The 54,383-nt window shown below is 68.4% G+C and carries 58 protein-coding genes (2 of these 58 cut by a window edge); 25 read left to right on the top strand and 33 right to left on the bottom strand.

Annotation, left to right across the window (positions count from 1 at the left end):
• The 4 genes from FHY06_RS31115 to FHY06_RS31100 form a co-directional block, all read right to left on the bottom strand.
• Positions 1–653, bottom strand: partial view of a DMT family transporter gene (locus tag FHY06_RS31115; protein WP_184607352.1) — the 5' portion only. Its footprint begins 190 nt before the window's first position; only the first 653 of its 843 coding nucleotides appear in the window; it begins with the start codon at positions 651–653; the stop codon falls past the left edge of the window.
• Between the two features lie 192 nt (positions 654–845).
• On the bottom strand, positions 846–1,541 hold the full coding sequence (locus FHY06_RS31110; RefSeq protein WP_019657656.1) for a helix-turn-helix transcriptional regulator: 696 nt from the start codon (positions 1,539–1,541) through the stop codon (positions 846–848).
• Between the two features lie 52 nt (positions 1,542–1,593).
• Entirely contained in the window at positions 1,594–2,727 is a 1,134-nt protein-coding gene (locus FHY06_RS31105) for an SLC13 family permease (protein WP_184607351.1), read from the bottom strand.
• Positions 2,708–4,240, bottom strand: coding sequence for a class I adenylate-forming enzyme family protein (locus FHY06_RS31100; protein WP_184607350.1), 1,533 nt, complete (start codon positions 4,238–4,240; stop codon positions 2,708–2,710). The genes FHY06_RS31105 and FHY06_RS31100 overlap by 20 nt, the downstream gene beginning before the upstream one ends.
• A gap of 220 nt (positions 4,241–4,460) precedes the next feature.
• Between FHY06_RS31100 and FHY06_RS31095 the strand changes: the two genes are divergently transcribed.
• Positions 4,461–4,703, top strand: coding sequence for a GlsB/YeaQ/YmgE family stress response membrane protein (locus FHY06_RS31095; RefSeq protein WP_019657653.1), 243 nt, complete (start codon positions 4,461–4,463; stop codon positions 4,701–4,703).
• Positions 4,704–4,743: 40 nt separating this feature from the next.
• Positions 4,744–5,235 carry a hypothetical protein gene (locus tag FHY06_RS31090; RefSeq protein ID WP_019657652.1) on the top strand — a complete coding sequence of 164 codons (492 nt, stop codon included), beginning with the start codon at positions 4,744–4,746 and terminating at the stop codon, positions 5,233–5,235.
• Positions 5,236–5,268: 33 nt separating this feature from the next.
• Here the strand turns inward: FHY06_RS31090 and FHY06_RS31085 are convergent, their stop codons facing one another.
• From FHY06_RS31085 to FHY06_RS31050, 8 genes are all read right to left on the bottom strand, one after another.
• Complete coding sequence (locus tag FHY06_RS31085; protein ID WP_260310794.1) at positions 5,269–6,408, bottom strand: DegT/DnrJ/EryC1/StrS family aminotransferase; 1,140 nt, start codon at positions 6,406–6,408, stop codon at positions 5,269–5,271.
• Positions 6,405–7,349, bottom strand: coding sequence for a Gfo/Idh/MocA family protein (locus FHY06_RS31080; protein ID WP_184607349.1), 945 nt, complete (start codon positions 7,347–7,349; stop codon positions 6,405–6,407). The genes FHY06_RS31085 and FHY06_RS31080 overlap by 4 nt, the downstream gene beginning before the upstream one ends.
• 25 nt (positions 7,350–7,374) lie before the next feature.
• Complete coding sequence (locus FHY06_RS31075) at positions 7,375–8,151, bottom strand: hypothetical protein (protein ID WP_184607348.1); 777 nt, start codon at positions 8,149–8,151, stop codon at positions 7,375–7,377.
• Positions 8,148–9,476, bottom strand: coding sequence for a glycosyltransferase (locus FHY06_RS31070; protein ID WP_260310793.1), 1,329 nt, complete (start codon positions 9,474–9,476; stop codon positions 8,148–8,150). The genes FHY06_RS31075 and FHY06_RS31070 overlap by 4 nt, the downstream gene beginning before the upstream one ends.
• 68 nt (positions 9,477–9,544) lie before the next feature.
• Entirely contained in the window at positions 9,545–10,564 is a 1,020-nt protein-coding gene (gene lipA, locus FHY06_RS31065; protein WP_184607346.1) for a lipoyl synthase, read from the bottom strand.
• A 7-nt stretch (positions 10,565–10,571) separates the two neighbouring features.
• The gene (gene lipB, locus FHY06_RS31060; RefSeq protein WP_126185938.1) at positions 10,572–11,273 is read right to left on the bottom strand and encodes a lipoyl(octanoyl) transferase LipB; all 702 of its coding nucleotides are present in this window, start codon (positions 11,271–11,273) and stop codon (positions 10,572–10,574) included.
• A gap of 31 nt (positions 11,274–11,304) precedes the next feature.
• Positions 11,305–11,616, bottom strand: a complete 312-nt coding sequence (locus FHY06_RS31055) for a YbeD family protein (protein ID WP_019657645.1) — start codon at positions 11,614–11,616, stop codon at positions 11,305–11,307.
• Positions 11,613–12,521 carry a D-amino acid aminotransferase gene (locus FHY06_RS31050; protein WP_184607345.1) on the bottom strand — a complete coding sequence of 303 codons (909 nt, stop codon included), beginning with the start codon at positions 12,519–12,521 and terminating at the stop codon, positions 11,613–11,615. Before FHY06_RS31050 ends, FHY06_RS31055 begins: the two co-directional genes overlap by 4 nt.
• A gap of 157 nt (positions 12,522–12,678) precedes the next feature.
• Here FHY06_RS31050 and FHY06_RS31045 point away from each other — a divergent pair, with 157 nt between their 5' ends.
• The 20 genes from FHY06_RS31045 (at position 12,679) to FHY06_RS30950 (ending at position 34,132) form a co-directional block, all read left to right on the top strand.
• Entirely contained in the window at positions 12,679–13,164 is a 486-nt protein-coding gene (locus FHY06_RS31045) for an ATP synthase subunit I (RefSeq protein WP_132755155.1), read from the top strand.
• A 4-nt stretch (positions 13,165–13,168) separates the two neighbouring features.
• Positions 13,169–14,038: a F0F1 ATP synthase subunit A gene (gene atpB / locus FHY06_RS31040; protein WP_019657642.1), complete on the top strand. Its 870-nt coding sequence runs from the start codon at positions 13,169–13,171 to the stop codon at positions 14,036–14,038.
• A gap of 60 nt (positions 14,039–14,098) precedes the next feature.
• Entirely contained in the window at positions 14,099–14,362 is a 264-nt protein-coding gene (gene atpE, locus FHY06_RS31035; RefSeq protein WP_019657641.1) for a F0F1 ATP synthase subunit C, read from the top strand.
• Between the two features lie 82 nt (positions 14,363–14,444).
• Entirely contained in the window at positions 14,445–14,915 is a 471-nt protein-coding gene (locus FHY06_RS31030) for a F0F1 ATP synthase subunit B (RefSeq protein ID WP_019657640.1), read from the top strand.
• Between the two features lie 8 nt (positions 14,916–14,923).
• Positions 14,924–15,454: a F0F1 ATP synthase subunit delta gene (locus tag FHY06_RS31025; RefSeq protein WP_019657639.1), complete on the top strand. Its 531-nt coding sequence runs from the start codon at positions 14,924–14,926 to the stop codon at positions 15,452–15,454.
• Between the two features lie 38 nt (positions 15,455–15,492).
• On the top strand, positions 15,493–17,046 hold the full coding sequence (gene atpA / locus FHY06_RS31020) for a F0F1 ATP synthase subunit alpha (RefSeq protein ID WP_019657638.1): 1,554 nt from the start codon (positions 15,493–15,495) through the stop codon (positions 17,044–17,046).
• A gap of 33 nt (positions 17,047–17,079) precedes the next feature.
• Entirely contained in the window at positions 17,080–17,955 is an 876-nt protein-coding gene (gene atpG, locus FHY06_RS31015; protein ID WP_019657637.1) for a F0F1 ATP synthase subunit gamma, read from the top strand.
• Between the two features lie 89 nt (positions 17,956–18,044).
• The gene (locus FHY06_RS31010; protein ID WP_019657636.1) at positions 18,045–18,440 is read left to right on the top strand and encodes a hypothetical protein; all 396 of its coding nucleotides are present in this window, start codon (positions 18,045–18,047) and stop codon (positions 18,438–18,440) included.
• Positions 18,441–18,592: 152 nt separating this feature from the next.
• A complete protein-coding gene (atpD, locus tag FHY06_RS31005) occupies positions 18,593–19,993 on the top strand; it encodes a F0F1 ATP synthase subunit beta (protein ID WP_019657635.1) in 1,401 nt (466 codons plus the stop codon).
• Between the two features lie 12 nt (positions 19,994–20,005).
• Entirely contained in the window at positions 20,006–20,425 is a 420-nt protein-coding gene (locus FHY06_RS31000; protein WP_019657634.1) for a F0F1 ATP synthase subunit epsilon, read from the top strand.
• 228 nt (positions 20,426–20,653) lie between these two features.
• Positions 20,654–21,823, top strand: a complete 1,170-nt coding sequence (locus tag FHY06_RS30995) for an ROK family protein (RefSeq protein ID WP_126185948.1) — start codon at positions 20,654–20,656, stop codon at positions 21,821–21,823.
• A complete protein-coding gene (locus FHY06_RS30990) occupies positions 21,823–23,436 on the top strand; it encodes a sugar ABC transporter ATP-binding protein (RefSeq protein ID WP_184607368.1) in 1,614 nt (537 codons plus the stop codon). The genes FHY06_RS30995 and FHY06_RS30990 overlap by 1 nt, the downstream gene beginning before the upstream one ends.
• Positions 23,437–23,596: 160 nt before the next feature.
• Positions 23,597–24,607 (top strand): ABC transporter permease, encoded by a 1,011-nt coding sequence (locus FHY06_RS30985; RefSeq protein ID WP_019657631.1) that lies wholly within the window; start codon positions 23,597–23,599, stop codon positions 24,605–24,607.
• A gap of 160 nt (positions 24,608–24,767) precedes the next feature.
• Positions 24,768–25,730: a substrate-binding domain-containing protein gene (locus FHY06_RS30980; RefSeq protein ID WP_019657630.1), complete on the top strand. Its 963-nt coding sequence runs from the start codon at positions 24,768–24,770 to the stop codon at positions 25,728–25,730.
• A gap of 168 nt (positions 25,731–25,898) precedes the next feature.
• Complete coding sequence (locus FHY06_RS30975; RefSeq protein ID WP_184607344.1) at positions 25,899–27,065, top strand: Gfo/Idh/MocA family protein; 1,167 nt, start codon at positions 25,899–25,901, stop codon at positions 27,063–27,065.
• Positions 27,066–27,090: 25 nt separating this feature from the next.
• Positions 27,091–27,813, top strand: coding sequence for a phosphatase PAP2 family protein (locus FHY06_RS30970; RefSeq protein ID WP_165924625.1), 723 nt, complete (start codon positions 27,091–27,093; stop codon positions 27,811–27,813).
• A gap of 77 nt (positions 27,814–27,890) precedes the next feature.
• Entirely contained in the window at positions 27,891–28,454 is a 564-nt protein-coding gene (locus FHY06_RS30965; RefSeq protein WP_184607343.1) for a DUF3617 family protein, read from the top strand.
• Positions 28,455–28,551: 97 nt separating this feature from the next.
• The gene (locus tag FHY06_RS30960; RefSeq protein ID WP_184607342.1) at positions 28,552–29,682 is read left to right on the top strand and encodes a ligase-associated DNA damage response exonuclease; all 1,131 of its coding nucleotides are present in this window, start codon (positions 28,552–28,554) and stop codon (positions 29,680–29,682) included.
• Positions 29,679–31,334, top strand: a complete 1,656-nt coding sequence (locus FHY06_RS30955) for an ATP-dependent DNA ligase (protein WP_184607341.1) — start codon at positions 29,679–29,681, stop codon at positions 31,332–31,334. Before FHY06_RS30960 ends, FHY06_RS30955 begins: the two co-directional genes overlap by 4 nt.
• Complete coding sequence (locus FHY06_RS30950; protein WP_184607340.1) at positions 31,331–34,132, top strand: ligase-associated DNA damage response DEXH box helicase; 2,802 nt, start codon at positions 31,331–31,333, stop codon at positions 34,130–34,132. Before FHY06_RS30955 ends, FHY06_RS30950 begins: the two co-directional genes overlap by 4 nt.
• A 12-nt stretch (positions 34,133–34,144) precedes the next feature.
• Here the strand turns inward: FHY06_RS30950 and trxC are convergent, their stop codons facing one another.
• The gene (gene trxC / locus FHY06_RS30945) at positions 34,145–34,594 is read right to left on the bottom strand and encodes a thioredoxin TrxC (RefSeq protein ID WP_019657623.1); all 450 of its coding nucleotides are present in this window, start codon (positions 34,592–34,594) and stop codon (positions 34,145–34,147) included.
• Here trxC and pdeM point away from each other — a divergent pair.
• Positions 34,579–35,343 (top strand): ligase-associated DNA damage response endonuclease PdeM, encoded by a 765-nt coding sequence (pdeM, locus tag FHY06_RS30940; RefSeq protein ID WP_409327479.1) that lies wholly within the window; start codon positions 34,579–34,581, stop codon positions 35,341–35,343. The genes trxC and pdeM overlap by 16 nt on opposite strands.
• 113 nt (positions 35,344–35,456) lie before the next feature.
• On the opposite strand, the gene FHY06_RS30935 is transcribed toward pdeM, so the two are convergent.
• The 3 genes from FHY06_RS30935 to FHY06_RS30925 form a co-directional block, all read right to left on the bottom strand.
• Complete coding sequence (locus FHY06_RS30935; RefSeq protein ID WP_184607339.1) at positions 35,457–36,002, bottom strand: TPM domain-containing protein; 546 nt, start codon at positions 36,000–36,002, stop codon at positions 35,457–35,459.
• Positions 36,003–36,007: 5 nt separating this feature from the next.
• Positions 36,008–36,904 carry a TPM domain-containing protein gene (locus FHY06_RS30930; protein WP_409327478.1) on the bottom strand — a complete coding sequence of 299 codons (897 nt, stop codon included), beginning with the start codon at positions 36,902–36,904 and terminating at the stop codon, positions 36,008–36,010.
• Between the two features lie 86 nt (positions 36,905–36,990).
• On the bottom strand, positions 36,991–37,590 hold the full coding sequence (locus tag FHY06_RS30925) for a LemA family protein (protein ID WP_019657619.1): 600 nt from the start codon (positions 37,588–37,590) through the stop codon (positions 36,991–36,993).
• 46 nt (positions 37,591–37,636) lie between these two features.
• Here FHY06_RS30925 and FHY06_RS30920 point away from each other — a divergent pair, with 46 nt between their 5' ends.
• Entirely contained in the window at positions 37,637–38,389 is a 753-nt protein-coding gene (locus FHY06_RS30920) for a hypothetical protein (protein WP_184607338.1), read from the top strand.
• Between the two features lie 3 nt (positions 38,390–38,392).
• On the opposite strand, the gene FHY06_RS30915 is transcribed toward FHY06_RS30920, so the two are convergent.
• The 12 genes from FHY06_RS30915 to FHY06_RS30860 form a co-directional block, all read right to left on the bottom strand.
• Positions 38,393–39,205, bottom strand: coding sequence for an ABC transporter permease (locus FHY06_RS30915; protein ID WP_260310790.1), 813 nt, complete (start codon positions 39,203–39,205; stop codon positions 38,393–38,395).
• A 2-nt stretch (positions 39,206–39,207) separates the two neighbouring features.
• Complete coding sequence (locus FHY06_RS30910; protein WP_260310789.1) at positions 39,208–40,131, bottom strand: ABC transporter permease; 924 nt, start codon at positions 40,129–40,131, stop codon at positions 39,208–39,210.
• On the bottom strand, positions 40,128–41,243 hold the full coding sequence (locus FHY06_RS30905; protein WP_019657615.1) for an ABC transporter ATP-binding protein: 1,116 nt from the start codon (positions 41,241–41,243) through the stop codon (positions 40,128–40,130). The genes FHY06_RS30910 and FHY06_RS30905 overlap by 4 nt, the downstream gene beginning before the upstream one ends.
• The gene (locus FHY06_RS30900; RefSeq protein ID WP_240650192.1) at positions 41,240–42,286 is read right to left on the bottom strand and encodes an ABC transporter substrate-binding protein; all 1,047 of its coding nucleotides are present in this window, start codon (positions 42,284–42,286) and stop codon (positions 41,240–41,242) included. The genes FHY06_RS30905 and FHY06_RS30900 overlap by 4 nt, the downstream gene beginning before the upstream one ends.
• Before the next feature lie 36 nt (positions 42,287–42,322).
• Positions 42,323–43,297, bottom strand: coding sequence for an isopenicillin N synthase family dioxygenase (locus FHY06_RS30895; RefSeq protein WP_184607337.1), 975 nt, complete (start codon positions 43,295–43,297; stop codon positions 42,323–42,325).
• A 13-nt stretch (positions 43,298–43,310) separates the two neighbouring features.
• A complete protein-coding gene (locus FHY06_RS30890; protein WP_184607336.1) occupies positions 43,311–44,024 on the bottom strand; it encodes a cysteine hydrolase family protein in 714 nt (237 codons plus the stop codon).
• Entirely contained in the window at positions 44,021–44,953 is a 933-nt protein-coding gene (locus FHY06_RS30885; protein WP_019657611.1) for an ABC transporter permease, read from the bottom strand. The genes FHY06_RS30890 and FHY06_RS30885 overlap by 4 nt, the downstream gene beginning before the upstream one ends.
• Positions 44,950–46,122 carry an ABC transporter permease gene (locus FHY06_RS30880; protein WP_409327480.1) on the bottom strand — a complete coding sequence of 391 codons (1,173 nt, stop codon included), beginning with the start codon at positions 46,120–46,122 and terminating at the stop codon, positions 44,950–44,952. Before FHY06_RS30880 ends, FHY06_RS30885 begins: the two co-directional genes overlap by 4 nt.
• 10 nt (positions 46,123–46,132) lie before the next feature.
• A complete protein-coding gene (locus FHY06_RS30875) occupies positions 46,133–47,659 on the bottom strand; it encodes an ABC transporter ATP-binding protein (RefSeq protein WP_184607335.1) in 1,527 nt (508 codons plus the stop codon).
• Between the two features lie 25 nt (positions 47,660–47,684).
• Positions 47,685–48,788: a BMP family ABC transporter substrate-binding protein gene (locus FHY06_RS30870; RefSeq protein ID WP_019657608.1), complete on the bottom strand. Its 1,104-nt coding sequence runs from the start codon at positions 48,786–48,788 to the stop codon at positions 47,685–47,687.
• 80 nt (positions 48,789–48,868) lie between these two features.
• Entirely contained in the window at positions 48,869–49,255 is a 387-nt protein-coding gene (locus tag FHY06_RS30865) for a VOC family protein (RefSeq protein WP_019657607.1), read from the bottom strand.
• 23 nt (positions 49,256–49,278) lie between these two features.
• On the bottom strand, positions 49,279–50,280 hold the full coding sequence (locus FHY06_RS30860; RefSeq protein WP_020723346.1) for an isopenicillin N synthase family dioxygenase: 1,002 nt from the start codon (positions 50,278–50,280) through the stop codon (positions 49,279–49,281).
• Between the two features lie 223 nt (positions 50,281–50,503).
• On the opposite strand from FHY06_RS30860, the gene rutR reads away from it, so the two are divergent.
• Positions 50,504–51,208, top strand: a complete 705-nt coding sequence (gene rutR / locus FHY06_RS30855) for an HTH-type transcriptional regulator RutR (RefSeq protein ID WP_019657605.1) — start codon at positions 50,504–50,506, stop codon at positions 51,206–51,208.
• Between the two features lie 133 nt (positions 51,209–51,341).
• Here the strand turns inward: rutR and rutF are convergent, their stop codons facing one another.
• The 5 genes in view from rutF to rutB are tightly spaced (at most 38 nt apart) and all read right to left on the bottom strand, a layout consistent with a single transcriptional unit that may run on beyond the window.
• Positions 51,342–51,899: an NADH-dependent FMN reductase RutF gene (gene rutF, locus FHY06_RS30850; RefSeq protein WP_019657604.1), complete on the bottom strand. Its 558-nt coding sequence runs from the start codon at positions 51,897–51,899 to the stop codon at positions 51,342–51,344.
• Between the two features lie 14 nt (positions 51,900–51,913).
• Complete coding sequence (locus tag FHY06_RS30845; protein WP_019657603.1) at positions 51,914–52,510, bottom strand: malonic semialdehyde reductase; 597 nt, start codon at positions 52,508–52,510, stop codon at positions 51,914–51,916.
• A complete protein-coding gene (gene rutD / locus FHY06_RS30840; RefSeq protein WP_184607334.1) occupies positions 52,507–53,313 on the bottom strand; it encodes a pyrimidine utilization protein D in 807 nt (268 codons plus the stop codon). Before rutD ends, FHY06_RS30845 begins: the two co-directional genes overlap by 4 nt.
• Before the next feature lie 5 nt (positions 53,314–53,318).
• Complete coding sequence (gene rutC, locus FHY06_RS30835; protein ID WP_184607333.1) at positions 53,319–53,711, bottom strand: pyrimidine utilization protein C; 393 nt, start codon at positions 53,709–53,711, stop codon at positions 53,319–53,321.
• Positions 53,712–53,749: 38 nt separating this feature from the next.
• A protein-coding gene (gene rutB / locus FHY06_RS30830) for a pyrimidine utilization protein B (protein ID WP_019657600.1) crosses the window boundary here: on the bottom strand, positions 53,750–54,383 show its 3' portion. The gene runs 176 nt beyond the window's last position; 634 of the gene's 810 nt are visible here — the last part of the coding sequence; its start codon lies off the right edge, out of view; its stop codon occupies positions 53,750–53,752.

Raw genomic sequence — 54,383 nt, 5'->3', positions numbered from 1 at the left:
GCGCCCAGCGGGCCGAGGCCGCACAGCGCGAGCAGCGCCCAGTCTCGGGCCGTCAGCGACACCGAGGGCTCCAGCACCGCATGGCAGGCCAGCGCGAGCACCCCCGAGACCAGTCCGAACAGGCCGATCGCCGAGGTCGGGAAGGCCGGCACGCGCTTCGTCCACAGCGAATAGCTCGCCCAGACGAAGGCCGAGGCCAGCGCCGGCGCGAAGCCCCAGTACCCCGCGGCGGAAGCGCCGCCGCCCCCGCCTGCACCCAGGATCGCCGCCGCCGCGCCGCCAAAACCCAGCAGCCCCGCCACCAGGTGCAGCGGCCTCAGCGACACACCCGGCAGCAGCACCGGCGCCAGCACCACCATCAGCAGCGGCCAGAGGTAGTTGACCAGGTTGGCCTCCACCGGCGGCGCGTAGCGCAGCGCGATGAACAGCAGGAAGTGGTAGCCGAAGAGCCCGTAGATGCCCAGCGCCAGCGTGCGCGGCGGCACCTTCCAGGCGCCGCGGTCGCGCAGCACCAGCGGCCAGCTCGGCACGCTGCCGATGATGAGCGCCAGCCCGGTGAGCAGGAAGGGCGGCAGGTGGGACAGGGACGTGCCCAGCGAGGCAAGCGTGGTCCACAGGGCGATGGCGATCAGTGCGTAGGCGGTCGATGGCATGGACGGCGAGGCTACGCGATGCGGTCGTCGCGCAATGACGGTTCGTCGTCGCGAAACGATGGTTCGGGTGTTGCTCCTTCCCCCTCTGGGGGGAAAAGCCGGGATGGGGGCAGGCCGTCTATCAGGCGACGTGTTTTCCATTGGCGCCGTCGTGCCCCCACCCCGACCCTCCCCCAGCGGGGGAGGGGGAAGTCAGCGCCGCAGCGCTGCCGTAAGAGCGGAAGGCGAACGGTACCCGGTGCGCCTCGCCGTCTCCGCCACGCTCATGCCGCCCATCCGCAGCTCCCGCGCGTGCGCCAGCCGCATCGAGCGCAGCCACTGCATCGCGCCCATGCCCTGCTCGTCGCGGCAGCGCTGGGCGAACTGGCTGGGGCTCAGGCAGGCGACCTCCGCCAGGTCGGCCACGGCCAGCGGCTGGTGCCAGCGGGCGCGGGCCCAGTCGGCGAGCAGGTGCCAGTCGATGCGGCGGCGGCGCGAGTCGGCGGAGGACGCCGGCGACGGGCTCCAGGCCTCCAGCAGCAGCGCAGGGCCGTGCTGCAGCGCCAGTGCCGAGGCCTGCGGCTGCTTCATGCATTGCGCGAGGTAGCGCGCCAGCGCGTGCAACTGCGGCGAACCGGGCGGAGCGCGCTCGGCGCAGCGGGCCCATGCGGGCTGCGTGGTGTCGAGCACCAGGCACACGGCGCCGTGCCTGCGCGCGCTGAAGTCGTGCCGGTCGCCCGGCGCCACCACCTGCGCCTCGCCCGCGGCGATGCCGGCGCCTCGGCCTTCCACCTCGATCTCGAGCACACCGTCCAGGCCGATCAGCACCTGGAAATGGTCGTGCGCGTGGCTGCCGTGCGAGTGGCCGTAGTCGCGCAGGGCCAGGGTGTGCGTGGCGGGCGTGTGCATGGGAGGACGCGGGGAAGGGAGAACGCGATTGTCCGACGCTGCACCGCCGCTGTCACCCCAGCCGCAGCAGCAGCGCCGATGCTGCGCAGACGACCAGGAACGGAATGCTGATGCGATGGAACTCGCTCAGCCCACGGGGCAGCCTGGCCAGCCGCAGCGCGATCAGGTTGGCCAGCGAGCCCAGCACGCAGCCGAAGCCGCCCACGCTCACCCCGGCCGCCAGCGCGGGCAGGTCGCGCACGTGGCCGTCCAGCAGGATCGCGGCCGGCACGTTGCTGATGAACTGCGAGGTGACGATGGCAGCGAGGTACGCGCGCCAGCCCTCGGTGATCGGCCAGTGGCCCAGCAGCGACACCACCGCGGGCAGCTGCGCGAGCTGGCGCAGGTCCACGAACATCAGCGCGATGATCGCCAGCAGCGCCCAGTCGATGCCGCGCAGCACGCGCGGATAGCTCACCAGGAACACGCCGAACACCACGCCCAGGCCCGCGAGCAGCCAGTGCCGGTCGAGTGCGATCACGAAGCCGATGAACAGCAGCCCCGACAGCGCCAGCATGCGCGGCTGCACCGGCGCGGCCTCGGCCTGCGGCTTGAGCTCGATCGGCGTGCGCGGCACCAGCAGCCACACCGCCACGAAGACCCAGAACAGCATCACCGCGACCGTCGGGCCCATCATCCCCATGAAGGCGACGAAGCCCTCGCCGGAGCGGTGCCAGAGGTACAGGTTCTGCGGATTGCCGATGGGCGTGAGGGCCGAGCCCGCGTTCACCGCGAGCGCCTGCAGCACCACCAGCCGCGCCAGCGGCAGGTGCGCCTGGGTGGCGAGCACGCGTGTCAGCGGCACCAGCAGGAACAGGCTCACGTCGTTGGTGACCAGCGCGGATAGAAAGGCCGCACTGGCCGTCAGCAGCATCGCGAGGCTGCGCTGGTTGTGGGTGCGGGCGAGCAGGCGCTGGGCGGTGGCCTGCAGCATGCCGCTTTTCTCGACGCCCTGGGTGATGGCCAGCAGGCCGGCGAGCGCGCCGACGGTCTGCCAGTCGACCAGGCGCAGCCAGTCCATGGGCGCGCGCGGGCGCAGGAAGGCGAACAGCACCGCCACGGCGACCAGCACCCACAGCAGGCCGTTGCCGCCGCCGCCGTGGTCGGGCGCTGCGGCCGCGCCGGTGTCAGCGGACGGCGAGTTCACGCAGCTCGCGCTTGAGCACCTTGCCGATCGCGCTGCGCGGCAGCTCGTCGATGAAGGCGAGGCGCGCCAGGCGCTGTGTCTTGCCGACCTGGGCATTGGCCCACTGCAGCAACTCCTCTTCGCTCGTGGCGTCGCCCTCGCGGAGCACCACGAAGGCGGCGGGCGTCTCGCCCCACTGCTCCGAAGGCACGCCCACGACAGCCACGTCGGCCACCGCCGAATGGCCGCGCAGCACGGCCTCGAGGTCGCTCGGGTAGATGTTGAAGCCGCCGCTGATGATCATGTCCTTCTTGCGGTCGAACAGCGTCAGGAAGCCGTCGGCATCGAAGCGGCCCACGTCGCCGGTGCGGATGAAGCGCTTGCCGGTGGCATCGAACCACTCGGCCTCGCGCGTCTTCGCGGGCTGGCGGTGGTAGCCGGTCATCATGCCGGCCGAGTGGCCCACCACTTCGCCGGCCACCTCGGTGTCGCCGCGCGGCAGCTCGTTGCCTTCCTCGTCGATCAGGCGGATGTCGCTGCCCTCGGCGGGCCGGCCCACGGTGTGCAGCTTCGTGGGATTCAGGTGCGCCTCCAGGATGCAGGTGCCGCCGCCCTCGGTCATGCCGTAGAACTCGACCAGCCCGCCGGGCCAGCGCCTGAGCACGTCGGCCTTCAGCGCGGCGCCGAAGGGCGCGCTGGTGCTGAACTTGTGCCTGTACGAAGACAGGTCGTGCTCGTCGAAGCGCGGATGCGCCATCAGCCGCTGGTACTGCACCGGCACGAGCATGGTGTGCGTCACGCGGCGCTGCTGCGCCAGCTGCAGGTAGCCCAGCGCGTCGAACTTGGGCATCAGCACCACGCAGCCGCCGAAGGCCAGCGTGGGGAAGAACACCACCAGCGTGGTGTTGGAGTACAGCGGCGTCGACAGCAGCGTGACCGAGTCGGGCCCGTACTCGTACTTCGCGCCGCGCTGCACGTGGGCCCAGCGCATGCCATGGCCCTGCACGATGCCCTTGGGCTCGCCCGTGGTGCCCGACGAATAGATGATGTTGAAGGCCCAGCCCGGCTGCACATCGACGGGCTCGGGCCGCGCACCGGCAGGCGCCAGCCATTCGTCGATGCCGCGGCCGACCTGCGAACCGTCGAGCGCCACGCGCGCGATGCCGCCTTCCTTCGCGGGGCCGATCACCTCGGCCGCCGATGCGTCGCTGAAGAGGATGCGCGCATCGGCATCCTCGATCATGCGCGCCAGGCTCGCGGGAGCGGAGCCGGGGGCCAGCGGTGCCACCGCGACACCCGCGCGCAGCGCGCCCAGGAACACGGCCGCGTAGTTCACCGACGACGAGGCGCAGATCGCGATCGCGTCGCCGGCCTTGAGTCCGTCGCGCTGCAGGCTGGCCGCGACGCGGTCCATCAGCGCGTCGAGCGAGCGGTAGTCCAGCGTGCGGTTCGCGTCCGACAGCGCAGCGTGGCCGGGCGTGTGTCGTGCGTGGAGGCGGACCAGGTCGGCAATGGCGCCGAAACTGCGTTCCATGGCGGCTTGGACGTCAGGGTGCGTTTGCAAAGTCATCTCTTCCTTCTTCTTGGCCAGCCGGCAGGATAGCGAAATGCTCCCGCTTCCAGCCAGCGCCTTGGCGACCGCGCGGCTGCAGGACGGCGCGCCGTCAGTTGGCGCTCAGGAACGCGGGAACACGATCCTTGGGCGCTGTCCGCCGAGCAGCGGCGGCGCTTGCTGTCACCAACAGGGAGCTACCGTGCACATCATCTGGACGATTCTGATCGGCTTCATCGCCGGGCTTCTGGCCCGCGCCGTGCTGCCAGGCAACAACTCGATGGGGTTCATCCTCACGGCGGTGCTCGGCATCGCGGGCTCGCTGGTCGCCACCTATGCGGGGCAGGCCATGGGCTGGTATTCAGCGGGCGCGGGAGCCGGCTTCATCGCCTCGGTGGTCGGCGCAGCCGTGCTGCTCGGGGTCTGGCACCTCGTGAGCCGCTGAGGCGGGCGCTCCCGCCTTCACCACAGACAAGGAGTTCTCCATGGGCTTACTCGACATCCTCCAGCAGGCCATCGGCAACAACAACGCCGAGGCCCACCTCGACCAGGTCGCGCAGCATGCCTCGCCCGGCGAATTGGGCGCAGGGCTCGCCGCCGCGATGCGCTCGGACCAGACGCCGCCTTTCGGCGACACCGTGGGCCAGCTCTTCGGCCAGTCCTCGCCGGCCCAGCAGGCGGGCGTGCTCAACCAGATCCTGGCCACGCTCGGGCCGGCGGCCGCCTCGGCGCTGGCGGGTGGCGTGCTCGGACGCATGCTGCAGCCGGGCCAGACGCAGATCACGCCCGACCAGGCCTCGCAGCTCTCGCCCGCGCAGGTGACCGAGATCGCCACGCACGCCGAGCAGCAGCACGCGGGCGTGATCGACGAGGTGAGCCAGTTCTATGCGCAGCACTCGGGGCTGATCAAGACGCTGGGCGGCGCCGCGATCGCCATCGCGCTGGCGAAGATGAAGGAGAACGCGACGCGCGGGTGAGCCGCTCACTCGGCTCGGCCTGGCTAGGCCGTTTCAGCTCGCTGGATCCAGCACGGCCTGGCGCACCGCGTCGATGACGTACTCGACCTCGTCCTCGCCAAGCGTCGGATAAAGCGGCAGTGCGATCGAGCACGCGGCCAGCCGCTCGGCATGCGGCAGGCTGACGCCGCCGTCCCAGGGCCGCAGCGCCTCGTGATGGTGAAGCGGCTGCTCGTAGTAGACCCGGGTCGCGACACCGGCTTCGGCCAGCCGCGTCGCGAAGGACGCACGTTCGCCCGAATTGCCGAGTCCGACCACGAAGTAGTTCCACGCGTGGCCGGCCGTAGCCGGAGGCAGGTGCAGCGGCAGATCCGCCCAGGCCGAGAGGTAGCGCGCGGCGATTTCGCGACGCCGTGCGATGTGCTGCGCGAACCCGTCCATCACGGCATTGAGCAGGCAGGCTTGCAGCTCGTCCATGCGGCTGTTGTGGCCCAGGCAGCGGTGCAGGCCGTCGTCGTAGCCGTGGTTGCGCAGCAGCCGTGCCTTGCGCGCGTGTTCCGGGTTCCTGAAGGCCAGTGCCCCGGCATCGCCGGCCGCGCCCAGCGTCTTGGTGGGATAGAAGCTCATCGCCGCGGCATCGCCCCAGGTGCCGGCGTTGCCGGTGCGCGTGCCGTCGGAGGCATGGGCACCGAGGCATTGCGCCACGTCCTCGACCAGCAGCAGGCTCTCGTCGCTGCAGTAGGCGGCCAACTCGGGCAGGCTGCTTGCGTCGCCGAAGAGGCCGACCGCGAGGATTGCGCGCGTGCGTGGAGTGCGGGCATTGCGGAAGCCGGCGAGAGCAGGCAGGAAGTCGCCAGGCGCGCTGTCGACGAAGACCGGCCGCGCGCCGGCGGCGATCACTGCCTCCGCGCATGCGACGAAGGTGTAAGCGGGCAGCAGCACCTCGTCGAGCGCGTCACCCCCGCCCGCGCTTCCGACGCCCAGGCTCTTGAAGGCCAGCAGTAGGGCCTCGGAGCCCGACCCCACCGCCACAGTCTCACGGCCGTCGAGCAGGCCCGAAAGGCGAGCCTCGAAGTCCTTGACCTGCGGGCCCAGGATGTAGGTGCCGCTACGCAGTACCGCCGCCAATGCTTCCGACAGCCGCGTTGCCTCTGGCTCGCAAGATGCGGCGGGCCGGAACAACGGGATCTTCATGCGCGCAGCACCTGGCAGGCCCGCGTCACTGCCGCGAGACCGTCGGCGCCTGAGGCAATGCGGCTGGGCCGGCCCAGGATGGCTTGCCTGAAGGCCCGGTACTGGCGCGCCAGGGCGTCGTCGGCATGCCCTTGAGCACGCGCGTCGTCGCGCAGGTCGAGCTGATGCTCCCGGCCTCCTTCGAAAAACTGCAGTCGGGCGCTCGCCGAGCCGCCGTACCCGCTTTCGAACTCGGCAATCAGCGTCCCCAGCCGAACGCGAGCGCGCACGCTCTGCCCGCCGACGTGCCGCTCGAGCACTTCCAGTGGCGCCTCGGATGGAACGGCGCAAAGCCAGGCGAACAGGTCCAGGTCGTGCACCATCAGGTCGAGCACGCTCTCCTTGGCCGAAGCGACGCGGGTCGAACAGCGGCTGAATCGCATGAACGGGACCGAGCCCTGGCGGTGGCTCGTCATCGCATTTCGCAGCCGACCGAGCATCGCGGCGTCGAACACCGGGTTGAACCGCTCGATGTGGCCGGTGGCCAGCGTGACGCCGCATTGATGTGCGGACTGGATCATCAGCAGGCCGTCGCGCCGGTCCACGCAAAGCGGCTTTTCGACGAGGACGTGACAGCCCCTGCGCATCAGTGCAAGCGCGAGACCGGCATGCGCCTCGTCGTTGGCGGCGATGGTGGCCGATTCGATGCCTGGCGGCAGTTCCTCAAGCCCGGACATCAGCGGCAGCTTGGCAAGTTCGTCGGCAACTCGGGCCGACGCCGAGCAGTCCACCAGCGCGGCCAACCGGAATCCGTCGAGCGCCAGCAGCTTCCGCGCGTGCACGCAGCCGAAGCGGCCGAGGCCGATCACTGCGTGGGACAGTGCGGCGTCGTCGAGCGCGCCCGCCGCATCGGTGGCAATGGCTGCGGCGCTGTCGTCGCTGGCAAGCGTGGTGAAGGTCATCGAGGCGTCGGCAGGGACTGTCGTGTCAGTGCACCAGGCCGCGCAGCCTGTCCGCCACGGCCTGCAGGTGGGTGCCCCGGATCACGTGCTTGTAGACGCCCGCAGCCACGCGCTCCTCGCCGAAGATCTCGAAGGCCGGCTTGGTCGCGGGCGGCTGCGATTGCTCGTAGCGCGTGGGCTGGGCGGCGAACAGGCATTCGCGGCCATAGGCCCGGGCGCCGAACTCGGCGATGAAGCCGGCCAGCTCCTTTTCGAGCTGGCCGCCGAAGCTGCGCGCGTAGCCGTGCATGTCATCGAGCTTGGCCTGCAGCTCGCGTTCGTCGAGCTCGACCACGACGTGGCGCTCGCAATCAAGGCGTGCCGGCGGACTCGGATGCCCCACCGTGGGGTAGCCGAACGAGGTCACCGTCCGGCCGCGCGCCGTTGCGCGCGCGGCGACCTGGTTGGCCAGCAGGCGGCACAAGTCGTGCGACGGGTTGTAGTCCTCGGCCTCGTCGGCAACGATGCATTCGATGCCTTGATCGACGACGTGCGCGGTCAACGCTTCGACCCATCGTGCGAAAAGGCCGGTGTCGCCTTCGAGCAGCGAGCGGTAGATGTCGGCATCCGCAACAGGCTGCACGACGCCGGGTATCCAGTTGGCACCTGCGCGCGCGAGGTTGTCCACCGTGGGTTCGAGCCGCGGAACGCCGGAGGACCCGGCGCCATTGGTCAGCACCACGAAGTCGGGCCGTTCGTTGCGCAGCCACTTCCACAGCAGCAGCTCGTGGCCAGAATGTGCGGCGATCACCAGCGATTTCATGAGCGAGGGGCGTTGGATTGCACGAGGGTCGATATCCGGCGCAGCGGCTTCGTCACGCGCCATGAACTGCTGGCGTAGACCTCGCGCAGCTGCGCCTGGAGTTGCGCGAGTTCGGCGCGTGCCTGTTGGGTCTTGTGCTCGGCTTCCGAGATGCGCGCGTCCGCGTCGGCGCGCGCCTGCTCTATCTGCAGCCGGGTCTCGGCCTGCTGTCGCATGGCTTGAGCTTCAAGCTGTTCGATCCGCGCCTGGTACATGTGTTGATGTTCGTTGAAGGACTGCTGCAGCCCCGCAACATGCTGATGCAGCGACGCGATGTTCACATGCGCTGCCGACGGATACCCGCGGCGGATCCAGTCCGCCACGTAGCGCGAAGCCTCCTCCGTCCGCTGGCCCGCGGGCACTTCGATCACAGGGTGCTGCAGCACCGCGCTCCGCACGCAGTCTTCGAGTGCACCGAGCGTGACATCCAGCCCGCCCGTGGCACGCATCCAGCTCGCGGCATGGGCTGCGTCCTGCGAGTCGTAACGGTCGAGTTCGGCGCCCACGGTTTCGCGCGTGATGGGCCGCACGAGCAATGCCCGGCCGAAATTCCAGCGGCGTGAATGGGCAACGTTCGCCGCCGTCACCATTTCTCCCATGCCCCAGACCGGGTCGAGAACTACCACCGCATTGCCGGTGCACAGCGCCTCGGTCGCGCAGCGGCCCTTGCCGAAGACGATGTCGTAGCGTCCGAGCGCCTCGGCCGGATCGGGCAGGTGATTGCCCGTGCCGCTGCCGATCACGTCCAGCGAGAGGCCGCGCTGCACGCAGGCGGCGCGGATTTCCTCCAGCTGCGAGTCGTGCGAGGCATAGTTGCTGAAGACCAGCGCCGTCCGGGGTTTGGTGGGCAGTTCACCTCGCCTGGGAAAGCGCGCAAGGTCGACGCCGTTCTGTATCAGCTCGATGCGTTCGCGCGCGATGCCGAATTCGTGCACCAGCCGCTCCGCACAGTTCTCGTCGACCGCCACATGGCGCGCGACCTGCGCGAACTGCGCGGGTCGCCCATGATCGTCGCTACGGTCGTGGCAGATCGTGATGACCGGTACGTCGTGGAAGTGCATCAAGGCACGCACCGTCTCCTGGTGCGTGCTGCCGACGATCGCATCTGGCCGCGTTGCCATGTCGGCCAGGTCCGTGACGCAGGCTATGGAGGCGAAGCGCAGTTCGTTCGCCATGTCGCCGAAAGCCGTCGCGAAGATCGTGACGGCGTGCCCGCGGCGGCGCAGCCACATCGCCAGGTCGCGCGTGAACATCTCCGCGCCCGTGCGGTGCAGCAGGTAGCACATCGCCAGCAGGATGTGCAGGGGCTTGCCGGACTTCGTGGAGTCCGGGTTGGAGACGGCCTCCGGAAGGGTCAATCGAGCGCCGGCACGCCGCCGGCCAGAACGTGTCCTGCCTGCTGGTCCGCGTGATAGCTCGACCGCACCATCGCACCCACCGCCGCATGGCTGAAGCCCATCTTGTAGGCCTCTTCCTCGAACATCTTGAAGGTGTCGGGGTGCACGTAGCGGCGCACCGGCAGGTGCGAGCCCGACGGCGACAGGTACTGGCCGATGGTCAGCATGTCGATGTCGTGGGCGCGCATGTCGCGCATGACCTGCAGGATTTCTTCGTCAGTCTCGCCCAGGCCGACCATGATGCCGCTCTTGGTCGGCACGTTGGGGTGCAGCGCCTTGAACTTCTTGAGCAGGTTCAGGCTGAACTGGTAGTCGCTGCCGGGGCGCGCTTCCTTGTAGAGGCGCGGCGCGGTTTCCAGGTTGTGGTTCATCACGTCTGGCGGCGCGGCCTTGAGGATCTCGAGGGCGCGGTCGTCGCGGCCGCGGAAGTCGGGCACGAGGATCTCGATCTGCGTGGTGGGCGAGAGCTCGCGGATGTTCCTGATGCAGTCGACGAAGTGCTGGCTGCCGCCGTCGCGCAGGTCGTCGCGGTCGACGCTGGTGATCACCACGTACTTCAGGCGCAGCTTGGCGATGGTCTTCGCGAGGTTGATCGGCTCGTCCTTGTCGAGCGGATCGGGGCGGCCGTGGCCCACGTCGCAGAACGGGCAGCGGCGCGTGCACTTGTCGCCCATGATCATGAAGGTGGCCGTGCCTTTGCCGAAGCATTCGCCGATGTTGGGGCAGGAGGCCTCTTCGCAGACGGTGTGCAGGTTGCTCTCGCGCAGGATCTGCTTGATCTCGTAGAAGCGGGTGGTGGGGCTGCCGGCCTTGACGCGGATCCAGTCGGGCTTCTTGAGCACTTCGCCGCTTTGCACCACCTTGACGGGAATGCGTGACAGCTTGGCCGCTGCCTTCTGCTTGGCCAGGGGGTTGTAGGTTTCGGCGCTCTGGGCCTCTCTCACTACGGGTGCGGGGACGACTTCGGTGGTGCTCATTGGTGTGTCAAGGCGCCAGGAAGGTGCAGAGCTTCTGGCCCAGCACCGAGGCGGCTTCTTCCCATGTGGTTTGGATGCCGATTGTAGAAAGATCGACCGTCTGCAGCCCCGCGTAGCCGCAAGGGTTGATGCGCGAGAAGGGTTCGAGGTCCATCCGCACGTTGAGCGCCACACCGTGATAGGTGGCGTGCCGGCTCACCTTGATACCCAGCGCCGCGATCTTGCCGAGCCCGCGGAACGGGTCGGCCGCGGGCATGGGGCCGGTCAGCGCCGCGTGCGAGAACGGGTCGTCCAGCCGCACGTAGATGCCCGGCGCGCCCGCCACGCGGTGGCCCGTGACGCCGAAGTGAGCCAGCGTGCGCAGCACCGATTCCTCGATGCGGTAGACGTACTCCTTGACGAAGTAGCCCGCGCGCCGCAGGTCGATCAGCGGATAGGCCACCACTTGGCCGGGGCCGTGGAAGGTGACCTGGCCGCCCCGGTCGGTCTGCACGACGGGGATGGCGCCGGGGTTCAGGATGTGGTCCTGCTTGCCCGCGATGCCTTGCGTGAAGACCGGATCGTGCTCGCAAATCCATAGCGCATCGGGCGTCTCGGGCGTGCGCTCGAGCGTGAACTGCTTCATCGCCGCGAAGGTGTCGGCGTAGTCGACGCGGCCCAGCGCGACCGGCTCGACGGCCGGAACGGCGATGGCGGCTGTGTCTGTCATTGCGTGGCCTGCCGCGCGAACGGCTTGCAGCTCAAAGCACGACCTTGACCATCGGGTGCGAGGACAGCGCGCGATACAGGTCGTCGAGCTGCTCGCGGCTTGTGGCCGTGACGGTGATGGTCACGCCGAGGTAGTTGCCGGCCTTGCTGTCGCGCAGCTCGACGGTGGTGGCGTCGAAGGTCGGGTCGAAGCGTTCGGCGATCTGCGTGACGGCATGCACGAACCCGTCGACCTTGGCGCCCATCACCTTGATCGGGAACTGCGAGGGGTACTCGATCAGCGATTCCTTGCGCGGATCGGGGATTGAGGTGGTTTCGGTGGCGGGGGTGTTGCTGTCGGTCATGCCGGGGCTCCGTGTTTCTGCTCTTGCTGCTTGCGCGCGTTGTGTACCTTGGCCTCCTGGTAGGCCTGGTACAAGCTCTCGTAGATGGGGCCGGGGCGGCCATTGCCAATAGGCCTGCCGTCGAGCGTGACGACCGGCAGCAGCTCCTTGCTGGCCGAGGAGATCAGTACTTCGTCGGCGGCGAACACTTCCTCGCGCGAGATGGGGCGCAGCTCGAACGGAATGCCGAGCGTCCTGCTCATGCGCTCGAAGAGGCCGTAGCGGATGCCGGTGAGCACGAGGTTGTTCTTGGGCCGGCCCATCAGCTTGCCGTCCTTCACGATCCACACGTTGCTCGACGAAGCCTCGCTGAGCCAGCCGTCGCGGAACATGATGGTTTCGGCTGCGCCGGCCTCCACGCTGATCTGACGCGCGAGCACGGCGCCCAGCAGGCTGGTGCTCTTGATGTGCGCCTTCTGCCAGCGGAAGTCGGCCGCGGTGACGCAGGCCACGCCCTTGGCGCGGACGGCGTCGGAGATGGGTGGCAGCGGGTTCACCATCACGAACACCGTGGGGCGCAGGCCACGAACCATCGCATGGTCACGCGGTGCCACGCCGCGCGTCACCTGGAAGTACACCGACTGCGGCGCCTCGCCAGCGGGTGCCACCAGGCGCATCACGATCTCGCGCCACTGTGCGAGCGACAGGGGGTTCTCGATCTGAAGCTCGGCGAGGGAGCGGTCGAGGCGGGCCATGTGCTCCTCGAAACAGAAGGGCTGTCCGAGGTAGACGGGGACGTATTCGTACACACCGTCGCCGAAAATGAAGCCGCGGTCGAGGACGCTGATCTTCGCGTCGCGCAGTGCGGTGTATTCGCCATCGAGGTAACAAAGCGTGGCGGGGAGGGCGTCGGTGATAGGGTGCATGCCGGAATTATGGTTGCGCACGCCACGTCGGGCTCCGGTCAGGGAATGCGGCGCCGTTTTGCGTGTGCGACACCACAGGTGGCGGGACAGGCTGGGTTTTTACTTATAATCAATGGCTTTGTAGAAATTCTGGGTCGTCATCCGGGCTTCATTCGAAATGAAAACAATCGCCCGTCATGACTCGGAGGCCCCTGAAGGCCTCGACGCAGAATTCAAGCCGCTGACCGCCGACGAGGCGCGTGAGCTGCGAGCAAAGAACCCATCGATCTCCCCGTGGCGGGTGATCGCGGGTCAGTTGGTTGTCGGTCTGGTGGTGGCTCTGGCTGCCTGGGGACTGACGGGGAGGCAAAATCTGGGGTGGTCCGCCGCTTACGGCGCGATCGCGGTGGTTGTCCCGTCGGCGGTTTTCGCGCGGGGGCTGACCGGCCGGTTTTCCTCCCTGAATCCGGGCACTGCGGTGTTCGGGTTCTTCCTGTGGGAAATGGTCAAGATGGCCTTGTCCGTGGCGATGCTGATCGCCGCGCCGAGGCTGATTACGGCGCTGAGCTGGCCAGCAATGCTGGTCGGCCTGGTGGTGACAATGAAGGCGGCCTGGTTGGCGGTGATGTTCTCGCCCCGGCGCCGGAAACTGAGAGACGAGTAACCGAATGGCTGCTGAAAACGCTGCGGAACATGGTCAGACCGCTGGTGAATACATCATTCACCATTTGACGCACCTGCAAAGCTCCAAGCCTGGAGGTGTGGCCGACTTCTCGGTTTTCAACTTCGACTCTCTCTTCTTCTCGATCACGCTCGGCATCCTGGGTTGCTGGCTGCTCTGGCTGGCTGCCCGCAAGGCCACTTCGGGTGTTCCTGGCCGTTTTCAAGCGGCTGTCGAACTGCTCGTCGAAATGGTCGACCAGCAGGCCAAGGGCATCGTCCACAACGCCACCAGCCGCAAGTTCGTGGCCCCGCTGGCGCTCACGATCTTCGTGTGGATCTTCCTGCTGAACGCAATGGACCTGTTCCCGGTCGATTTGTTCCCGGCGATCTGGGCCAAGATCTTCCACCTCGCCGGTGAAGACCCGCACCACGCCTACCTGCGCGTCGTGCCCACCGCCGACCTCTCGGTGACGATGGGCATGTCGGTCGCCGTGCTGCTGGTCTGCCTCTACTACAACGTCAAGATCAAGGGCCTGGGCGGCTGGGTGCACGAGCTGTTCACCGCACCCTTCGGCAACCACTGGGCGCTGTACCCCTTCAACTTCGCCATGCAGCTGATCGAGTTCGTCGCCAAGACCGTTTCGCACGGCATGCGGCTGTTCGGCAACATGTACGCCGGCGAACTGATCTTCCTGCTGATCGCCCTGATGGGCGGTGCCTGGTCGCTGTCGGCCACCGGCATCGGCCTGGCCATCGGCCACATCATCGCGGGCACGGCCTGGGCCATCTTCCACATCCTGATCATCACGTTGCAGGCCTTCGTGTTCATGATGCTGGCGCTGGTCTACATCGGCCAGGCCCACGATCACCACTGATCAGTTGCTTTCGTTCTTGTTTTTGTTTTTCTCTTCAACCAAAGTCCTCTAGGAGTCATCATGGAAGTTATTAGCTTTGTTGCACTGGCCGCCGGCCTGATCATCGGTCTGGGCGCTGTGGGCGCATGTATCGGCATCGGCATCATGGGCAGCAAGTACCTCGAGTCGGCCGCACGTCAGCCCGAACTCATGGGTGAACTCCAAACCAAGATGTTCCTGCTGGCCGGCCTGATCGACGCCGCGTTCATTATCGGCACCGGTATCGCCCTGTGGTTCGCAACGGCCAACCCGTTCCTGTCGCAAATCGCCAACCTGCCGAAGTAAGTCTTTCTCGTCGGACCTGCGTCGTCGTTCCCTGGCCCTGCTAGCGAATGGCTTCGATTCAATCCCATAGAGAGGGTGAAAAGTGAGCATTACCGGTACCCTGATCGTTCAGATGATCGTGTTCCTGATCCTGGTCGGGTTCACGATGAAGTACGTGTGGCCGCCGATCGCGAAGGCGCTTGACGAACGCGCTGCGAAGATCGCCGAAGGCCTCGCTGCAGCCGACAAGGCCAAGTCCGAGCTGTCCGCCGCCAACAAGCGCGTGGAAGCCGAGCTGGGCCAGGCCCGCAACGAGTCCGCACAACGTCTTGCCGACGCCGAACGTCGCGCCCAGGCCATCGTTGAAGAGGCCAAGGCCCGCGCGACCGAGGAAGGCAACAAGATCGTTGCAGCCGCACGCGCTGAAGCCGAACAGCAGGCACTGAAGGCCCGTGAAGCCCTGCGCGAGCAGGTGGCGGCACTGGCAGTCAAGGGCGCAGAGCAGATCCTGCGCAAGGAAGTGAATGCGGGCGTTCACGCCGATTTGCTCGCCCGTCTGCAGACCGAACTCTGATAGAAGCCATGGCAGAACTCGCCACCATCGCACGCCCCTACGCCGAGGCGCTCTTCAAGGCATCGTCGTCCGACGTGGCCGGAACCAGCGCCTGGCTCGAAAAGATTGCCGCCATCGCGGCCAATCCGGAGCTCCAGCAGTTCGCCGACAACCCCAAGGCCACGGCCGAACAGGTGATCGGCGTGGTCGCCGGTGCATTCGGTGCACCGCTGGCCGCTCCTGCCCAGAACTTCCTGTCCGCACTCCTCGAGAACGGGCGCTTTTCGGTGCTGCCGGAAATTGCGAAGCAGTTCCGGGCACTCGCCAACGCGCAAAGCGGCTCGTCCGACGCAGTGGTCTACAGCGCCTTCCCGATCGAGGACGCTGCATTGGCCAATGTGTCTGCCGCGCTCGAGAAGCGCTTCGGTCGCAAGCTCCAGGTCACGGTTCGCCAAGAGCCTGAACTGATCGGCGGCATCCGTGTGGTGGTCGGCGACGAGGTGCTCGACACCTCCGTCAAAGCGCGCCTTGAACAAATGAAAGTTGCGCTGGTGGCCTGACGGCTCCCGGCCCCTTACAAAGAAAGAAGGAAAGAGTCATGCAACTCAATCCCGCAGAAATTTCCGAGCTGATCAAGAGCCGCATCGAGGGCCTCGGGGTCAGCGCCAACATCCGCAACGAAGGCACCGTGGTGTCGGTGACCGACGGCATCGTGCGCATCCACGGCCTGTCCGACGCGATGCAGGGCGAAATGCTGGAGTTCCCCGCCACTGCCGACGGCGTCCCGTCGTTCGGCCTGGCACTGAACCTCGAGCGCGACTCGGTGGGCGCCGTGATTCTGGGCGAGTACGAGCACATCTCCGAAGGCGACACCGTCAAGTGCACGGGCCGCATCCTGGAAGTGCCGGTGGGCCCCGAGCTCGTCGGCCGCGTGGTGAACGCCCTGGGCCAGCCGATCGACGGCAAGGGTCCGGTCAACGCCAAGATGACGGACGTGATCGAGAAGGTCGCACCGGGCGTGATCGCCCGCAAGTCGGTCGACCAGCCGATGCAGACCGGCCTGAAGTCCATCGACTCGATGGTGCCCGTGGGCCGCGGCCAGCGCGAGCTGATCATCGGCGACCGCCAGACCGGCAAGACGGCCGTGGCGATCGACGCGATCATCAACCAGAAGGGTCAGAACATGACCTGCGTCTACGTCGCGATCGGCCAGAAGGCTTCGTCGATCAAGAACGTGGTGCGCGCCCTGGAACAAGCTGGCGCCATGGACTACACGATCGTGGTCGCGGCATCCGCTTCCGAATCGGCAGCCATGCAATACGTCGCGGCCTACTCGGGCTGCACGATGGGCGAATACTTCCGCGACCGCGGCGAAGACGCGCTGATCGTCTATGACGACCTGTCGAAGCAGGCCGTCGCCTACCGCCAGGTGTCGCTGCTGCTGCGCCGTCCCCCGGGCCGCGAAGCCTACCCCGGCGACGTGTTCTACCTCCACAGCCGTCTGCTCGAGCGCGCAGCCCGCGTGAACGCCGACTACGTCGAAGCCTTCACCAAGGGTGAAGTCAAGGGCAAGACCGGTTCGCTGACCGCGCTGCCGATCATCGAAACGCAGGCCGGCGACGTGTCCGCCTTCGTTCCGACCAACGTGATCTCGATCACCGACGGCCAGATCTTCCTGGAAACCAACCTGTTCAACGCAGGTATCCGCCCCGCCATCAACGCCGGTATCTCGGTGTCGCGCGTGGGTTCGTCGGCCCAGACGAAGATCATCAAGAGCCTGTCGGGCGGTATCCGTACCGACCTGGCCCAGTACCGTGAACTGGCTGCGTTCGCGCAGTTCGCTTCCGACCTCGACGAAGCCACCCGCAAGCAGCTCGACCGCGGTGCCCGCGTGACCGAACTGCTGAAGCAGCCGCAATACAGCCCGCTGCCGATCTCGCTGATGGGTGCGTCGCTGTTCGCCGTGAACAAGGGCTTCATGGACGACCTCGAGATCAAGCAGGTGCTGCCTTTCGAGCACGGCCTGCACCAGTTCCTGAAGTCCAGCCACGCCGCGCTGCTCGACAAGATCGAGAAGGCCAAGGCTCTGGACAAGGAATCGGAAGCCGAACTGCTGGCAGCCGTCACCGCGTTCAAGAAGTCGTTCGCCTGATCGACGCCTTGACCGACGCAAGAAGGAGCTCTCATGGCAGCTGGTAAGGAAATCCGCGGCAAGATCAAATCGGTGGAAAACACCAAGAAGATCACCAAGGCCATGGAAATGGTCTCGGTTTCCAAGATGCGCAAGGCGCAGGATCGCATGCGCGCCGCTCGCCCCTACAGCGAAAAGATCCGCAACATCGCAGCCAACCTCGGCAAGGCGAACCCGGAGTACACCCACGCTTTCATGAAGACGAGCGACGCCAAGGGCGTCGGCTTCATCATCGTGACCAGCGACAAGGGCCTGTGCGGCGGCTTGAACACCAACCTGCTGCGTGCCGTCACCGGCAAGCTGCGCGAAGCGCAAGCAGCGGGCAACGTGGTCGAGTCGGTCGCCATCGGCAACAAGGGGCTGGGTTTCCTGAACCGCATCGGCGCGCGCGTGGTGGCCCATGTGACGCAGCTGGGCGACACGCCGCATCTGGACAAGCTCATCGGGCCGGTCAAGACGCTGCTGGACGCCTACGCCGAAGGCAAGCTGTCGGCGGTGTACCTGTGCTACACGAAGTTCATCAACACCATCAAGCAGGAGCCGATGGTGGAGCAGCTGCTGCCGCTGAAGGCCGAGACGCTGCAGGCCGATCCGGCGCATCACTCGTGGGACTACATCTACGAGCCCGATGCACAGAGCGTGATCGACGAGCTGCTGGTGCGCTACGTGGAATCGCTGGTCTACCAGGCCGTGGCCGAGAACATGGCGTCCGAGCACTCGGCGCGCATGGTGGCCATGAAGGCCGCGACCGACAACGCAGGCAACGTGATCAACGAGCTGAAGCTGGTCTACAACAAGACCCGCCAGGCCGGCATCACGAAGGAACTGTCGGAAATCGTGTCCGGCGCGGCCGCTGCCGCAGGCGTTTGATTGAAGCAATGCAACAGGCCGCGTTGCTGATCGGGGGCGTTTCGCGTCCCCGGTAACCCAAGGCCTTTATTTAGGGGACTCTGCGCAAAATGAAGAAGATGCTTGCTCTGGTGGCCGTTGCCGCCGCACTGACCGCCTGTTCCAAGAAGGAAGAGGCGCCTGCACCTGCACCGGCTGCTCCCGCCGCTGCACCTGCTGCGCCCGCTCCGGCTCCCGCGCCTGCTCCTGCAGCAGCGCCGGCGGCAGCTCCCGCCGCAGCGCCGACGGCCTCCGCCGACCTGCCGCAGGAATGCAACGACTACCTGGCGAAGGTCCAGACCTGCGTCGCTTCGCAAAGCGGTGCAGCTGCCGACGCCATGAAGGCAAGCCTCGATCAGACGAAGGCCACCTGGGCTTCGATGGGCGCCGACAAGGCCGCCCTGGGCCAGGCCTGCAAGGCCGCTTCGGACGCCTTCGCCGCTCAGGCGACGGCCATGAAGTGCTGATGAAGAACTAGACAGCGAAGACTGCAAGGCAAAGAGAAATTCAAGGATGCCGGCCCGCCCGGCTTTCTTGCACAAGCGGCCCGTTTTGGCAGCAGGACGCTTCTGCAAGAACCTGTCGCAAATTTATTGAGATCCATCCAGAAGGAAACGCCATGGCTGAAGGAAAAATTGTCCAATGTATCGGCGCCGTGGTCGACGTGGAGTTCCCGCGTGACCAGATGCCCAAGGTCTACGACGCCTTGAAGTTCGAAGGCGGCGGGCTGACCCTCGAAGTTCAGCAGCAGCTCGGCGACGGCGTGGTGCGCACCATTGCACTGGGCTCGTCCGACGGTCTGCGTCGCGGCCTGATCGTGACCAACACCGGCGCTCCCATCACCGTGCCGGTCGGCAAGGCCACCCTCGGCCGCATCATGGACGTGCTCGGCCGTCCGATCGACGAGCGCGGCGACGTGGGCCAGGAGCTCACCGCTTCGATCCACCGCAAGGCTCCCGCATACGACGAACTGTCGCCCTCGCAGGACCTGCTGGAAACCGGCATCAAGGTGATCGACCTGGTCTGCCCGTTCGCCAAGGGCGGCAAGGTGGGTCTGTTCGGCGGCGCCGGCGTGGGCAAGACCGTGAACATGATGGAACTCATCAACAACATCGCCAAGGCTCACTCGGGTCTGTCGGTGTTCGCAGGCGTGGGCGAACGTACCCGCGAAGGCAATGACTTCTATCACGAGATGGCCGATTCGGGCGTCGTGAACCTCGAGAAGCTCGAGGACTCGAAGGTGTCCATGGTCTACGGCCAGATGAACGAACCCCCGGGCAACCGTCTGCGCGTGGCGCTGACCGGCCTGACCATCGCCGAGTCGTTCCGCGACGAAGGCCGTGACGTTCTGTTCTTCGTGGACAACATCTACCGCTACACGCTGGCCGGTACCGAAGTGTCGGCTCTGCTGGGCCGCATGCCTTCCGCCGTGGGCTACCAGCCGACGCTGGCCGAGGAAATGGGCCGCCTGCAGGAGCGGATCACGTCGACCAAGGTCGGCTCGATCACCTCGATCCAGGCCGTGTACGTGCCTGCCGACGACTTGACCGACCCGTCGCCCGCCACCACCTTCGCCCACCTGGACTCCACCGTGGTGCTGTCGCGTGACATCGCTTCGCTGGGTATCTACCCCGCCGTGGACCCGCTGGACTCGACCTCGCGCCAGCTCGACCCGAACGTGGTCGGCGAAGAGCACTACAACGTGGCCCGCGCCGTGCAGGGCACGCTGCAGCGCTACAAGGAACTGCGCGACATCATCGCCATTCTGGGCATGGACGAACTGGCTCCGGAAGACAAGCTGGCCGTGGCCCGTGCCCGCAAGATCCAGCGTTTCCTGTCGCAGCCGTTCCACGTGGCCGAAGTGTTCACGGGCTCGCCCGGCAAGTACGTGCCGCTGGCGGAAACCATCCGCGGCTTCAAGATGATCGTGAACGGCGAAGCCGACCACCTGCCCGAGCAGGCGTTCTACATGGTCGGCACCATCGACGAAGCGTTCGAGAAGGCCAAGAAGGTCGCTTAAGAAGGAATCACCATGGCAGGCACCATTCATGTGGACGTGGTCAGCGCGGAAGAGTCGATCTTCTCGGGCGAAGCCAAGTTCGTCGCGCTGCCCGGTGAAGCCGGTGAGCTCGGCATCTTCCCGCGCCACACCCCGCTGATCACGCGCATCCGCCCCGGCGCCGTGCGCATCGAAACCGCCGACGGCAAGGAAGAGTTCGTCTTCGTGGCCGGCGGCATCCTCGAAGTGCAGCCGAACGCCGTCACCGTGCTGTCCGACACCGCGATCCGCGGCAAGGATCTCGACGACGAGAAGGCCAACCAGGCCAAGGCCGCAGCCGAAGAAGCGCTGAAGAACGCGAAGAGCGACATCGACATCGCGATGGCCCAATCCGAGCTGGCCGTGATGGCCGCCCAGATCGCGGCGCTGCGCAAGTACCGTCAGAAGAAGTAAGCTCCCTTCGCTGGAGCACAAGAAAGCCGCCCTCGAGGCGGCTTTTTTTCGTCCTGCGATCCTTCGGAAGCAATCGACTTTGACCTCGATAAGGTCGAAGTTTGGCCTTGTCCGGCTGAAGCCTGCCACCTAGTATTCGCCTTCGCCCGGCGGCCTGACCGTTGGCGCAAGACAAGAACACTGGAGACAAGGCGCGTGGCACCCTGGAGTGGCATCACTGCGGACGAGATGCGTTTGCTGGAAACGACCTTCTGGTCGGCCGGCGGTTCGCGCCATGCCATGGCGGAGCAGCTGGGCTTTTCCAAGAGCAAGGCCAACGGGCTGATCGCCGGTCTCGTCGACCAGGGCCTGCTCGCCGAGGCCGGCCTGCAGCGCTCCTCGGGCGGGCGCCGCCCCGAAAACCTCCAGCTGCATGCCGGGCTCGGCGTGCTCGTCGGCGTCGACATCGGCGCCACCAGCCTCGACGTGGCCGTGCTGCGCCCCGACCTCAGCGTGCTCGTCCAGCACGACGAACCCGCCGACGTGCGCGAAGGGCCGGCGGTCGTGCTGGCCCGAGTGCGCGTGCTGATGCGCGAGCTGTTGGCGCGCTGCGGCCACACCGCGAAGGACGTGCTCGGCATCGGCATCGGCGTGCCCGGCCCGGTCAACTTCGAGATCGGCCAGCTCGTCAATCCGCCGCTGATGCCCGCCTGGGACAGCTTCTCGATCCGCGACTACCTGCGTGAGGACTACGCCGCTCCCGTCTTCGTCGACAACGACGTGAACCTGATGGCGCTCGGCGAACTGTGGCGCCTCAGGCGCTCGCTGCAGAACTTCCTCGTCATCAAGATCGGTACCGGCATCGGCTGCGGCATCGTGTGCCACGGCGAGGTGTACCGCGGCGCCGCCGGTTCGGCCGGCGACGTGGGCCACATCTGCGTCGACCAGGAGGGTCCGCGCTGCCATTGCGGCAACCTCGGCTGCGTCGAGGCGATGGCCGCCGGACCGGCGATCACGCGCATGGCGGTGCAGGCCGCGGAAGCGGGCGAGAGCGCCGCGCTGGCCGAGGTGCTGCGCCAGCACGGTCGCATCGACGCGATCGACGTGGGCCAGGCCAGCCGGGGCGGCGACACGGCCGCCAACGCGATCATCCAGCGCGCGGGCAGCCTGATCGGGCAGATGCTCGCGTCGGTCGTCAACTTCTTCAATCCCTCGCATGTGTTCATCGGCGGCGGCATCACGCGCATCGGGCCGCTGTTCCTGGCTGCCGTGCGGCAGAGCGTGTACCAGCGCTCGCTGGCGCTTTCGACGCGGCACCTGGAAATCCAGTACACGCCGCTGGGCATGCAGGGCGGCGTGATCGGCGCCGGGGTGCTCGCGATGCAGGAAACCCTGAAGGCCCGAGGGGTGGCGCCATGATGGGCACGGCCGCCAGCCAGGCGACGGACAAGGGCAGCGTCGCCGTCGAGTTCGACGGCATCGTGAAGGCCTTCGGTCCGGTGCAGGTGCTGCACGGCGTGAGCTTCGCGCTGGCACCCGGCCGCGTCTACGGCCTGCTCGGCGAGAACGGCGCGGGCAAGTCCACGTTGATGAAGATCCTCGCGGGCTACGAGTCGCCCAGCGGCGGCACGCTGAAGATCAACGGGCAGCCGCAGCAGTTCGCGAGTTCGCGCGATGCCGAGGCGCTGGGCATCGTGCTGATCCACCAGGAGTTCAACCTCGCCGAGGACCTGAACGTGGCCCAGAACATCTTCCTGGGCCACGAGAAGAAGATGTGGCCCCTGGGCCGTCGCTTCGCGCCGTCCGCCCCCCGAGGGGAGCAAGGAAGCTTGGGGCGGCCCGGCGCTTCCTCGAAGGGCTGGCTGCTCGACGACGTCGCCATGGAGCGCGATGCCGCCGCCGCGCTCGCGGCGGTCGGCCTGAACATCGACCCGCGTACCAAGGTGCGCAGGCTCATCGTCGCGGAGAAGCAGCTCGTCGAGATCGCGAAGGCCATCGCGCGCCGTGCCCGTCTGCTCGTGATGGACGAGCCGACCGCCACGCTCACGCCCGGCGAGACGGAGCGCCTGTTCAGGCTCATCGCCCAGCTGCGCGCCGACGGCGTGACCATCGTCTACATCTCGCACAAGCTCGACGAGGTGGAGCAGGTGACCGACGATGTCATCGTCATGCGCGACGGCCGCTTCGTCGCGCGCGCGCCGACGGCCGAGGTCACGCGCCAGCAGATGGCCAACCTGATGGTGGGCCGCGAGCTGGCCGACCTCTACCCGCCGCGCGACCCGGTGACCACCGCAAGCGCACCCGCCATGCGCGTGCAGGGCTTCAGCGTGCCGGGCTGGGCGCAGGACGCGAGCTTCGAGGTGCGCCCCGGCGAGATCCTCGGCTTCGCGGGCCTCGTCGGCGCCGGCCGCACCGAACTTTTCGAGGGCCTGCTCGGCCTGCGGCCCGCCAGCGGCGGCAGCGTCGAGATGCTCGGCAAGCCCGTCGCGCACGGCAAGGGCTGGCGCAATCCGCGCGATGCGGCGCGGCACGGCCTCACCTACCTGAGCGAAGACCGCAAGGGCAAGGGCCTGCACGTCGACTTCGGCCTGCGCCAGAACCTCACCCTGATGGCGCTGGAGCGCTACGCGCAACCCTGGCTCAAGCCGGAGGCCGAGCGCGGTGCGCTGGCCGAGGCGGTGAAGGACTACGGCATCCGCACCGGTTCGCTCAACGTGAAGGCCTCGTCCCTGTCGGGCGGCAACCAGCAGAAGCTCGCGCTCGCCAAGGTGCTGCAGCCCAGGCCCAAGGTGGTGGTGCTCGACGAGCCCACGCGCGGCGTCGACGTGGGCGCCAAGCGCGACATCTATTTCCTGATCCAGCGACTCGCCCGCGAAGGGCTCGCGGTGATCGTCGTCTCGTCGGAGCTGATGGAGCTGATCGGCCTGTGCCACCGCGTCGCAGTGATGCGCGCGGGCCGCATCGTCGCCACGCTCGACGCCGACCATCTGACAGAAGAGGAGCTGATCGCTCATGCCACCGGAACCAGATGAGCTAACCCCCAGGCTGCGCGCACTTCGTGTCGCTACGCCAACCCCCTTGCAGGGGGCAACACCAGCGGCCCGGCAAAGCCGGTTCCGCGGTGTTCCCCGAACGAGCTTCGCTGAGCTCGCTGCCGAGTCGCAATTGCATGCCCCAACGAATCGATAAGACATGGCTTCCCCTACCGATTCCGCCGAAACCACGCACCGCAGCGAGGCGAAGCCGCGCTGGACCGAGCGCCTGCACGGGCTCGGCCCCGTCATCGGCCTGGTGCTGCTGTGCATCGCCGGCACGCTGCTGAACGGCGACTTCGCGACCCTCGACAACGCGATGAACGTGCTCACGCGCACGGCCTTCATCGGCATCATCGCGGTGGGCATGTGCTTCGTGATCATCTCGGGCGGCATCGACCTGTCGGTGGGTTCGATGGCGGCGCTGATCGCCGGCAGCGTGATCATGTTCATCAACTGGGCCGGGCCGGCCTCGGGCTCGCCGCTGCTGGCGGTGGTGATGGGCGCGGTGCTCGCGGTGGTGCTCGGCGCGGTGTTCGGGCTGGCGCACGGGCTGCTCATCACCAAGGGGCGCATCGAACCCTTCATCGTGACGCTGGGCACGCTGGGCATCTTCCGCGCATACCTCACGTACTTCGCCGACGGCGGCGCGCTCACGCTCGACAACGACCTGTCCGATCTCTACGCGCCCGTGTACTACGCGAGCCTCGCCGGCATCCCGGTGCCGGTGTGGGTGTTCGTGATCGTCGCCGTCGTGGGCGGCCTCATCCTCAACCGCACGGCCTACGGCCGCTACGTACAGGCCATCGGCTCGAACGAGCAGGTGGCGCGCTACGCGGCGGTGGACGTCGACCGCGTGAAGATCCTCACCTACGTGCTGCTCGGCGTGTGCGTGGGCATTGCGACGCTGCTGTACGTGCCGCGGCTGGGCTCGGCCTCGCCGACCACCGGCCTGCTGTGGGAGCTGGAAGCCATTGCGGCGGTGATCGTCGGCGGCACCGCGCTCAAGGGCGGCGCGGGCAGCATCACCGGCACGGTGGTGGGCGCAATCCTGCTATCGGTCATCAGCAACATCCTGAACCTCACCAGCATCATCAGCGTGTACCTCAACGCGGCGGTGCAGGGCTTCGTGATCATCATCGTGGCGTTCCTCCAAAGAGGCAGGAGATGAACTCTCCCCCAGGCTTCGCGCGCTTCGTGTCGATGCGCCACCCCCTCGACAGGAGCAACACCGGCGGCCCGTCGAAGCCGGTTCCGCGGCGTGGCGCGAACCGGTCATCGGCTCAGTTTTCCGTTCCCGTTCCCTCATCAACCACAAGGAGACATCCAGCATGACGACTTTCACCCGACGCCTCGCTCTCACGGCGGTTGCCGCCGCAGCGTTCGCCAGCCTGCCCGCGCTCGCCGCGGAGAAGGTCAACCTCGGCGTTTCGATTCCCGCGGCCACGCACAGCTTCATGGGCGGCATCAACTACTGGGCCAACCAGGCGAAGAAGGACCTGGAGAAGGAACACAAGGACCTGAAGATCACCATCAAGACGGCCGCCAACGCGCCCGAGCAGGCCAACCAGCTGCAGGACCTCTCGACGGTCACCAAGATCAACGCGCTGGTCGTGTTCCCCTTCGAGTCGGCCGCGCTGACCAAGCCGGTGGCCCAGGTCAAGGCCAAGGGCGCCTACGTGACGGTGGTGGACCGCGGCCTCACCGACACCAGCGCGCAGGATGCGTACGTGGCCGGCGACAACACCGCCTTCGGCAAGATCCCGGCCGAATACATCGTGAAGCAGCTCAACGGCAAGGGCAACGTGGTGGCGCTGCGCGGCATCGCGACCACGCTGGACAACGAGCGCATGGACGCCTTCAACGCGGTGCTCAAGAGCAGCCCCGACATCAAGCTGCTCGATGCCAAGTACGCCAACTGGAACCGCGACGACGCCTTCAAGGTCACGCAGGACTACCTCACGCGCTTCAAGAACATCGACGCCATCTGGGCCGCCGACGACGACATGGCCGTGGGCGTGCTCAAGGCCGTCGAGCAGGCCAAGCGCGACGACATCAAGATCATCTTCGGCGGCGCGGGCGCCAAGGGCATGGTCAAGACCATCATGGACGGCAAGGACCCGCGCATCACGGCCGACGTGAGCTACTCGCCCAAGTTCATCTACGACGCGATCAAGCTCACGGCCGAGGCGCGGCTGAAGGGCGAGAAGCTGCCGGCGACCACGATCATTCCTTCGGTGCTCATCACCAAGGAAAACGCCAAGGACTTCTACCACCCCAATTCGCCGTTCTGATGTTCTGAAGCGGCAGGCCCGCCTTGCTCCCTCTCCCCCTGGGGGAGAGGGTTGGGGTGAGGGCCAGCGGTGCCGGCGAAAACGGTGCGTGCGCAAGTGCCGCCACCCTCACCCTAGCCCTCTCCCCAAGGGGAGAGGGAACAGTTTCCGGAAACGCCGAGACGATCGATGACAGACACACCTCCTCGCAAACTGCGCTACGCCATGGTCGGCGGCGGCCGCGACGCCTTCATCGGCGCCGTGCACCGCAAGGCCATGGCGCTCGACGGGCAGATCGAGCTCGTCGCGGGCGCGCTCTCGTCCAGCCCCGAGAAGGCGCGCGCCTCGGGCCGCGACCTCGGCCTGGCCGACGGGCGCAACCACGGCGACTGGCAAGAGCTCCTGGCCGACGAGCTGAAGCGGCCCGAGGACGAGCGCATCGACTTCGTGTCGATCGTCACGCCCAACCACGTGCACTTTCCGGTGGCTCAGGCCTTCGCCGAAGCGGGTTTCCACGTGGTGTGCGACAAGCCGCTGGTGCACACGCGCGAGCAGGCCGACGCGCTGGTCGCCACCGTCGCGGAGAAGGGCACGGTCTTCGGCGTCACCTACAACTACACCGGCTACCCGATGGTCCGGCAGGCGCGCGAGATGGTGCGCTCGGGCCTGATCGGCGAGGTGCGCAAGGTCGTCGTCGAATACAACCAGGGCTGGCTCGCGAGCCATGTCGAAGCCGGCGGCGGCAACAAGCAGGCCGACTGGCGCACCGACCCCGCACGCAGCGGCGCTGCGGGCGCCATCGGCGACATCGGCTCGCATGCCGAGAACCTGGTGGCCACCGTCACCGGCCTGCGCATCGAGAGCCTGTGCGCCGACCTCGGCGCGCTGGTGCCGGGCCGCATGCTCGACGACGACGGCAGCCTGCTGCTGCGCTTCGAGGGCGGCGCGCGTGGCGTGCTGGTGGCCTCGCAGATCAACACCGGCCTGGAGAACGACCTGCGCCTGCGCGTGTCGGGCACGCTGGGCACGCTCGAATGGCACCAGGAGCAGCCGAGCCGGCTGGTGCACCTGCCGCACGACGGACCGCTGCAGGTGCTCACGCGCGGCGCGCCATGGCTGTGCGAATCCGCCAAGCGCGCGAGCCGGCTGCCGGCGGGGCACCCGGAAGGCTTCATCGAGGCCTTCGCGAACGTGTACGCGGGCGTGGCGGCGGACATCCGCGCCAGGCTCGCGGGCCGGCCGGCCGATCCGCTGGCGGCCGACTACCCGCGCGTGGAGGACGGCGCGCGCGGCGTGCGCTTCATCGAACGCACGGTGGCTTCGGCGAAAAGCGAATTAAAGTGGACGCCCTGGTAGCGCGCGGCGCGCTGCCCGGGCTTCCATGACACCTCCCGCGTCCGACGCCACGTCCTCCACCTCTTCTTCGTCGTCTTCTGCAGCATCGCCTCCATCGATGCTGCCGCCATGGCTCGCGGGCCTGTGGAGGCGCTGCATCACGCTGTTCCCGCTGAAGCTGGTCGGCAATACCGTCGCCACGCTCGGCTTCTTCCCGCTGTACTTCTGGATCATGAGGAACGCGGGCCAGGCCTGGGTGCTGCCCCTCACGCCCATCGACGGGCTCATCGCCTTCTGGCCCTGGCTGCTGCCGGTGTATCTCTCGCTGTGGGGCTACATCGCGCTGCCGGTGCTGCTGGCCCGGGACATGCGCGAGCTCGTCGGTTTCTCGCTGGGCTGCGCGGCGATGACGCTGCTGGCGCTGCTCGTGTTCTGGTTCCTGCCCACGGCGATTCCCAACTTCGCGGTCGAGACCACGCCCGGCACCTCGCTGCAGTTCCTCAAGATGGTCGATTCGGCGGGCAATGCCTTTCCGTCGCTGCACGTGTCGTTCTCGGTGTTCACCTGCGTGGTGCTGGCGCGCCAGCTGCGGGCGGTGGGAGCGCCGGCCTGGCTGCGCGCCGTCAACGTGGCCTGGGCCGTGGGCATCGTCTATTCGACGATGGCGGTGCGCCAGCATGTGCTGATCGACGTGCTGGGCGGCCTGGCGCTGGGCGTGGCTTTCGGCCTCGCCACGCGCGAGCGCGCCGCGGCGGCCGCACCGGCGTAGGCCGATCGCGGTATTCCGGCGCGGCGGTGCGCACGGTACAACCCGGGCTTCGCCACTCGAAGGAACCGGAGACCGCCATGAAGATTCGCCTGTGCACCGTCGAAGCCGACATCGGGGCCTGCATCGCGGCCTTCCTGGCCGCCGGCCTCGTCGCTGCGCCCGCGTTCGCGCTCGACTTTCCCTCGCGCAAGCCTGGCCTCTGGGAAATCCGGACCCAGGCGGGCGAAGCCGCGGGCAAGGCCGCCGGCCCCGGCGGCGCCCACACGGTGCAGCAGTGCATCGACGCCGCCACCGACAAGGCGCTGCGCGACATGGGCCAGGGCATGGGCAAGGACATGTGCTCCAAGCAGGCGCTGAGCTCGGACGGCGGCAAGCTGGTCATGGACTCGGTCTGCAAGATCGGCAACACGGTGGCCACCTCGCACGCCGTGATCAGCGGCGATTTCCAGACCGCCTACCGCATGGAGAGCAAGTCCACCTACAGCCCGCCGCTGATGGGCCGCGCCGAAGGAACGAGCGCCATGGAGGCCAGGTGGCTCGGCCCCTGCAAGGCCGACCAGAAGCCGGGCGACATGGTCATGCCCAACGGCATGAAGATGAACGTGCTCGACATGATGAAGAACGGCCCCAGGCGCCCCTAGCGTTCCGGGTCGGGCCGGCGGGTAGGCGCCCGCCCACAACGCTTTGCGCCCGGCGCACGGCGGCGCAGAAGCCCGCCAGCGCCTACGATGGCGGGCCATGCCTCCCGCAAAGCAGGAAGAAGACCTCCTCGTCGTCGCCAGGCCCGAGGGCCTGTACTGCCCGCCCGGCGATTTCTACATCGACCCGTGGCGGCCGGTGGCGCGCGCCGTCATCACGCATGCGCATTCCGACCACGCGCGAGCCGGGCACGGGCACTACCTCGCGCACACCGACAGCGCCGGCACGCTGCGCGCGCGCCTGGGCCGCGACATCGCGCTGCAGACGCTGCCCTACGGCGAGGTGATCGAGCACCACGGCGTGCGCGTCTCGCTGCATCCGGCGGGCCATGTGCTGGGCTCGGCGCAGGTGCGGCTCGAGCACGGCGGGCGCGTGTGGGTGGCCTCGGGCGACTACAAGACCGAGCCCGACGGCACCTGCCCGCCGTTCGAGCCGGTGCCCTGCGACACCTTCATCACCGAATCGACCTTCGGCCTGCCGGTCTACCGCTGGCCCACGCAGCCGGTGCTGTTCGCGCAGATCGACGCATGGTGGCGCGCCAACGCCGAAGCCGGTCGCGCCTCGGTGCTGTTCTGCTATGCCTTCGGCAAGGCGCAGCGCATCCTGCACGGCGTGGACGCGAGCATCGGACCCATCGTCGTGCACGGCGCGGTGGAGCCACTCAATGCCGTCTACCGGGCGGCCGGCGTGGCATTGCCGCCGACCTTGCGCGTGGGAGACGAAGGCGTCGATGCCGCACTGCTGAAGCGCGCGCTGGTGCTCGCGCCTCCTTCCGCGCAGGGCTCGCCATGGATGAAGCGCTTCGGCAACTACGCCGACGCCTTCGCCAGCGGCTGGATGCAGCTGCGCGGCGCGCGCAGGCGGCGCGGCGTGGACCGGGGCTTCGTGATGTCCGACCACGCCGACTGGCCCGGCCTGCAGCAGGCCATCGCCGGCACCGGGGCCGAGCGCGTGTTCGTCACGCATGGCAGCGTGCAGGTGATGGTGCGGTGGCTCACCGAGAACGGGCTCGACGCGCAATCCTTCAGGACCGAGTACGGCGATGAAGATGATCAGGAGACTTCCTCCTCCTCTGGGGGCGGGCAGGGGAGGGGGCAGGCGGTGCTCGATGGGGAGGCCGAGAGCCCCCATCCCAACCTTCCCTCAGAGGGGGAAGGAGAGATGCAGTGAAGGCCTTCGCCGCGCTGTACCACGAACTCGACGCCAGCACGTCGAACCTCGCCAAGCAGGCCGCATTGCAGCGCTACCTGCGCGAGGCCGACCAGGCGGATGCGGCCTGGGCCGTCTACTTCCTCGCGGGCGGCAAGCCGCGCCAGCTGGTGCCCGTCAAGCTGCTGCGGCTGCTCGCGCAGGAGGCGGCGGGCCTGCCCGAGTGGCTGTTCGACGAGAGCTACGACGCGGTGGGCGACCTGGCCGAGACCATCGCGCTGCTGCTGCCGCCACCCACCGACGCGCACGACCTGGGCCTTGCCGCATGGGTCGAGCAGCACCTGCTGCCGCTGCGTGACGCCGCGAAGAACGCGCCCGACGAGCTTGCCGACCGCCTGCGTGCGCAGTGGCGGCAGCTCGCGCCCGAGGAGCGGCTGGTGTACTTCAAGCTCATCACCGGCGCGTTCCGCGTCGGCGTGTCGAAGCTGCAGGTCACGCAGGCGCTCGCGGCCGTGGGCGGCATCGACGCCAAGCGCGTGGCGCAGCGGCTCATGGGCTACACGCACATCGGAGGAAGGCCGCGGGCCGCCGACTACCAGTCGCTCATCGCTCCGGAGTCGGGCACCGAGCAGGAGCAGAAGACCAGCGGCCAGCCCTATCCCTTCTTCCTTGCGCATCCGTTCAACCTGCCGCTGGAGCAGTTCGACGCGGTGCTGGGCCCGCCCTCGGACTGGATCGTCGAATGGAAGTGGGACGGCATCCGCGCGCAGCTGGTGACGCGCGCGGGCACGGTGTGGGTGTGGTCGCGCGGCGAGGAACTGGTGACCGAGCGCTTCCCCGAACTCGCCGCGCTCGGCGAGGCGCTGCCCGACGGCACGGTGCTCGACGGCGAGATCGTCGTCTGGCGCGAGGGCCGCGTGCAGCCCTTCGCCGAGCTGCAGAAGCGCATCGGCCGCAAGACGCTCGGCGCCAAGCTGCTGCGCGACATACCGGTTGTGCTGCTGGTCTACGACATCCTTGAATGGGAGGGGCGCGACCTGCGCGCGCTGCCGCAGTCGGAGCGCCGCGTGCTGCTCGACGAACTGGTCGGGCGCATGGACCACCCCTCGCTGCTGCCCAGCCCGATGCTCGCCGGAGCCGACTGGCCCGACCTCGCGCGCCAGCGCGAAGCGGCGCGCGCCATGGGCGTGGAAGGGATGATGCTCAAGCGCCGCGACGCGCAGTACGGCGTGGGCCGCACCAAGGACGTGGGCGTGTGGTGGAAGTGGAAGATCGATCCGCTGAGCGTCGACGCGGTGCTGATCTACGCGCAGCGCGGCCACGGCCGGCGCGCCAGCCTCTTCAGCGACTACACCTTCGCGGTGTGGGACGGCCCGCCCGGGCAGGAAGACCGCAGGCTCGTGCCCTTCGCCAAGGCCTACTCGGGCCTCACCGATGCCGAGATGGCGCGCGTGGACGCGATCATCCGCAAGACCACCGTGGAGAGCTTCGGCCCGGTGAAGAGCGTGAAGCCCACGCTGGTGTTCGAACTCGGCTTCGAAGGCATCGCGCGCAGCACGCGGCACAAGAGCGGCATCGCGGTGCGCTTTCCGCGCATGCTGCGCTGGCGCGAGGACAAGCCGGTGGAAGAGGCCGACACGCTTCAGACGCTGGCGGCGTTGTTGCCTGAATGAGCAGCGATCCAGAAGCCCCGTCTTCACTCCCTCCCCCTCTGGTGGAGGGCAGGGGTGGGGGGGCGCGGCGCACCGAGAAGGCGCTGCCCGTCGACGTCCGCCTGCCCCCATCCCGACCTTCCCCCGAAGTGGGAAGGAGCAAGGCAGTCAAGGCCGCGCTCGATGCATGGTTCGCCGAGCGCGGATGGAAGCCCTTCAAGTTCCAGCGCGAGGTCTGGAAGGCGATCGCCGATGGCAGGTCGGGCATGCTGCATGCCACCACCGGCGCGGGCAAGACCTATGCGGTGTGGCTCGGTGCGCTGCAGGCCTTCGTGCGGGCGCGCAAGACGGCCGCGTCGGCGAATGAGCGGTCGGATGCGCGGCCGAACGCCCGGGCCGTTGCCGATCCGCTCACCGTGCTGTGGCTCACGCCGATGCGCGCGCTGGCGGCCGACACGCTGAGGGCCCTGCAGCAGCCGCTCGAAGCCCTGGGCGCCCGGGTGCATCCATGGAGCGCCGGTGCGCGCAGCGGCGACACCACGTCGGCCGAGCGCAGCGCGCAGAACCAGCGCCTGCCCACGGTGCTCGTCACCACGCCCGAGAGCCTTTCGCTGCTGCTCGCGCGCGCCGATGCACGCGAGGTGCTCGGGCATGTGCGCATGGCGGTGGTCGACGAGTGGCACGAGCTGCTGGGCAACAAGCGCGGCGTGCAGGTGCAGCTTGCGCTCGCGCGGCTGCGGCGCTGGAACCCGGGCCTCGCGGTCTGGGGCATGTCGGCCACGCTGGGCAACCTGCACGAGGCGATGCATGCGCTGCTGGGCCATGAGGACGGCGTGCTCGTGCAGGGCCAGGTGCCGAAGAAGCTCGTCATCGATTCGCTGCTGCCCGGCGTGGCCGAGCGCTTTCCATGGGGCGGGCACCTGGGCCTCACGATGCTGCCGCAGGTGATCGAGGAGATCGCAGCGAGCAGCACCACCCTGGTCTTCACCAACACGCGCTCGCAGGCGGAGATCTGGTACCAGGCGATGTTGGAGGCCAGGCCGGAGTGGGCGGGCCTCATCGCGCTGCATCACGGCTCGCTCGACCGCGAGGTGCGCGAGTGGGTAGAGCTGGGCCTGAAGAGCGGCGAGCTGAAGGCGGTGGTCTGCACCTCCAGCCTCGACCTGGGTGTGGACTTCCTGCCGGTGGAGCGCGTGCTGCAGATCGGCTCGCCCAAGGGCGTGGCGCGGCTGCTGCAGCGAGCGGGCCGGTCGGGCCATGCGCCGGGGCGGCCTTCGCGCATCACGCTCGTGCCCACGCACAGCGTGGAGATGGTGGAAGGCTCTGCCGCGCGCACCGCCATCGCGGCCGGGCACATCGAGGCGCGCCATTCGCCCGAGCAGCCGCTCGACGTGCTGGTGCAGCACCTGGTGACGGTGGCGCTGGGCGGCGGTTTCGTGCCCGACGACCTGTACGAGGAGGTTCGGGGAACGGCCGCCTACGAGAACCTCTCTCGCGAGAACTGGCAGTGGTGCCTGGAGTTCGTGGCGCAGGGCGGACCGTCGCTCGCGGCCTACCCGGACTACAAGCGCGTGGTGCCCGATGCCGAGGGCGTGTGGCGCGTGCCGGATGCGCGCCTGGCGCGGCGGCACCGCATGAACATCGGCACCATCGTGAGCGACGCGAGCATCTCGGTGCAGTACCTCGGCGGCTCGAAGATCGGCAGCGTGGAGGAGAGCTTCGTCGCGCGCATGAAGCCTGGCGACTGCTTCCTGTTCGGCGGCCGCCTGCTCGAACTCGTGCGCATCCACGACATGACGGCCTGGGTGCGGCGCGCCAGCGGCAAGCGGGCCGCGGTGCCGCGCTGGGGCGGCGGGCGCATGCCGTTGTCGAACACGCTGGCAGACGCGGTGGTGCAGCAGCTCGCACAGGCCGGCGAAGGGCGCTACGACTCGCCCGAGCTGCAGTGCGTGCGCCCGCTGCTGGAGATTCAGCAGCAGTGGTCGGCGCTGCCCACGCCGCAGACGCTCCTGGCCGAAACGCTGAGCACGCGCGAGGGCTCGCACCTGTTCCTCTACCCCTTCGCGGGCCGGCATGTGCACCTCGGGCTCGCGAGCCTCCTGGCGTGGCGCGTCGCGCAGCACGAGGCCCGCACCTTCTCGATCGCGGTCAACGACTACGGCTTCGAGCTGCTGAGCGCGACCGAGGTCGACTGGCCGGCGCTGCTGCCGCAGGTGCTGACGCTGCCGCAGGGCGAGGGCGAAGACCAGCGCGCGGCGCTGCTGCACGAGGTGCTGGCATCGCTCAACGCGGGCGAACTGGCGCAGCGGCGCTTTCGCGAGATCGCTCGCGTCTCGGGCCTCATCTACCAGGGCTATCCGGGCGAGAAGCGCAGCAGCAAGCAGCTGCAGGCTTCGTCGTCGCTCTTCTGGGAGGTGTTCCGCAAGTACGACCCCGGCAACAGGCTGCTGCTGCAGGCCGAGCAGGAGCTGCTGGCGCAGGAGCTCGAGATCGGCCGCCTGCGCGCGAGCCTCGAGCGCATCACCACGCAGCGGCTGGTGCTGAAGCCGCTCGTGCGGCCCACGCCGTTCTCGTTCCCGCTGATGGTGGAGCTGTTCCGCGAGAAGCTGTCGAACGAGAACGTGGCCGACCGCATCGCGCGCATGGTCGAGCAGCTCGAGAAGGCCGCGGGCGGTGTGGTCACGGCAGGCGGCGTGGAGCGGGTGAAGGGGACGCTCGCCTTCGGGCAGGAAGGGCCGGGCAAGCCGCCGAAGCCGGTGGGCCAGCGGCGCGACCGCAGGCGGCCGTCGCGGCCCTCAAGGCCGCTGCCGCCGCTCTGATGCGAGGTAGGTTCAGCCCGCGCCGTGCGCCTTCACCCAGCGCACGATGTCCGCCGCGCCCATCGCGCCGGCCTGCCGCGCCACCTCGCGGCCGCCGCGGAACAGCGCCAGCGTCGGGATGCTGCGGATGTTGAAGCGAGCGCCCAGGGCGGGCACCGCCTCGGTGTCGACCTTGGCCAGCCGCACGTGGGGCTCCAGCTGGGCGGCCGCCTGTTCGTAGGCCGGCGCCATCTGCCGGCAGGGGCCGCACCAGGGCGCCCAGAAATCGACCAGCACCGGGATCTCGTTGCGGGAGATGTGGCGCTCGAAGGTGGCGGCGTCCGCCAATGCCGTCGAATGGCCGGTGAACAGCGGGCGGTGGCAGCTGCCGCAGTCGGGCGCGCTGCCCAGTTGCGCCGCGCGGACGCGGTTGGTCGTGTGGCAGTGCGGACAGACGATGTGCAGCGGTGGCGATTCGGTCATTGCAGGCAGATGGGGGCTCTGGAGGGCCTTTGCAAGGCAATCGCAGGTTTTGCGACACTGGCCGGGTGAGATCTCCAGATACAGATACATCCACCTCGCCGCTCGTCGTCGACTGGGCGGGCGAACTGCTGCACCTGCTGCCCCAGCGGGCGCTCTGGTGGCCCGGCCAGCGGGTGCTCTTCGTGGCCGACCTGCACCTGGGCAAGGCCGCGACCTACCGCGCGCTCGGCCAGCCGGTGCCCGGCGGCACCACGCAGCAGAACCTCGCGCGGCTCGACGCGCTGATCGAAAGGCATGCGCCCGGCCGCATCGTGTTCCTGGGCGACTTCCTCCACGCGGCGCAGGCGCGCACGGTGCTCGCCGCCGTCGGGCCCTGGCGTGCGCGCCATGCGGCCGTCGCCATGACCCTGGTGCGCGGCAACCACGACAGCCGCGCCGGCGATCCGCCGCCGGAACTCGGCATCGAGGTGGTCGACGAGCCCTTCCTGCTGGGCCCCTTCGCCTGCTGCCACCATCCGCAGACGCATGCCACGCACTTCGTGCTCGCCGGGCATCTGCATCCCGTCTGCAGGCTCCACGGCCGGGGCCGCGACAGCGTGCGGCTGCCCTGCTTCGCAAGCGACGGGCAGCAGGCCGTGCTGCCGGCCTTCGGCGAGTTCACGGGCGGGTGGCTGATGGAATCGGCGCCGGGGCGGCGCTTTCATGCGGTGGGCGGCGATGCCGTCTGGGCGCTGCCTGTCCAAGAGTGACTTTTGCTCCTTCCCCCTCTGGGGGAAGGCTGGGATGGGGGCAGGCAGGGCGCCCAGTGCGGACGCCGCGTGCCCCCACCCCCGCCCTCCCCCAGAGGGGGAGGGAGAAAGAATCAGAGCACCACGGGCTCGTCGGGCAGCTCGTTCACGTCGAGCTCGCCTTCGGCCAGCGGGAAGTGTTCCACCAGCACCGCGGAGATCTCTTCCAGCGCCTGCGTGAGCCCGTCCTCGAAGCGGCCCTCGCGGAAGGCGGCGCTCATGCGCTGTGCCATCGCGGCCCATTCGGCGTCGTCCACGTGCGCGTCGATGCCGCGGTCGGCCACGATCTCGATGGCGTGTTCGGCCAGCAGCAGGTAGATGAGCACGCCGTTGTTGTGCGCCGTGTCCCATACGCGCAGCTTGCCGAACAGCGTCACGGCACGCTCGCGCGGCGGCGCGTGGCGCCACAGGTACGACATCGGCAGGCCGGCCTCGACGCAGATGCGGATCTCGCCGCCGTGGCGCCGCTCGCTCGCCGTCACGCGGTGCGCAAGGCGCTCCAGCGCAGCCGGAGGAAGCGCGCGCCGGACCTCGGATTCGTCGATCCAGCGGTGGCGCCAGATGCGGCCCAGCTTCGCGAAGAGGCCCGCGTCGTTCGGTTCGGTGTTCGTGGTCCGCATCGTGTTCACCAGTCCCCCGACGCGCCGCCGCCGCCGAAATTGCCGCCGCCGCCGGAGCTGAAACCACCGCCTCCGCCGCCACGGCCACTGCTCCAGCCACCCCCGCCGGAACTCCAACCGCCACCTCCACCGCCGCCAGGCCTTCCCGTGCCCGCGACCAGCGACACGATGAGCGCCACGAAGCCCGCGATCACCGCGATGACGATGCTGGTGGTGATGAAGAACACGACCACCCCGACGCCGCCGCCCACGACCATCGTGCCCAGCTTCTTGCCGAGGACGGCGCGCGCGATCGGCGCGCCGACGAAGACGCCCACGAACAGGAAGATCGCGAGGTTCTCCCAGTCGAAACCCTCGTTGCCACTGCCGCCGGAGTTGCGCGAGGGCTCGGGCAGCGGCTCGCCGTCGACCAGCCCGATGAGCCGGTCCACCGCCGCGTTCAGCCCGCCCGCGAAGTCGCCGTTGCGAAAGCGCGGCTTCATCTCCTCGTCGATGATGCGCGCGGCCGCGAGATCGGGCACCGCGCCTTCGAGCGCCTTGGCCGTCGCGATGCGCATCTTGCGGTCGTCCTTGGCCACCACCACCAGCAGGCCGTCGCCGACGTCCTTGCGGCCGACCTTCCAGGCGTCGCCCAGGCGCTGCGTGTAGCTGGCGATGTCCTCGGGCGCGGTGGTCGGCACCATCAGCACCACGATCTGCGAGCCCTTGCGCTGCTCGAAGGCCGCGAGCTTGGTCTCCAGGCCGTTGCGCTGCGCGCTGTCGAGCGTGCCGGTCTGGTCGATCACGCGCGCGGTGAGCGCTGGGATCGGCAGCAGGTTTTGCGCAAAGGCACCGCTTGCTGCCAGCAGCATCCAGCCCGCGACCAGCGCCGCCAGCACGCGCGCGCCCCATTCCAGGAACACCGCGGATCCGGCTTTGCCGGTCCGCCGGTGTTGCCCCCGGCGAGGGGGTTGGCGAAGTGACACGAAGTGCACGAAGCCTGGGGGAGTTACTTTTTATTCGGGCTGAAGTCGACCGTGGGCGGGGTCGAGATCTGCGCCTCGTTCTGCACCGAGAAGTTCGGCTTCGGCGCATAGCCGAAGATCTTGGCCGTGAGGTTGGTCGGGAAGCTGCGCGCGAGCACGTTGTACTCCTGCACGCTCTCGATGTAGCGGTTGCGCGCCACGGTGATGCGGTTCTCGGTGCCTTCCAGCGTCACGCGCAGGTCGCGGAAGGCCTGATTGGCCTTCAGGTCGGGGTAGCGTTCCGACACCACCATCAGCCGCGACAGCGCCGAGGACAGTTCACCCTGCGCCTGCTGGAACTTGTTGAAGGCCTCGGGGTTGTTGAGCGTCTCGGGCGTCACCTGGATCGAGGTCGCCTTGGCGCGCGCCTCGACCACCTTGGTGAGCGTGTCCTGCTCGAAGCTGGCCTCGCCCTTGACGGTGGCCACGATGTTCGGCACGAGGTCGGCGCGCCGCTGGTACTGGTTGAGGACCTCGCTCCAGGCCGACTTGCTGGCCTCGTCGAGGGACTGGAACTGGTTGTAGCCGCAGCCGCTCAGGGAAACGACCGCCGCAAGGATCAGGAACCAGCGCTTCATCATCATTTGCATTACCTCCGCAGAAGATGCGGAAGGTAGCATAGGCGGCTCCATGGCCCTTGATCCGCTGCAAGTCCTGCAAGCCGCCAACCGTGCGGTATTGCCCGTAGCCTCCTCCGCCTTCGGCACGCTGCTGATCGCGGGAGCGACCGGTGCGCTGGGTGCCGAGCTGCTGCGCCGGCTGGCGGGCAGCCACCGCCATGCGCACACCCGCGTGCTCGCGAAGGAGCCGATCCGCGACGGGCTGCGCGGCGTCGAGACCTACCTGAGCCCCGGCCTGCCCATCGCGCAGTGGCCGCCGACCTCGGCCCACACCGCCATCATCGCCTTCGACCCGCCGCGCCTGTACCACGACCGCGAGCGCGCGCTGTGGGTGCCCGAGCCGTCCGACCTGCCCGAGCTGGCCCGCTGGCTGCGCTCGTGCGGCGTGCAGACGCTGGCCATCGTGCTGCCGCACGACCAGGGCCGGCTGCCCGAGGCGCTCAAGCGCGGCCTGGCCAGCCTCGACGAGCAGGCGGTGGTGGCCTGCGGCTTCGAGCGCGTGATCCTCGTGCGCTCGGCGCGCAAGCCGGCGAATGCGAAGCTCGCCAACCCCTTCGAGCGCGTCGCTGCCTGGATGCTGTCGGTGGTGCGCTTCATGGTGCCCAGCAGCGAGCAGCCGGTGCGCGCGGCCAAGGTGGCCGAGCTGGTCGACGTGACGCTGCGCATCGCGCCGCCCGGCGTGCACGTGGCCGCGCCAGAGATGGTGTGGCGCGCGTCGCAGGGCGACATGGAGGGCGCGGCGCGCGCGTGGCTCCGGCCCTAGGCCTCAGCCGAAGCGCAGCGAGCGCAGCCCCACGGTGCGATCGACGCAGATCACCGCCACCAGCGTGACCACGATGCTCACCGTCGACACGGCCGCGGCCGTCGGGTCGAAGTCCCAGCGCAGGTAGTCGAACAGCTGCAGCGGCAGCGTCGTCATGCCGATGCCCTTGAGCAGCAGCGACATGTTGAACAGGTCGAACGAGATCACGAACGCGAACAGCGCGCCCGTGATGATGCCCGGCTTGATCAGCGGCAGCGTCACGCGCACGAAGGCGCGCCACGGCGATGCGCCCAGGCTGCGCGCGGCCTGCTCCAGCGTGCCGTCCTGGTTGTAGAGCGCCGACGCCACGTTGGTGAACACATAGGGCAGCGTGACCAGCACGTGCCCCACCACCAGCCCGAACATCGTGCGCGTGCCGATGCCGCTCGCGTAGAGGAAGAACAGCAGCGCGATCGCCGTGAGGATCTCGGGCAGCATCAGCGGGAGCATCAGCATCATGCGCAGGCCCTCGCGCAGCCGCGTGGCATGGCGCACCACGTAGAGCGCGCCGGCCACGCCGATGACGCTCGAGCACACCGTCGCGATGGCCGCCACCTGCAGCGAGGTGCCGATGGCGCGCATGAAGGCTTCGTTGGCGAAGAGCGCGCCGAACCAGCGCAGCGAGATCCCCTGCGGCGGGAAGGTGAGGAACTCGCCCGCGTTGAGGGACATCAGCACGATCACCGCGATCGGCAGCAGCAGGAACACGTAGACCGCGCCGACGTAGGCCAGTCCCATGGCATCGGCCGCACGCGCGGCCAGGGGTTTGCGCTTCATCGTCATTGCAGGCCTTTCATGAAGCGTCCGGTGAGGCGGGCGTACAGCCACACGGCCGCCATGCCGCAGGCCGACAGCACCAGTGCCTGCGCCGCGCCGGCGGGCCACTGGAAGTTGTCGATGAGGTTCTGCACCACCAGCACCGACATCGTCTTGACCTGGGCGCCGCCGAGCATCACCGGCGTCACGTAGGCGCTCAGCGTGAGCACGAAAACGAGGATGGTGCCGGCCTGTATGCCGGGCCAGGACATCGGCAGAACGAGCCGCCAGAACACCTTCAGCCGGGAGGCGCCGAGCGAGCGCGCCGCCTGTTCGAGCGTCGGATCGATGCTCTGGATCACTCCCACCAGCGGCAGGATCATGAACGGCAGGAACACGTGCACCAGCGCGATCGTCACGCCCAGCCGGTTGTTCATGAGCTGCAGGGCCGTCGATATCAGCCCGAGATCGATCAGCGCCCGGTTGATGACACCGTTGCCCGACAGCAGGATCAGCCAGCCGAAGCTGCGCACCACCACGCCCACCAGCAATGGCGACAGCACCAGCACGTACAGCAGGCCGCCCCAGCGCGAACGCGTGCGTGCGAGGTGGTAGGCGACGGGGTAGCCCAGCAGCAGGCAGATCGGCACCGTGGTGACGCCGAGCAGCAGCGTGTCGGCCAGCACCCCGAGGATGTAGCCGTCGCCCAGCGCGTTGGTGTAGTTGGCGAGCGTGAAGCCCGCGCCATAGGGCGCGCCCACGGCGGTGGGCCGCAGGCTCATGCCGATGATGTTGAGGTACGGCAGCACCAGGAAGACGCCGATCAGCACCAGCGCGGGAGCGATCAGCCAGAACGCGCCCCGGCCCGGGCGTCCCTTGCGTGCCCTGCGTCCATGGAGCCGGTCGGCGCCGTGCACCGGTGCCTCGGCCGTCATCACGGCATTCATGGCGCAGCCGCGATGATCCAGGCGTGGCCCGGGTCGAAGGCGAAGGCCGCCTCGGCTCCGGCCTCTGCGCGCTGGCCCGGCGAGGTCTGCACCAGCAGGCTCTGGCCGCCGGCGCACTGCACCATGTGCTCCACCGTGCTGCCGAGGAAATAGGCCGACTGCACCAGCCCGGCGTAAGGGCCGTCGTTGCGCCAGCGGATCGCCTCCGGACGGATCGTCACGTGCACCGGCTGGCCCGTCGCCAGCGGCTGGTCGTGGCTTGCCGGCACGCTGCCGAGCGCCGTGCTCACGCGGTAGGTCGGGTACGGGCCCGGCTCGTCGGTGAGCCCTTCGACGCGGCCTTCGATGAGGTTCGAGCGGCCGATGAAGCGCGCCACCTCCACGCTGCGCGGACGCATGTAGATCGCCTCGGGCACGTCGAACTGCAGCAGCCGGCCGCCGAGCATCACCGCCACGCGGTCCGACATCACCATCGCCTCCGACTGGTCGTGCGTGACATACAGGGTGGTGATGCCCACGCGCTTCTGCAGCTCGCGGATGAACACGCGCATGTCTTCGCGCAGCACCGCGTCCAGGTTGGCGAGCGGTTCGTCGAGCAACAGGAGTCGCGGCTCGATGACCAGCGCGCGTGCCAGCGCCACGCGCTGCTGCTGGCCGCCCGAGAGCTGGCGCGGGTAGCGCTCGGCCATGGCGGTGAGCTGCACCATCGCGAGCACGTCGTCGATTCGGCGCTTGCACTCGGCCTTGCCGATGCCCCGCATCTCCAGGCCGAACGCGAGGTTGCGCCACACCGTGAGGTGCGGGAACAGCGCGTAGTTCTGGAACACCATGCCGATGTCGCGCTTCTCCGGCGGCAGGTCGGTGATGTCCTCGTCGTTCAGGCGCACGCGGCCTTCGTCGGGAAACTCGAACCCGGCCACGCAGCGCAGCGTGGTGGTCTTGCCGCAGCCGCTCGGGCCCAGCAGCGAGATGAACTCGCCCTCCTCGGTCTTCAGGTCGAGGTGCGCAATGGCCGGTGCCGGCGCGTTGTCGAAGCGCTTGCGCAGGCCGTCGAGCGACACCCGCGTGGTGCGCCGGCCGGTCGCCGTGCGGGTGGGGGCGGACGCGCTCACTTCATCTCCCGGTTCCAGCGGTCGGTGATGGCCGCGACCTGCGGGTTGACCTTGGTCCAGTCGAACTGGAAGATCGACTTCATGCGCTCGCCGCTCACCGGCACGTCCTTGGCGAGCTCGGGCGACAGCCTGGAGCGCACATTGGTCGGCGAGGTGAAGAATTCCTTGGCCATCATCTCCTGCACGTCGGCGCGCAGGATGAAGTCGAGATACTTGTAGGCCTCTTCCTTGGCCGGCGCATTCTTCAGCACGTTGAACGACTGCTCGAAGGCCAGCACGCCTTCGGTGGGCACGACCATCTCCACCGGTACGCCCTTCTTCTGCAGCGCCACGATCTCGGGGAAGTCGATCACCGCCACCGTCACGTCGCCGCGCGTGAGCATGGTCGAAAGCGTTCCGCTCCAGTCCGCCTGCGTGAACGGCAGCAGCTTCTTGATCTCGACGAAGGCGCGGTCGATCGCGTCCTGAGAGCCGCCGTAGAGCTTGGCCGTCATCAGCAGGAACAGCATCGCTGCCGTGTTGCCGATCTGGTAGAGGCCGATCTTGCCCTTGAACTCGGGGTTGCTCCACAGGTCCGACCACGACTTGGGCGGCGTCTTCACCAGGTCCTTGCGATAGCCGATGCCGATGGTCGATACGATGCCGCGCACCCCGTTGTCGTCCGGGTTGCGCAGGATGGGGTATGCGTTCGCGAGGTTGGGCACCTTGGCCGCGGGGATGGGCTCGAAGTAGCCTTCCGCGCGCACCAGGCTCGCGATGTTCTCGTTGACCATCAGGATGCTGTAGGGCGGCTTCGCGACGCCGGCCGCGCGCAGGTTGGCGACGAAGTTCTTGCCCAGGCCCACGTCGAGCGTGGTGTCCACGCCGGCCGACTTCGTGAACATCGGCATCAGGTCGGACCGCCAGAATTTCTCCCAGCGCCCGCCGTAGGTGTTGACGACGAGACTCTGCGCGGCGAGAGACATGCCGGGCATCGCGAGTGCGGACATGCCGGCCGCAGCCGCCATGGCTTGCAGGCAGTCGCGGCGGGAGAAGTTTTTCATGGTGGAGGTCCTGGGGAAGATGGAAGAAGAGGCCGCTCAGGCGTTGGCCTGCTTGCGGTAGGCGTAGTTCTTGTCGAGGCGCTCGAGCAGGTATTCGCCGTAGGTGACGGGCTCGTAGCGCGGGGGATGCTGCGCGTCGGTGCAGGTGGGCAGGCACTCGATCAGCGCGTCCATTCCGGGATCGAGGAAGTAGGGCAGCGAGTAGCGGTCGCCTCCCGAGCGGTTGATGACCCGGTGCGGCGTGGACACGAAGCGGTCGTTGGTCCAGCGTGCCAGCATGTCGCCGACGTTCAGCACGTAGGTGTCGGGAATCGGCGGCGCCTCGATCCAGTCGCCGCCGCGCGGACGCACCTGCAGGCCGCCGGAATCGTCCTGCGCGAGCAGCGTGATGATTCCGTAGTCGGTGTGCGGCGCCGAGCCCATCTGGTCGTCCTCCACGGGCGGCTGCGGCGGATAGTGAAGCGCGCGCAGGAATGTGGTCGGGCGCTCGAAATGGTGGTCGAGCGCGTGCGCCTCCAGGCCGAGGCTCATGGCGATCAGGCGCACGATGTAGCGGCCCAGCGCGTCCACTTCGCTCACGTACGCGGTCATAGCGGGCTTGAAGCCCGGCAGCCACCCGGGCCACTGGTTCGGGCCCTGCATCGGCAGGCCGGCGAGCAGGCCCGGGTCGTCGGGCGGCAGCTCGTGCATGAGCATCAGCGATTCGCTCATGTTCGGCCGCGTGACCTTGGCCACCGACGAGGTCACGATGGTCGAGGTGGCCATGCCCATGTAGCCACGATGAAAGGCGTTGATCGCGAGCGAGCGCTTCTGCTCGAGCGTGGAGGCGTGGAATTCGCGGGAAGCCGCGAAGGCCGCGTCCCGCGTGGCGCGCCGCACGGTGTGGCCCGAGATGTAGGCGAAGCCGATGGTGCTCAGCGCTTCGTGCAGCTGCAAGGCGGAGGTCTTGGCCGCGGGGGTGCTCGGGTCGAGGTTGCCGCCGAGGTCGACGAGGGGAATGGAGTTCGGCATCGGGCGTCGGATCTCAGGAAAGGGATGGAGAAGGAGAAGAGCCATGGCGGGGCGCGCCGCCCCATTGGTCGAGCAGCTCGCGCGAGTCCATCACCAGCCCCAGGTGCAGCGACACCATCGCCAGCGCCGCGCCCTCCAGGTGCGCGTCGGTGCCGCGCACCAGGTCGCGCAGCACGATCACGCGGTAGTTGCGGTTGCTGGCGTCGAAGGCGGTGTTGAGCACGCAGCAGTCGGTGAAGCCGCCGTCGAGCACCACGGTCTCGATGCGCTGGTTGCGCAGCAGGAAGTCGAGGTCGGTCGGATAGAAGGCCGAGAGCCGGCGCTTGCCGTCCACGCGCATGTCGCCGGGCTCCACGCGCGTGACCCACTCGGTCCACTTCGAGCCTTCGATGGCGTGCGCGTCGGCGTTCGGGATCTCGCCCACGTGCAGCGGGAAGGTGCGCCGCCATGCCGACGGAATGCCGTTGATGTCGTCCACCCCGCCGGGCCGCAGCACCGACCTGACGTGCACGATGCGCACGCCCAGCGCACGCACCGCGTCGTGGAAGCCGTCGATGGGCGCCACCACGTCGCGCGCACGCGGCGCGGGGCAGGGGCAGTCGGGGCTGTCGTCGAGGTGGCCGCGGTGCATGTCGATGGAGACGACAGCGCTGGTGGCGGGATTGAGGTAGTCGGCGAACTTCGCCGCGTCGAGCTCGCGCTCTTCGTTGTAGACCCAGGCCTTCATCGGCGCTCTTCTCTCACGTAGGGTTGGCCCAGCGCGCCGGGCTCTTCATCGGCGCCGCGCCGCGAGAGCGCGACCCACACCATCACGCCGAGCGTCACCGCATACGGCGTCATCATCACGAAGTACTGCGGCAGCTGCACGCCGGCGGCGGCCAGCTGGGGAATCAGCGCCTCGATGCAGCCGAAGAGCAGCGCGCCGACGAGCGCCTTCCACGGCGACCAGCGAGCGAAGATCACGAGGCCCACGGCGATCCAGCCGCGGCCGCCGGTCATGCCGGCGATCCACAGCTTGGTGCTGACTACCGAGATGTAGGCACCCGCCAGCCCCACCAGCGCCGAGCCCGCGAGCACCGCCGCGAAGCGCCATGCCGTCACGCGGATGCCCGCCGCGTCGGCCGCCTGCGGGTTCTCGCCCACCGCGCGCAGCCGCAGGCCGGCCGAGCTGCGCGCGAAGAACCACGCCACCGCGCCGAAGATCGGCAGCGTGAGCCACACCATCGCGTTCTGCTCGAAGATCCGGCCCACGCCGGGCAGCATCGACAGCGGCCACAGGCCCATCGTGCCGATGCCTTCGGTCGCATGGTTGGTCCACTCGGCCATCGAGCCCACCAGCGCGGTGAGCCCCTGACAGAAGAACACCAGCGCGAGCCCGGCGATCACCTGGTTCACGCGCAGCCAGATCACCATCACCGCGAACAGCACCGACACCACGCTGGCAGCCAGCATCGCGAGCACCAGCGACACGGCCGGCTGGCCGATCACGATCTGCGCGCCGATGCCGGCCAGCGCGCCGACCAGCATCAGTCCCTCGGCGCCGAGTGCGAGCACACCCGCGCGCTCGCAGATGATGAGACCGAGCGCGGCGAGCGCATAGGGCACCGCGAAGTCCGGCGTGCTCGCGAGCCAGTTGAGAACGATGCCGCCTGTCATTGCACGGCCTCCCCGCCCACGCGGCGCAGCCGGTGGCGGATGAAGAAGTCGCTCGACGCCACGCACACCACGATCACCGCCTGGATCAGCTGCACCATCGAGAACGGCACCTGGTAGAACACCTGCAGGCTGCGCCCGGTGACGAAGAGCGCCGCCACCAGCAGCGCCACCACCGTGGCCGCCAGCGGGTTGTTGCGCGCGAGGAAGGCGATGAGGATGCCCGAGAAGCCGTAGCCCTGGTAGAAGGCCTGCGTGAGGCGACCTTCCTGCCCCGCCGCCACCGCGAAGCCCGCGAGCCCGGCCATCGCACCCGACAGCAGCACCGCGCCGTAGATGGTGCGCCGCACCGGCACGCCGCTGGCGTGCGCCATGCGCGGGTTGGCGTCGACGAAGCGCAGGTACAGGCCCATGCGGCTCACGCTCGCGAGCCACCACGCCAGCAGCGCGACGACGCCCGCCAGCAGGATCGAGCTGCCGATGCCCGCGCCCAGCTCGGGCAGCCGCTCGAAGGCGCGGAACTGCGGCGAGTAGGGGAAGTTGTCCTTCGGGTCCTTCCAGCTGCCGTAGACCAGGTGCAGCAGGAAGTTGGCTGCCATGTAGTTGAGCATCAGCGTGGAGATGATCTCGTTCACGCCGAGCTTGAGCTTGAGCCACGCGGGCCCCAGCACCCACATCAGCCCGCAGCCGATGGCCGCGGCGAACATGAGCGGCAGGCGCAGGCCCTCGGGGCCGATCTGCCACATCGAGATGGTGGTCGCGCCGATGGCGCCCCAGATCATCTGGCCTTCGAGCCCGAGGTTCCAGAAACGCGCACGGAAGGCGACGCAGCCCGCGAGGCCGACGAGGATCATCGGCGCGGCCTGGAAGAGCACGGCGCGGAAGTTCTGGCCGTCGAAGAAGGTCTGGGTCACGAACTCGTTGGCGAGCTCGTCGGCGGGTACGCCCGCCGCGATGAGGATCGCCGCCGAGATCGCGAAGCCCGCGAGCAGCGCGGCCGCAAGGATCAGCGCCTGCCAGCGCCACGGCATGTGCTGGCGGATCTCGAGCGCGTAGCGGCGGCGTGCCAGCGGTTGCACGGGCTGCACCGCGCGCGGCGCTTCTTGCGCGACGGCAGCAGATGCCTTGGAAGGCGTGGAGGATGTGGAAGAGGGAGCTGCCATGTCGGCCATGAGGGATGCGTCAGCCATGGTCCACCATCGCCTGTCCGATGGCCTGCCGGTCCGCGGGCTGCGCGAACTCGCCGGCGATGCGACCGCGCGTCATCACGCCGACGCGGTCGGCGAGCTGCAGCACCTCGTCGAGGTCTTCGCTGATGAGCAGCACCGCCGCGCCGCTGTCGCGTGCAGCGCGCAGCCTGGCGTGCACCTCGGCGCTGGCGCGCACGTCGAGCCCGCGGCTCGGGCTGTGCGCGAGCACCAGCGTGGGCGACTTGCCGAACTCGCGCGCCAGCACCAGCTTCTGCGCGTTGCCGCCCGAGAGCAGCGCCGCCTTCTGCGCGACCGAGCGCACGCCCTGCACATCGAAGGCGCGCACCGCTTCCTGCGTGTCGCTCTGGATGCGGCCGCGACGCAGGCGCCACACGGGTCCGTAGCGGCCGGTGTGCACCCGGCCGATGGCGTAGTTCTCGGCCACCGAGAGGCCGCCCGCGAGCGCGAGCCCGTAGCGGTCGGCGGGAATGGCCGCGATGCCGATGCTCCGGCGCACCGAGGCGGGCATGGTCTTCAGATCGCCATGGCCTTCGAGCCGCATCCCGCCTTCGGTGGGTTCGCCGTCCAGGCCCATGATCGCGCCCGCCAGCTCGCCCTGTCCGTTGCCGCCCACGCCGGCGAGGCCGTAGATCTCGCCGGCATGCAGTTCGAGGTCCACGCCGTCGAGCACGCGGCGGCCCTCGGGCGAGGCCGGCGTGCGCAGCCCGCGCACCGAAAGGCGCACCGGCCCGCGAGGCGCCGCCGAGGGCTGGAAGCCCTGCGCGGCGATCGATTCGCCCACGGTGAGCTTCACCAGTTCGGCCACCGACGCTTCTTCCGGCTTCAGCGTGGCCACCGTGCGGCCGCCGCGCATCACCGTCACGCGGTCGGCGTAGGTCTTCACGTCGGCCATCTTGTGCGTGACCAGCACCACCGCCGAGCCCTTGCGCGCCAGGCCCTGCACCGTCTGCAGCAGGCGCGCGGCCTCCTGGTCGGTCAGCACGGCCGTGGGCTCGTCCAGGATCAGGATGCGCGCGCCCGCCAGCAGCACCTTGAGGATCTCAACGCGCTGCTGCTCGGCGACCGACAGCGCATCGACGCGCTTCGACGGATCGATGTCGAAGCCCAGCTCCGCGGCCTTGTTGCGGATGTCGCGCGTGATCTCGCGCAGCCTCTCGCCATGGCTCTGGAACTCCGCCGGCGGCGGCGCGGTGAGCAGGATGTTCTGTGCCACCGTGAAAGGCCGCACCAGCTTGAAATGCTGGTGGACCATGCCGATGCGGTGCTTCGCCGCATCGCGCGGCCCGGCGAATCGCACCGCGTTGTCGTCAACCAGCAGCTGCCCGGCTTCGGGCGCGTAGAGCCCGGCCGCGATGTTCATCAGCGACGACTTGCCTGCGCCGTTCTCGCCGAGCAGCGCGTGCACCTCGCCCCAGCGCGCTGCGAAGTGGGCGTCGGTCAGAGCCGCGAAGCCGTCGAAGGACTTGCGGATGCCGGTGAGTTCGAGCGCGTTGGGCATGTGCGGCCTTGCCTTGTCTGCGGGCCTACTTCTGCGTGACCACGCCCTTGACGAACCAGTCCATCTTCCAGAGGTCGGCGTCCGAAAGAACGGCGCCCTTGGCCACGCGCTCCTTGCCGTCGCGGTCGGCGAGCGGGCCGGCGTAGATCTGCTTGCCCTTCATGATCGCGTCGCGCTCGGCGGTGATGAGGGCTGCCTTGTCCTTGGGCACGGCCGGGCCGAAGCCGGCGATGTCGGTGCCGCCGTCCTTCATCTCGATGAAGGCGCCGTACTGCGCAGGCTTCCAGCCGCCGGCCATGATCTTCTTGAGCTCCGGCGTCAGGAAGCGGTCCCACACCCACACGGAGGAGCACAGCGTTGCCTTGGGCGCGAACTGGCGCAGGTCGCGGTGGTGGCCGGTGCCGTACACGCCGCGCTCCTGCGCGACGATCTGCGGCGTGGGGCTGTCCACGTGCTGGCCGATCACGTCGGCGCCCTGGTCGATGAGCGCGGCGGCGGCGGCGCGCTCCTTCACCGGGTCGTTCCACGCGCCGGTGTAGATCACGTTGACGGTGGCGTTGGGGTTCATCTTCTGCGCGCCGAGCGCGAAGGCGTTGATGGTCCAGTTCACCACGCCGAAGGGGTTGGCCGCGACGAAGCCGAGCTTGCCGGTCTTCGATGCGGCACCGGCGGCCATGCCGCAGAGGTACTGGCTCTCGTAGGTGCGGCCGTAGAACGACTCGAGGTTGCTGCCGTTGGTGGTGCCAGAGCCGTTGAGGAAGGCCACGTCGGGGTACTTGGCGGCCAGGTCCTTGAAACTGTCGGAGTAGCCGAAGGCGGTGCCGATCACGATGTTGGCGCCGCGCTGGATGAATTTCTCGGCCGCGGGCTTGATGGCCGACGCGTCCTCGGGCACGTTCTCCACGAACTGGATCTTCTGGCCGATCTCCTTCTCGATCTTCACGCGGGCCTCGTCGAAGGCCTGCGTCCAGCCGCCGTCGTTCTTGGGGCCGAAGTAGAGCATCGCGATCTTCGGCTTGTCCTTCAGCGTGAAGCCGTCGGCGGCGGCCGGCAGCGAGAACGAGGCGCCGCAGGCTGCGAGCGTCAGTGCCAGGCCGAGGGCCGGGCCGTTGGAGGAAATGCGCGGCATGGAGCAACCTTTCGTGAGGAGCGTGAAGACGGGGGAGGGAAAAGCAGAAGCGAGAGAAGAGAGGCGAAGGCCGCGCGCCGCTACATCATGAAATTGATGCGGAACACGTTGCCCTCGGGATCGAGCAGCACCGACTGGTACCAGTTGTAGTAGGTGACGTAGGGCGCTTTCACGAGCGTGGCGCCGGCCTCGAGCGCGACTGGCACCATGCGGTCGACGTCGGCCTGGCTGTCGACGTCGATGTTCAGCAGGAACTTCACGCCGCGCGTGTCGGAGAACTCGCTCAGGTGCAGCAGCTCGTAGGCATCGAGCGCGTTGAAGCCGAGGCTCGACTTGCCGGTGTCCAGCCCGCGGAAGATGGGCGAGCGGATCGCCTCGATCTCCTTGAAGCCGAACACGCGCTGGTAGAAGCCGCTGAGCGCGACCACGTCCTTCGCGAAGACGTTGACGTAGGACAGGTGGGCCATGTGATCCGGGCGCCTCCGAGGAATCAGGCCGCGACCTTGGTGCCGCCGAAGGTCGTCTGCTTGACGAACTTGGAGGTGAGGTGGTCGCCCGACGAGATGGGCGCGTACTTCGGCTGCTCGCCCGGCGCGAGGCAGCTCGGCAGGCACTCGACCATCGCGTCGTAGTTGGGCTGGTGGAAGAACACCAGCGACTGGCGGCGGTTGGTGCTCGCCACCTCGAAGGGCGGGTTGATCACGCGGTGCAGCGTCGACACCCACTGGTCGTTGGTCCACTGCATCATGAGGTCGGCGATGTTGACCACCAGGCCGCCCTCGACCTGCGGCACGTCCACCCACTGGCCGGCCTTGTTGAACACCTGCAGGCCCTTGTCGTCGGGCAGCACGATGGTGAGGCTGCCGTAGTCGCTGTGCGCGCCCGCGCGCAGCTGGCCGGGCAGGGGCTGCTCGCGCTGGGGCGGGTAGCTCAGCACGCGGAACATGCTGATGTGCTTGTCGATCTTGTCGTCGAAGAAGGTCTCGGGCAGCGAGAGGCCGAGCGCGAAGACGCGCATCAGCGAGCGCGAGAGATCGCTCATCGCCTCGAAGTACTGCTCGTAGGCCTCCTTGAAGCCCTCGAGCGGCGGCCAGCTGTTGGGCTCGAAGTGCGGGCCCGCGGCGGGGCCGCGGTGGTAGTCGTCGTCCGGCACGTTCGAGGGGCCGATGGAGAACGACTCCTTCAGGTCGCCCGGTGCCGCTTCCTCCAGGCTGTAGGAGAGGCCTTCCTCGCCCACCGCGCTGTAGCCGCGCACAGCGTCTTCGCGCGGACGATCGACCTTTCGCTTCTCGCCCAGCGGCATGTCGAAGAACTTGCGCGAGAGCGACGACACGCGCGAGATCAGCTCGGGCGAGATGCCGTGGTTGGTGATGACGAGGAAGCCGATGCTGCGGCAGGCCTCGTCGACTTTCTTCGCTACCTCCGCCTTGCCTTCGGCGGTGCCGGCGAAGTAGGGCGCGAGATCGATGATGGGTACGGAAAGCAGGGTCATGGCAGGTTCCTCTTGCTTGGCATGCCTTTCGCCATGCAACGTCTGTGCCAGTTGGACCAAATGGACAAAACCCATCCGTCGCGTCAGCATGGTGCGAATTGCCGTGCCGCGAAGGCGGTCGCGGCGCAAGGCGATGCACCACGGCCTTACAGTGGTGCGCCGTAACGCCTGCCGAGGCAGGACCGACTGATCGAACGAACGAACGAGGGAGGATCGAGGGAACATGCCGAAGACCAAAGCACTGGCCGCGAGCGCCAGCAAGGAGAGTCCCGCACGCAAGCGCGCGAAGCCTGCGGTGCGCAGCGCGTCCGCGGTGAACCGCAGGCTGCGCCAGATCGAGGACAAGCGCAGCGCGATCCTCGGCGCGGCGCTGGGGCTGTTCTCGCGCTTCGGCCTGCATGGCACCTCCATCGACCAGGTGGCCGCTCGCGCCGATGTGTCGAAGAGCAACCTGCTCTACTACTTCGCCAACAAGGAAGAGCTCTACGTCAACGTGCTGCGCGACCTGCTCGCGCTGTGGCTCGAACCGCTGCGCGGCTTCAGCGCCGAGCAGGACCCGGTCGAGGCCATCGGCGGCTACATCCGCCGCAAGCTGGTGATCTCGCGCGACCGGCCCGATGCGTCGCGGCTCTTCTGCCTGGAGATGATCCAGGGCGCACCGCTGCTGCGCGACGAACTCGATCGCGAACTGCGCACGCTGGTGGAGAAGAAATCGGAAGTGATCCGCGCATGGATCGATGCGGGCAAGCTGGCGCCGGTCGATCCGCACCACCTGATCTTCGGGCTGTGGGCAATGACGCAGCACTACGCGGACTTCGGCGTGCAGGTGCAGGCGCTGTCGGGGCATACGCTGGAAGACGAAGCCTTCTTCGAGCGTGCGGTGGAGAACGTTCAGCGCATCGTGCTGCAGGGCATCGTGCCGCGCTGAGGCCTGCCTTGCTCCCTCCCCCGCTGGGGGAGGGTTGGGGTGGGTGGCGGCCTGAAAAGTCACTGCTGCTCCTGCGAGCGCCGTTGCCCCCTCACCCTAACCCTCTCCCCGAGGGGAGAGGGGATAAAACGGATCAGTGCTGCGGCGGCGCAGCGATCTCGTGATACCGGCGATCGAAGTAGATGAGGCCCTGCGCCGCACCGCCGATGGCGATCGAGACGGCCTCGCAGAACAGGACATCGTGCGTGCCTGCGCTCGTCGCGTGCACCACGCGGCAGTCGAAGGACACGGCCGCATCGTCGAGCACTGGCGAGCCGGTGGTCTTGCTGCTCCAGCGGGCCGCGGCGAAGCGCTCGTCCATCGGCGTCTTGCCGCCGAATAGCGTGGACAGCGACTGGTGCCCGGCCGCCAGCACATTGACGCACAGCACGCCGTTGGCTTTGAACGCCGGGTACACCGAGGCCGAACGGTTGAGGCACACCAGCAGCGTCGGCGGCTCGTCGGTCACGCTGCACACGGCCGATGCGGTGAAGCCCGCGCGGCCTGCGGGGCCGTCGGTGGTGATGATGTTCACCGCCGCGCCCAGCCGCGCCATCGCGTTGCGGTAGTCGGCCTTCTGCAGGCCCTGCGGAAGCAGGGCTGGGTTGGGTGACGATGAAGCAGGGTTCGAGGCCATGGCGTTGTGCAGCATCTCGCGTGACTCCTTCAGGCCAGCAGGCAGGCCTCGTCGAAGGCCAGCCGCGGCAGGCGGCCGAACAGCTTCGACGTGTCGCCATGGCCGAGGTTGATGAGGAAGTTGACGGTCCAGTCGGTGCCCTCGAAGAAGGCCGCGTCGACCTTCGCCTTGTCGAAGCCCGACATCGGGCCCGCGTCGAGCCCGACCGCGCGCGCCGCGAGCAGCAGGTAGCCCGCCTGCAGGCTGGCGTTGCGGAAGGCAGTCTCGTGCGCGGCCTCGGGGCTGCCGGTGAACCAGCTGCGCGCGTCGGCGTGCGGGAACAGCGTGGGCAGCCTGTCGTAGAACTTGCGGTCCCACGCGGCGATGACGGTGACGGGCGCGGTCATGGTCTTTTCGAGGTTGCCCTTGGAGAGCGCCGGCGCGAGGCGCTCCTTGCCTTCGGGCGTGCGCACGAAGACGAAGCGCGCGGGGGAGCAGTTGGCCGATGTGGGGCCGAGGCTCGCGAGCGCGTAGATCTGCGCGAGCTGCGCGTCGGTGACGGGCTCGTCGGTCCAGCCGTTGTGGGTGCGCGCGCCGGTGAAGAGCAGCGACAGCGCGGCGTCGTCGAGGGTGTTCTTGAGGGTCATGCTGGAACGGCGGGTGCGCTGACCCGCGAGAGAAAGTCGAGCAGGCTGCGGTTGAAGGTGTCGGCCTCTGTCACGCTGTGGGCATGGCCGCCGTGCGGCATGAAGTCGAGCGTGACGTCGCGCAGGCCATCGGCCAGGCGCTGCGAGCAGGTCCAGGGCACGAGCGTGTCGTCCCTGGCTGCGGCGATCAATGCGGGCGCGACGATGTCGGCGAGGCTGGCGTCGATGTCGAAGGCGCGCAGCGCGGTGATGCGAGCCCGCATGTTGGCTTCGCCCGGGAAGTGCGCGAAGGCGTGATCGACTTCGTCGGCCACGCGCTGCGCGTTCTCGGCGGCCCAGGCGGCGGGATAGAGAAAGATCGGCTGCGCTTCGACGTACGCGCGCGGGCCGCATGCGTCGAGCAGCGCGAGCCGTGCATCGAAGCAGCGCGCCGAATGCGGATTGGGCTTCGACCACGCGTTGACGAGCGCGAGGCTCGCGATGCGCGAAGGCGCGTCGAGTGCAAGCTGCAGTCCGACGAGGCCGCCGAGCGCATGGCCGGCGAAATGGCACCGCGCGGTGTTCGTCGCGTCGAGTATCTCGATCACGTCGCGGGCCATGTCCGCGATGGCGTAGGCCTCGGGCAGCGCGGCGGGGCTGCGGCCGGTGCCGCGCTGGTCGTAGGCGATGACGCGGTAGCCGGCGGCGATCAGCGCGCCGAGTTGTGGCTGCCAGAAGCCGGCCGAGCCGCCGAGGCCCGACGACAGCAGCACCGTGGCCGCTGCATCGGACGGCCCGTGCACCTCGTAGTGCAGCGCGCTCATGAAGCTCAGGCCTTCTTGCCCACGTGCGCGATCGACGCGATCTCGACCAGCGCGTCGGGCTTCACCAGGCCGCACTGGATGCAGTAGCGCGCGGGCTTGGTGCCGGGGAAGAACTCGGCGTACACCGCGTTGATCTTCGCGTAGTCGGCCCAGTCCTTGAGCATGATCTGGTTGAAGGTCACGTCGTCCATGGTGCCGCCGGCGGCCTCGACCACGCCCTTGATGGTCATCAGCACGTGCCTGGCCTGCGCGCTCGCGTCGCCGACGTGCACCACGTTGTTGTCCTTGTCGAAGGGCAGCGTGCCCGACACGTAGAGCACGCCGTCGGCGAGCGTGCCGGGGACGAAGGGAGCGATGGGAACGCCGGTGCCGGGAGGAATGATGGCTTGCTTGGGCATGGTGGAGGGTCCTTGTCGAAGAGGGTGGGAAGGGGAAATCAGGCGACGGCCGCTTCGGCCTTGGCGGCCTGGTCGGCTTGTGCGGCCTGGGTACCGAGGGAGGGCGCGAAGGTGCTGCAGAAGTGCTCCGTCGTGGACACCCAGCCGAAGAAGGTCTCCACGTTGTAGACCGATGCCTTCTGGATGGCGGGTCCGCCGAGCTCGTGCGTGGCGTCTTCCAGCATCACGGCGAAGTATTCGAGATGGAAGGCGTCGCGCAGCGTCGATTCGACGCACACGTTGGTGGCGATGCCGGTGAACACCAGGTGGCGGATGCCGCGCGAGCGCAGGGTGCTGTCGAGCGTGCTGTTGAAGAAGCCGCTATAGCGCGTCTTCGGCACGACGATGTCGCCGGGCTGTGGCTTCATCTCCTCGATGAGCTCGTAGTCCCAGCCGCCCTTGGCGAGGAACTTGCCCTGCAGCTCGGGCCTGGCGCGCATGGTCTTGAGCGCGTTCGACTTGTGCCAGTTGGGCGAACCGGGGCCGCCGGCTTCCACGTAGTTCGCGTCCCAGCCGTTCTGCAGGAACACGACCAGCATGCCCGCCGCGCGCGCCGCCGCGATGGCGCGCACGATGCCGGCGATGGTGCCCTGCGCGCCGGAGATGTCGAAGCCGGCCGAATCGACGTAACCG

The organism is Variovorax atrisoli (assembly GCF_014195185.1).
GTDB classification, from domain to species: domain Bacteria; phylum Pseudomonadota; class Gammaproteobacteria; order Burkholderiales; family Burkholderiaceae_C; genus Variovorax; species Variovorax atrisoli.
This window is presented reverse-complemented; position numbering and strand designations above follow the sequence as displayed.

What these genes read in the sequence shown, in the direction of transcription:
- FHY06_RS31110 (WP_019657656.1), bottom strand. Translation starts at nt 1,541, where the DNA reads ATGCACACGCCCGCCACGCACACCCTGGCCCTGCGCGACTACGGCCAC.
- FHY06_RS31100 (WP_184607350.1), bottom strand. Translation starts at nt 4,240, where the DNA reads ATGGAACGCAGTTTCGGCGCCATTGCCGACCTGGTCCGCCTCCACGCA.
- FHY06_RS31090 (WP_019657652.1), top strand. Translation starts at nt 4,744, where the DNA reads ATGGGCTTACTCGACATCCTCCAGCAGGCCATCGGCAACAACAACGCC.
- FHY06_RS31085 (WP_260310794.1), bottom strand. Translation starts at nt 6,408, where the DNA reads ATGAAGATCCCGTTGTTCCGGCCCGCCGCATCTTGCGAGCCAGAGGCA.
- FHY06_RS31080 (WP_184607349.1), bottom strand. Translation starts at nt 7,349, where the DNA reads ATGACCTTCACCACGCTTGCCAGCGACGACAGCGCCGCAGCCATTGCC.
- FHY06_RS31075 (WP_184607348.1), bottom strand. Translation starts at nt 8,151, where the DNA reads ATGAAATCGCTGGTGATCGCCGCACATTCTGGCCACGAGCTGCTGCTG.
- FHY06_RS31070 (WP_260310793.1), bottom strand. Translation starts at nt 9,476, where the DNA reads ATGTGCTACCTGCTGCACCGCACGGGCGCGGAGATGTTCACGCGCGAC.
- lipA (WP_184607346.1), bottom strand. Translation starts at nt 10,564, where the DNA reads ATGAGCACCACCGAAGTCGTCCCCGCACCCGTAGTGAGAGAGGCCCAG.
- lipB (WP_126185938.1), bottom strand. Translation starts at nt 11,273, where the DNA reads ATGACAGACACAGCCGCCATCGCCGTTCCGGCCGTCGAGCCGGTCGCG.
- FHY06_RS31055 (WP_019657645.1), bottom strand. Translation starts at nt 11,616, where the DNA reads ATGACCGACAGCAACACCCCCGCCACCGAAACCACCTCAATCCCCGAT.
- FHY06_RS31050 (WP_184607345.1), bottom strand. Translation starts at nt 12,521, where the DNA reads ATGCACCCTATCACCGACGCCCTCCCCGCCACGCTTTGTTACCTCGAT.
- FHY06_RS31045 (WP_132755155.1), top strand. Translation starts at nt 12,679, where the DNA reads ATGAAAACAATCGCCCGTCATGACTCGGAGGCCCCTGAAGGCCTCGAC.
- atpB (WP_019657642.1), top strand. Translation starts at nt 13,169, where the DNA reads ATGGCTGCTGAAAACGCTGCGGAACATGGTCAGACCGCTGGTGAATAC.
- atpE (WP_019657641.1), top strand. Translation starts at nt 14,099, where the DNA reads ATGGAAGTTATTAGCTTTGTTGCACTGGCCGCCGGCCTGATCATCGGT.
- FHY06_RS31025 (WP_019657639.1), top strand. Translation starts at nt 14,924, where the DNA reads ATGGCAGAACTCGCCACCATCGCACGCCCCTACGCCGAGGCGCTCTTC.
- atpA (WP_019657638.1), top strand. Translation starts at nt 15,493, where the DNA reads ATGCAACTCAATCCCGCAGAAATTTCCGAGCTGATCAAGAGCCGCATC.
- atpG (WP_019657637.1), top strand. Translation starts at nt 17,080, where the DNA reads ATGGCAGCTGGTAAGGAAATCCGCGGCAAGATCAAATCGGTGGAAAAC.
- FHY06_RS31010 (WP_019657636.1), top strand. Translation starts at nt 18,045, where the DNA reads ATGAAGAAGATGCTTGCTCTGGTGGCCGTTGCCGCCGCACTGACCGCC.
- atpD (WP_019657635.1), top strand. Translation starts at nt 18,593, where the DNA reads ATGGCTGAAGGAAAAATTGTCCAATGTATCGGCGCCGTGGTCGACGTG.
- FHY06_RS31000 (WP_019657634.1), top strand. Translation starts at nt 20,006, where the DNA reads ATGGCAGGCACCATTCATGTGGACGTGGTCAGCGCGGAAGAGTCGATC.
- FHY06_RS30995 (WP_126185948.1), top strand. Translation starts at nt 20,654, where the DNA reads ATGCGTTTGCTGGAAACGACCTTCTGGTCGGCCGGCGGTTCGCGCCAT.
- FHY06_RS30990 (WP_184607368.1), top strand. Translation starts at nt 21,823, where the DNA reads ATGGGCACGGCCGCCAGCCAGGCGACGGACAAGGGCAGCGTCGCCGTC.
- FHY06_RS30985 (WP_019657631.1), top strand. Translation starts at nt 23,597, where the DNA reads ATGGCTTCCCCTACCGATTCCGCCGAAACCACGCACCGCAGCGAGGCG.
- FHY06_RS30980 (WP_019657630.1), top strand. Translation starts at nt 24,768, where the DNA reads ATGACGACTTTCACCCGACGCCTCGCTCTCACGGCGGTTGCCGCCGCA.
- FHY06_RS30975 (WP_184607344.1), top strand. Translation starts at nt 25,899, where the DNA reads ATGACAGACACACCTCCTCGCAAACTGCGCTACGCCATGGTCGGCGGC.
- FHY06_RS30970 (WP_165924625.1), top strand. Translation starts at nt 27,091, where the DNA reads ATGACACCTCCCGCGTCCGACGCCACGTCCTCCACCTCTTCTTCGTCG.
- FHY06_RS30965 (WP_184607343.1), top strand. Translation starts at nt 27,891, where the DNA reads ATGAAGATTCGCCTGTGCACCGTCGAAGCCGACATCGGGGCCTGCATC.
- FHY06_RS30960 (WP_184607342.1), top strand. Translation starts at nt 28,552, where the DNA reads ATGCCTCCCGCAAAGCAGGAAGAAGACCTCCTCGTCGTCGCCAGGCCC.
- FHY06_RS30950 (WP_184607340.1), top strand. Translation starts at nt 31,331, where the DNA reads ATGAGCAGCGATCCAGAAGCCCCGTCTTCACTCCCTCCCCCTCTGGTG.
- trxC (WP_019657623.1), bottom strand. Translation starts at nt 34,594, where the DNA reads ATGACCGAATCGCCACCGCTGCACATCGTCTGTCCGCACTGCCACACG.
- FHY06_RS30935 (WP_184607339.1), bottom strand. Translation starts at nt 36,002, where the DNA reads ATGCGGACCACGAACACCGAACCGAACGACGCGGGCCTCTTCGCGAAG.
- FHY06_RS30925 (WP_019657619.1), bottom strand. Translation starts at nt 37,590, where the DNA reads ATGATGATGAAGCGCTGGTTCCTGATCCTTGCGGCGGTCGTTTCCCTG.
- FHY06_RS30920 (WP_184607338.1), top strand. Translation starts at nt 37,637, where the DNA reads ATGGCCCTTGATCCGCTGCAAGTCCTGCAAGCCGCCAACCGTGCGGTA.
- FHY06_RS30915 (WP_260310790.1), bottom strand. Translation starts at nt 39,205, where the DNA reads ATGAAGCGCAAACCCCTGGCCGCGCGTGCGGCCGATGCCATGGGACTG.
- FHY06_RS30910 (WP_260310789.1), bottom strand. Translation starts at nt 40,131, where the DNA reads ATGAATGCCGTGATGACGGCCGAGGCACCGGTGCACGGCGCCGACCGG.
- FHY06_RS30900 (WP_240650192.1), bottom strand. Translation starts at nt 42,286, where the DNA reads ATGAAAAACTTCTCCCGCCGCGACTGCCTGCAAGCCATGGCGGCTGCG.
- FHY06_RS30895 (WP_184607337.1), bottom strand. Translation starts at nt 43,297, where the DNA reads ATGCCGAACTCCATTCCCCTCGTCGACCTCGGCGGCAACCTCGACCCG.
- FHY06_RS30890 (WP_184607336.1), bottom strand. Translation starts at nt 44,024, where the DNA reads ATGAAGGCCTGGGTCTACAACGAAGAGCGCGAGCTCGACGCGGCGAAG.
- FHY06_RS30885 (WP_019657611.1), bottom strand. Translation starts at nt 44,953, where the DNA reads ATGACAGGCGGCATCGTTCTCAACTGGCTCGCGAGCACGCCGGACTTC.
- FHY06_RS30880 (WP_409327480.1), bottom strand. Translation starts at nt 46,122, where the DNA reads ATGGCCGACATGGCAGCTCCCTCTTCCACATCCTCCACGCCTTCCAAG.
- FHY06_RS30875 (WP_184607335.1), bottom strand. Translation starts at nt 47,659, where the DNA reads ATGCCCAACGCGCTCGAACTCACCGGCATCCGCAAGTCCTTCGACGGC.
- FHY06_RS30870 (WP_019657608.1), bottom strand. Translation starts at nt 48,788, where the DNA reads ATGCCGCGCATTTCCTCCAACGGCCCGGCCCTCGGCCTGGCACTGACG.
- FHY06_RS30865 (WP_019657607.1), bottom strand. Translation starts at nt 49,255, where the DNA reads ATGGCCCACCTGTCCTACGTCAACGTCTTCGCGAAGGACGTGGTCGCG.
- FHY06_RS30860 (WP_020723346.1), bottom strand. Translation starts at nt 50,280, where the DNA reads ATGACCCTGCTTTCCGTACCCATCATCGATCTCGCGCCCTACTTCGCC.
- rutR (WP_019657605.1), top strand. Translation starts at nt 50,504, where the DNA reads ATGCCGAAGACCAAAGCACTGGCCGCGAGCGCCAGCAAGGAGAGTCCC.
- rutF (WP_019657604.1), bottom strand. Translation starts at nt 51,899, where the DNA reads ATGCTGCACAACGCCATGGCCTCGAACCCTGCTTCATCGTCACCCAAC.
- FHY06_RS30845 (WP_019657603.1), bottom strand. Translation starts at nt 52,510, where the DNA reads ATGACCCTCAAGAACACCCTCGACGACGCCGCGCTGTCGCTGCTCTTC.
- rutD (WP_184607334.1), bottom strand. Translation starts at nt 53,313, where the DNA reads ATGAGCGCGCTGCACTACGAGGTGCACGGGCCGTCCGATGCAGCGGCC.
- rutC (WP_184607333.1), bottom strand. Translation starts at nt 53,711, where the DNA reads ATGCCCAAGCAAGCCATCATTCCTCCCGGCACCGGCGTTCCCATCGCT.